The organism is uncultured Thiohalocapsa sp. (genome assembly GCF_913063425.1).
Taxonomy (GTDB): Bacteria; Pseudomonadota; Gammaproteobacteria; order Chromatiales; family Chromatiaceae; genus Thiohalocapsa.
This window is the reverse complement of record NZ_CAJXYK010000035.1, coordinates 1-54,994: the sequence shown is the minus strand read 5'-3', so window position 1 is coordinate 54,994 and position 54,994 is coordinate 1. Positions and strand designations below refer to the sequence as shown.

Sequence of the window (54,994 nt, the reverse complement as noted above, 5' to 3'; positions counted from 1 at the left end):
CGCGGGTCTCGGCGGCCAGCTCCTGCTCCCGGGCGGCGAGCTCGGCCTCCTGGCGGCGGCGCTCCAGGCGCAGGCGGGCGTCGATGTCGTCGCGGCGGCGCTCCAGCAGCTCGGCCTCGTAGCGGGTGTCCGCCACCAGGCGGCGGAGTCGCGATTCCGCGGCATGCACCGCCTGCCAGCGCGCCGCATAGCCCGCCGGGTCGCGCTCCCAGTGCTCCCAGAGACGCGCGAAGTCCACCGGCGACAGGCGCCGCACCGGGTCGGCGTGCTGGTCGAAGCCCGGGATGTGGTCGAGCCCGCCCTGGCGATACTTGCGGTAGTGCAGCTGTACGTTCTCGCTGAAGTAGGCGTGCACCGCGGACGGCTCGAACAGCTTCAGCGCCAGCAGGGCGAAGAACAGGATGCCGAGCGCCGCCTGTGCGAAGCCCTCCACGGTCTCGAAGTGGGGTACACCGGCCTCGGCAGGGTTGTTGCGCAGCGCCGCGAGCCCCTTGGAGCGGGCGGCGAAGGTGAGCTTCGGCGGCGCCGCCGGCGGCTGCTCCGCCTCCACCTCCGCGGTGACCGCCTCCAGCAGCGCGGCCTGCTCCCGGCGCACCTGCTGCAGCGCATCGGTGCGCTCGCCGATGCGCTGCTCCAGCGCGGCGATGTCCGCCTCGACGCCGCCGAGCCGCTCGTCGCGCTGCGCCTGCACTTGGGCCAGTTGCTCCTCCAGCAGGGTGGCGCGGGCGTCCCATTTGCGCGCCTCGGGGCCATAGCCCTCGGGGCGGCCGTCGCGGCCGAGCACCTCGTCGCCGACGCGCTGGCGGGCGGCGGCGAGGTCGCGGGTCAGCACTTCGATCTGTGGGGCGAATTCGGCCTCGATGCGCTCGCGGCGCTCGCGCTCGGCGGCGAGGGTTGACTCCAGCCGCGCGATGTCGCGCTCCAGCGCCTGCACCCGCCCGAGCAGACCCGCGTCGCGCTGCTCGGCGCGGGCGCGGATCTGCTCGCGCAGGGTGACGTCGCGCTGCTTGAAGTACTGCTCCACCTGGGCCTGGTGCCAGGCGGCGATGTCGTCGGCGCGGATCAGCTTCTCGATGAAGGGCGCCGTGACATACAGGGAGATGGCGACAATGGCGATGCGTACCAGGATGCCGACATACCAGCGGGCCACTGGCCCGAAGCGCCCGCCCGCCTCCATGGCATGCCGGCGCTGGCGTGCCAGGGACGGGCGCTCCGACATGATGAGCGAGGCGTCCACGATCCAGACCACGGCGAACAGCAGCAGGAACATGAACACCGCCACCGGCAGCCGCAGCCAGGGTGCGGCGGAGGGCACCAGGGAGGCGCCGACGGCACCCCAGACGAAGCCCTCGATGCCGGCCATGAGCACGATCACGATCCAGGCCGAGCCGAGCCAGACCCGGGCCGCCGGCGTCAGCATGCTGCGGCCGTAGGGCCGCAGCGTGAACATGTCCAGCAGCGACGCCCGCCGCGGGAAGCCGCCGTCGTCGGCGGGGTCGTCGGTGCCGGCGTCGACGCGACCCTGCCGCCGGCGCCGGGCCGGCAGGGTGTCCCGCAGTGCCCCCCGCAGCGTCTCGACCATCCGGCGTCCTCGGGCGGTCATGCCCATGCCTAGACCATCTTGCGCAGCTCGTACTCGAGGATGCCCTCGGCACCGGCGGCGCAGAGCCGCGGGATCAGCTCGCGCACGGCGGCGGCGTCGACGATGGTCTCCACCGCGAGCCAGTCCTTGTCGTACAGGTGGCTCACCGTGGGCGCGTGCAGGCTCGGCAGCAGCGCCACCACCGCGTCGAGCTTGCCCGCCGGCACATTGCACTTGAGCGCGACCTTGCGCCGCGCCGCGAGGGCGGACTGAAGCATGAGCGCGATCTGCTCGATGCGCGCGCGCCGCTCCGGGTCCGCCAGTGCCGCGTGGTTGGCGATGAGGCGGGTGTCGGTCACCAGTAGATCGGCGACGATGCGCAGCCCATGGGCGCGGATGGTGCTGCCGGTCTCGGTGATTTCGACGACGGCGTCCACCAGCCCCTCCACGGCCTTGGCTTCGGTGGCGCCCCAGGAGAACTCCACCTCCGCGTCGATGCCGCGCTCGGCGAGGAAGCGCCGCGTGAAGCCCACCAGCTCCGTGGCGATCTTGCAGCCGGCGAGGTCCTCGATGCGCTGGATGGGGGAGCGCTCGGGCACCACCAGCACCCAGCGGCTCGGTTGGTCGGAGGCCTTGGAATAGGTGAGGGTGCAGATCTCGGCCACGTCGGCCTGGGATTCCAGGATCCAGTCGAGCCCCGTCAGGCCCAAGTCCAGCGTGCCCCGTTCCACATAACGGGCCATCTCCTGGGCGCGTACCAGGGCGCAGCGGATGTGCGGATCATCGATGTCGGGATAGTAGTTGCGCGAATGCGGCGTGATGCGCCAGCCGGCCTGGGCGAAGAGCTGGATGCTGGCCTGTTCCAGGCTGCCCTTGGGGATGCCGAGCTTGAGTGGGGTCATGGGGAATCCGTGGACACCGGTTGATTCAGCGCATTATCGCCGATCCGACCCTGGCGAGTCGGCTGGAATGCCGACGGGCGTTGGTCTTGATGCAACAGGCGGTGCCGGCAGACTTGCTGAAATGCGACAACGGGACTACGCTCACGCTCCGTCGGGTTTTTGCGTCCCACAAACGCCGGACGCGCGCCAGCCGGCTGCCCTCCACCCGTCACCAAGACGAACGCCTGTCGCCTGACCATGCCCATCCCGACTGCCCGCCTGACCCTGGTACCCCTGCTGTCGGCGATCCTGCTGGGGCTGCCCGGTGCCGCCGCGGCTGCCGATGGCGGCAACGATGCAGCCCTGCGCGAGGCCGGCTGGCTGCAGAGCGTGCGCCTGGAGCCCTACCGCGTGCGGGTGACCGCCAAGCTCGACACCGGTGCCAAGTCCAGTGCCATTCATGCCACCGACATCGAGCGCTTCGAGCGCGGCGGGGTGGAGCGCGTGCGCTTCTCGTTGTTTACGGACCACACGGAGCAGGGCGGCGACAAGCTCACCTACGACCTGCCCATCCAGGGCAAGGTCCGCATTAAGCGCAGTCCGGGCAAGCCGCCGGAAGAGCGCATCACCGTGCGCTTGAGCTTCTGCATCGCGGGAGAGGTGATGGACGCCGAATTCAGCCTGGACAACCGCGCCAATCTGAACTATCCGGTGCTGCTCGGGCGCGAATTTCTGCGCGAGCATTTCATCGTCAATTCCGCCGAGACCTTCCTCCTGCCCTACAACTGCCCGTCCGGAAAAGGCAAGCGCAAGGACGACGAAGCCGATGGCGCCGGAGCCAGGGACGGCGACTGATGCCGCAGCCCTTCTTTGCGCGCTTGTCGCCGCTGGCGGCCATTGCGCTCCTGCTGGCTGCCGTCGGCATCGGCATGACGGTGCTGAAGGCGGTGCGCTACAACGTGCCGCTGCTGCCCGAGCTCACCACCTCGGTGTGGACGGTGGAGGCGCGCATCGGCTTCCGCGGTGACGGCGGCTCCTCGAAGGTGGCGTTTCTGCTGCCGCCGCGCGTCTCCATGGCGCGCGTCATCGACGAGAACTTCGTCTCCCGCGGCTACGGCCTCGCCATTCTGGAAGCCGACGGCCGCCCGCGCACGGCCACCTGGACACTGCGGCGCACCCCCACCAGCGAGCAGGCGCTGTACTACCAGGTCAAGGTGCAGGGCGGTCCCGTGGCGACGGATGCCTCGGTGCCGCCCTTTCCACCGGTGCCGGACTATCGCGAGCCGCTGGCCTCCGCCATCCAGGCGGTGCTGAGCCGGGCGCGCGAGCAGTCCGCGGATGTCTTCTCCTTCACGGAGCAGACGCTCCTGATCCTGGCCGACACGGATGACGAGAACGTCAAGGTCATCCGCAACGTGGACGACCGCCGCAGCTGGGAGCATCTGGTGGCGGAGATCCTGGCGGGCGCCCGGATTCCGACCCGCATCGCCTATGGTCTGCCGCTGGAGCGGCCCCTGGTGGAGGGGCAGCTGATCCCCTGGCTTGAGGTCCACAACGGCAGCGAGTGGCGCGGCTACGATGCCGCCACCGGCACGCCGGGCTATCCGCCCGGCTTCTTCATCTGGCGCTACGACGACGCCGATCTGCTGCGCACCCGCGATGTGCGCGACCTGCGCCTGAGCTTCTCCACCACCCAGACCCGGGTGCCGCAGATGGATGTCGCGGCGCTGACGGGCGCCGCCTTCGCGGTGCAGCCCTTCGGCATTGATCTGACGCGCCTGCCGGTGTCGGTGCAGAACCTCTACCACGTGGTGCTGATGCTGCCGCTGGGGGCGCTGGTGGTGGCCTTCATGCGCGTGGTGGTGGGTGTGCCGACCTTCGGGACCTTCATGCCCATCCTCATCGCCCTGGCCTTCCGGGAGACCCAGCTCGCCTGGGGGCTCACGCTGTTCCTGATGCTGGTGTTCGTGGGGTTGTCGCTGCGCCTGGCCTTGGCGCAGCTGCGGCTGCTCCTGGTGCCGCGGCTGGCGGCCATCCTGGTGGTGGTGGTCTGCCTGATGCTCGCCATCACGGTGCTGAGCTTCCGCCTCGGCGTGGAGCAGGGGCTCTCCATTGCGCTCTTTCCGATGGTGATCCTGGCCATGACCATCGAGCGCATGTCCATCGTCTGGGAGGAGCGCGGCTTCGGCGAGACCGCCAAGGAGACACTCGGCTCGCTGCTGGTGGCGGTATGCGGCTACTACGTCATGAAGGAGCCGCATCTGGAGCACCTGATGTTCTACTTCCCGGAACTGCTGCTGGTGGTGCTGGCCGTCACCCTCCTGCTCGGTGCCTACAGCGGCTACCGGCTGACGGAGCTGTTCCGCTTCGGTGCCCTGTCAGGGGCTCGCTGAGCCATGCCGGACCTGGACGAGCCCGGCATACGAGTCCGCCGCAGTGGCGGCTGGCTCGGGCGCTGGCAGGCGCTGCGCGGCAACGGTGTGCTCGGCATCAATGCCCGCAACCGCAGCTATGTCATGCGCTGGAATCCGCGCAGCAAATATCCCCTGGTGGACGACAAGCTCACCACCAAGCGCCTGGCCCTGGAGGCCGGGCTCGCGGTGCCCGAGCTCTACGGCGCCGTGCGCTACCAGGGGGAGCTTGCCCACCTGGACCGTCTGCTGGCGGGGCCGGACTCCTTTGTCATCAAGCCCGCCCACGGCAGCGGCGGCGATGGTGTGCTGGTGATCACCGACCGCCGCCGGGGGCTCTTCGTCAAGGGCGACGGCCGGGCGCTGACCCTGCGCGACATCGAGTACTTCGTCTCGAACATTCTGAGCGGCGTGCACTCCCTGGGCGGCATCCCGGACGCGGCCATGATCGAGTACCGGGTGCGCCCGAGCCGGCTGTTCGACGCCATCAGCTACCGCGGCGTGCCGGATATCCGGCTGCTGATCTTCCGCGGCATCCCCGTCATGGCCATGGTGCGCCTGCCCACGCGCGCCTCCGACGGCAAGGCCAATCTGCACCAGGGGGCGGTGGGCGTGGGCATCGACCTCGCCACCGGCATCACCGGCCATGGCGTGGTGCGCGATCACGTCATCGACGAGCACCCGGACTTCGGCACGCCGCTGGTGGGGCATGCGATTCCGGACTGGGAGGCGCTGCTCGCCACCGGCGCCCGCTGTGCGGACCTCACCGGGCTCGGCTACTGCGGCGTGGACCTGGTGCTGGACGAAGAGCGTGGGCCGATGATGCTGGAGGTGAACGCCCGCCCCGGTCTCGCCATCCAGATCGCGAACCAAAGCGGGCTGATGACGCGGCTGCGGCGCATCGAGGCCATGCGCGAAGTGCCGGCCGATATCGCCGAGCGCATTGCGCTGGCGCGGGGCTGAGGCGCTCAGAGGTTGTGAAAAATCTGCCGGCCGTCGCGAGGGCGTCTCCGGGCGTGCCCAGCAAGGCGCGCAGAGCCGAACAGCGGGGAGCTTAGTTGTTCTAAGTGACCCGCTGTTCGGCTCTGCGCAACGCCGCTGGGCGCGTCCGGAGGCGTCCGCAGTAGGTCGGTGGGTTTCTTCACAACCTCTCAGCCCTCACTCGCGCGCAGCTGCTCGGTGAGCTTCGAGAGTTCGCGCTGCATTTCCAGGTTCTGGAACGGGCGGAGCGCCGGCACCTGGCGGCGCAACAGGCCGTCCAGCAGCTGCCGGCTGGACTGCACCAGGTCCACCAGCTCGCCGGAGACACGCACGGTCTCGTAGGTGTTCCAGGCGGTGGCGATGTCCTCCTGCAGCGCGGCGCGGGCAGCGGCCACCTGCCGGCCCTGGTCCTTGAGGTAGCGCCGGTACACTTCCGCCGCGTCCACGGTGAGCTGCTGCGCCTCCAGGTTGGCGTCCAGGATGGCGGCCTTGTCGGGGTGCCTGCGCCTGAGCTCGCGGGTCTCCTGGGACAGCGCTGCGGCACGCTCGGCGATGGCGTTGATCTCCGGGACGTAACGCTGGTCGATGGCCTGCTCCACGTCCAGGTGCATCTGGTTCAGGGCCCGCAGCAGGACCAGGTACATGCCGTAGTAGCGCCGGGCGCTGGTGAGGTCCTCGCCGCTCTCGCGCATCAGCGCCTCCAGCTGTGCAGTGATGGCCTTGACGTTGTCGAAGACGATGCCGAGGTCGACGATGTTGTCGCCCACCACGGTGGAGAGCAGAAACTCCAGCTGCTCGTCCGACAGCTCCAAGCCCATGCCGCGCAGCTCTTCGGCGAACTGCTGTTTGATGCCGGCGAGCTCCTGCCGGGCGCGGGCGATGCGCTGCTCGCGCTCGCCGATGAGCCGGTCGTAGTCGCCGACGGTGCGCTCCACCAGCGACTTCTCCGGTGCCGCCACCCGCGCCTTGCGGAAGCCGTCGATGTCCGCCCGGGCGTCGGCGATGGTCTGCTCCAGGGCCTCGATGCGGGCGCGATACTGCTGCAGCGGCGACGTGGACAGGATGCCGACGGCGGCGTCGAGCAGGGCGTCGATTTCCGCCTGCACATCCGCCTGGTCGCGGCGGAACCAGGCCTTCTCCGGCAGGTCACGCTGTGCTTCCTGCAAGGCCACCGTCTCCTCCAGCTTGGGGACCACGCCGGTCCAGACCTCGCCGAAGGCGTCCTGCTCCTGCGGCGATACCGCATCCCGGGCGCTGTCCCAGGCCTCGCGGGAGCGCTGCCACCATTCGCCTGCGGTGTCGCGGGAGCGCTCCCAGAGGCTGCCCGCCTCTTCGGCGGAGCGCTGCCACAGCTCCAGCGCCTGATCGGCCAGCGCCTGATCGGCCAGCGACTTATCGGCCAGCGCCTCATCGGATACTTCGGGCGCCGCATCCGAGGCGGCGCGGTCGTCCGTCGCCTGGGCAAATGGGCCGGCCGACAACGGCAACAGGACCAGCAGCAGCAGCGGGGCTCGATACATGGGCCTCTCCTGAAGGGGTGTCTGTCGTTCCCCGAGTTGGACCGCGGATTCTACCGGATGACCCCGCTGTCGAAGCGCGGATGCTGTGCATGGCTTGTGAGCGCCGCGGCACTTTGCTACTGTGATGGATTGCGCGCGGCGCCTGTCGCGCGTCCGATCAATGGTGGGCGCCGCCGGTCCCCCCGCAACGCGAAGCCGTGAACCCGGTCAGGCCCGGAAGGGAGCAGCCGCAGCGGTGGCAGCGTGTGCCGGGGTGTGGCTGGCGGGGCTCGCCACCCAATTCCGTGACATGGCGCCCTTCCGCCGTCACACCGTGCCCATCGGCATGACGACCGCTGCGCCGGGCCGACCACCCCCCAGGTCCCACCCAGGCTGAGGGCGGCCGGACCCTGGGTTACACTGCCCGCATTCGGCACACAGGCCACGACTCCCGCCGCTCGTCCCGCGCCCCACCATGACCTACCAGGTGCTCGCCCGCAAATGGCGCCCACGCGCCTTCGCCGATCTGGTGGGACAGGGCCATGTGGTGCAGGCGCTCTCGAACGGTCTGGAGCGGGGGCAGCTGCACCATGCCTATCTCTTCACCGGCACCCGCGGCGTCGGCAAAACCACGCTTGCGCGCATCCTCGCCAAGACCCTCAACTGCGAGCAGGGCGTGGGGCCGACCCCCTGCGGCAGCTGTGCCGCCTGCACCGAGATCGACGGCGGCCGCTTCGTGGACCTCATCGAGGTGGATGCCGCCTCCCGCACCAAGGTGGAGCAGACCCGCGAGCTGCTGGACAACATCCCCTTTGCACCCGTGCGCGGGCGCTACAAGGTCTACCTCATCGACGAGGTGCACATGTTCTCCGCCAGCAGCTTCAATGCGCTGCTGAAGACGCTGGAGGAGCCGCCGGAGCACGTCAAGTTCGTGCTCGCCACCACGGACCCGCAGAAGCTGCCGCCGACGGTGCTCTCGCGCTGCCTTCAGTTCCACCTGAAGCGGCTGCTGCCGGAGCAGATCCAGGGTCGCTTCCGGCAGGTGCTGGCGGCGGAGGACATCGACTTCGACGAGCCGTCCCTGGCGCTGCTGGCCCGCGCCGCCGACGGCAGCATGCGCGACGGGCTGAGCCTGCTGGACCAGGCCATCGCCTTCGGCGGCGGCCGGCTCCAGGCCGACGACGTGCGCCGCATGCTGGGCACCCACACCGGGGACTTGGTGCCGGCGTTGGTCACTGCGCTCAACGCCGGCGACGGCGGCCGGCTGCTGGCGGAGGTGGACAGGCTCGCGGAGCTGACGCCGGACTTCGCCGCGGTGCTGACGGAGCTCATCGGCCTGCTGCATCGGGTGGCGCTGGCGCAGCAGGTGCCGGCGACGGTCACCGACGACGACCCGGAGGCCGAGGCGCTGCGCCGGCTCGCCGCCGACGTGCCGGTGGAGGACGTGCAGCTCTTCTACCAGGTGCTCCTCACGGGCCAGCGCGACCTGCCGCTGGCGCCGGACCCGCGCACCGGCTTCGAGATGGTGCTGCTGCGGGCGCTGGCGTTCCGGCCCGCGGCCGCCGGCGGTCCCACCGTCGGCAGTCCGGGCGGCGGCCCGGCGCAGACGGCGGGTGCCGCGGGCGGTGCCGTTGCCCAGACAGGCCAGGCTCAGCATGGCGCCGGCACCGGCCGCCAAGCCGCGGATGCCGCCGCCCCTGCCGCCGCCCCTGTCGCCGGCTCGCAGGAGCCGGCGCCAAGACCCGCGCCAGAGCCTGCGCCCGAGCCCGAACGAGCACCGTCGCCGGAGCCGGCCGCCAAGCCCGGGGCTGCGGCACCAGCGCCGGCTGCGCGCTTCAGCGGACCCCTGGCCGGTGCCGATGACTGGCAGCGGCTGGTGGAGGCGCTGGCGCTGGAGGGGCTCGCCCGGCAGCTCGCGACGCACTGTGCTTTGGAAGGCTGGGACGGCAAAACCTTGCGCCTGAGCCTGGCGCCGTCGCTGGCCAACCTGCGGGTGGCCGGGGCCGAGCAGCGTTTGGGAGCGGCGCTCGCAGCGACCCTGGGCTGCGAGGTGGCGCTGCGCATCGAGGTGACGCAGCCGGCGGCCGGTGCCGCCGATGCGCCGCGGGACAGCGGCGCAGGGCAGCTCGCCGAGACGCCCGCCGGCCGCGAGGCCCGCAACGCCGCCGCGCGCACCGCCGCCGCCGAGGCCGCCATGGACGCCGATACCGTCGCGGGGGAGCTGCGGCGCCGCTTCGATGCCGATTGGGTGCCGGGCAGCATCCGGCCCACCGACTGAGCGCGACGACGCCCCCAAGCAAACCGCCCGTGCGCGCGTGCCGAAGCAGGCGCGGATGGCGGCGCGGGCGGGTAAGATGCAGGCACAATCGGGCACCGGCGCGGCCGGCGCCCTCCACGACGAATGACCGAGAGGTGGTGCAATGAAAGGCGCATTGGGCGACATGCTGAAGCAGGCGCAGAAGATGCAGACGGAGCTCAAGGAGGCGCAGGAGCGCCTCGGCAAGGAGGAGGTCACCGGCGAGGCCGGCGGCGGCATGGTGCAGGTCACCATGACCTGCCGGCACGAAATCAAGCGCGTGCAGATCGACGACGGCCTGATGGGCGACGACAAGGAGATGCTGGAGGATCTCATCGCCGCCGCCGCCAACGACGCCGTGCGCCGTGTCGGCGAGCGCACCAAGGAGCAGATGGCCGACATCACCAGCGGTCTGCCGCTGCCGCCCGGCATGAAGCTGCCGTTCTGAGCCCGCGGCTCTGAGACACCACACGGCGGCGGCGCCCACAGCGCGCCGCACGCCCGTTGCAATCCGGCCCGCCGACCTGGCCGCCCGAGGGCGGCACACCGCAATGTCCGATTCGAGCCTGCTTGCGCAACTGGTGGAGGCGCTGCGCTGCCTGCCGGGCGTGGGCCCCAAGTCCGCCCAGCGCATGGTGTTTCATCTGCTGGAGCACGACCGCGAAGCCGGCCGTCACCTGGCGCTGGTGCTGGGCGAGGCCATGGCGCGCATCGGCCACTGCCGGGAGTGCCGCACCCTCACCGAGCGCGAGGTCTGCTCCCTGTGCGCGAGCCCCGCCCGGGACCCGGCCCTGCTCTGCATCGTCGAGCAGCCCTCTGACATCGCCGCCATCGAGCAGGCCACCGACTACCGCGGGCGCTACTTCGTGCTCGGTGGCCGGCTCTCGCCCCTGGACGGCATCGGCCCGGAGGACCTGGGCCTGGAGCGCCTCGGCGAGCGCCTGCACGGCGGTACGGTGCAGGAGGCCATCCTCGCCATCAGCCCCACCGTGGAGGGCAGCGCCACGGCGCACTACATCAACGACCTCGCCGACGGCAGCGGCGTGCGCATCACGCGCATCGCCCACGGTGTGCCACTGGGCGGCGAGCTCGAATTCGTCGACGGCGGCACGCTGGCGCACGCCTTCGCCGGGCGCACCGGCGTCTGAGCCGCGCGCACCGCCCACCGCGGCGGCCGGCAGCGGTGCGGCCGGCGTCGGTTGCACCGCAGGGTCGCTGCGGCCAAGATGCCACCACCCGATGCAGAGGCCCTGATCACCATGTCCAACGACACGATTTTCGGCAAGATCGCCCGCGGCGAGATCCCCGCGGACATCGTCTTCGAGGACGAGCACCTGGTCGCCTTCCGCGACCTGAACCCGCAGGCGCCCACCCATGTGCTGATCATCCCGCGCAAGCCCATCGCGTCGCTGAACGACGCCGGCAGCGAGGATGCAGAGCTCATCGGCCGGCTCTTCCTGGCCGCGGCCAAGGTGGCAGCGCAGGAGGGCTTCGCCGAGGACGGCTATCGCACCGTCATCAACTGCAACGCCGACGGCGGCCAGACGGTGTATCACCTGCATGTGCACCTGCTCGGCGGGCGGCCCTTGCAGTGGCCCCCTGGCTGAGAGGCAGATTTTGCACAACCCCTGAGGCTGCGCTTGCAGGCACGCCCCGGATGAGCCGCTGGGTACGCGTCGCCGTGGGCCAGGTGCGTCGGCGCAGCACCGACATCCCGCCGAGCGGTGGCTGATCCGCACCCACGGCGGCTTTCAGGTTTCTGCCTCAGCGGTTAGCATGCCGCGATCCGCAGCGGGGCCTGAGCCCCGTGCCCGACCTCAGGAGCCCCCAAGGAGCAGCTTCCCCCGCCGATGGCCGTGCCAACCTCTCCCGACACCACCGCCGCCCCGACCAGCGCCGCCGAGCCCGGCGTGGGCAGCGACCTGTCCCCCGCATTCGAGCTCAAGGCTTCCAGCTTCACGCTGCCGGTGATCCGGCTCCTGGCGCTCGACATGGACGCCGTGGAGGCGCAGCTGGCGCCCAAGGTGGAGCAGGCGCCCGGCTTCTTCCGCAACACGCCGGTGGTCATCGAGCTGAGCGCCCTGCCGCGGGAGGACGGCAGCGTCGCCTTTCCGCAGCTGGTGGGCATGCTGCGCGGGCTCGGCATGATTCCCGTGGGCGTGCGCGGCGGCACCGCGCGGCAGAACGAGGCCGCCCGCGCCATGGAGCTCGCCATCCTCGGCGACAGCACCCGCGTCGCCCGGCAGGCGCCGCCGGAGCCTGCGCCGGCGCGGCGGGATGCCGAGGCGAGCAGTGCCGCCGCCGAGACACACGCGCCCGCCGCGGGCGCGGGCAGCAGCGGCTCGCTGCTGGTGGACCGGCCGGTGCGCTCCGGGCAGCGCCTGTACGCAGCGGGCGGCGACCTGACGGTGGTGGGGCCGGTCAGCTCCGGGGCCGAGCTGATGGCGGACGGCAATATTCATGTGTACGGTCCGCTCCGTGGGCGGGTCATCGCCGGGCTTCAGGGGAATCTCGGCGCGCGCATCTTCTGCCGCGATCTGCAGGCGGAGCTGGTGTCGGTGGCCGGGCATTACCGGGTCAGCGAGAACATCCCGGCGGACCTGAAGGGGCGCAGCGTGCAGGTGTTCCTGGACCATCAGGTGCTGCGTATCGAGCCCATCGGCTGACCCGACACGGTGGACCAGCCCGCCGGGCGGCCGGCACGGCGGGCGCGGATGCCCTTACGAATCGATCTAGAGCTTGGGAGAGACGTCTTTGGCCAGAATCATCGTCATCACCTCCGGGAAGGGCGGCGTCGGCAAGACCACGACGGCCGCCGCCATGGCCATGGGCCTGGCACAGCGGGGACATCGCACCGTGGTCATCGACTTCGATGTCGGCCTGCGCAATCTGGACCTCATCATGGGCTGCGAGCGGCGGGTCGTGTACGATTTCGTCAACGTCATCAACGGCGAGGCAAATCTCAACCAGGCGCTGATCCGCGACAAGCGCTGCGACAGCCTGTACGTGCTGCCGGCGTCCCAGACCCGCGACAAGGAGGCCCTCACACAGGAGGGCGTGGGCAAGGTGCTGGAAGACCTGGGCAAGGGGTACGACTACATCGTCTGTGACTCGCCGGCGGGCATCGAGCACGGCGCCACCATGGCCATGTACTTCGCCGACGACGCCGTGGTGGTCACCAACCCGGAGGTCTCCTCGGTGCGGGACTCGGACCGCATGCTCGGCATCCTCGCCAGCAAGTCCCGCCGGGCCGAGCAGAATGATGAGCCCATCAAGGAGCATCTGCTGCTCACGCGCTACTCGCCGGAGCGGGTGGAACGCGGCGAGATGCTGAGTGTCAACGACGTGCAGGAGATCCTTTCTCTGAACCTGCTCGGCGTCATTCCGGAGTCGCAGGCGGTGCTGAACGCCTCCAACGCCGGTATCCCGGTGGTGCTGGACAACGAGTCCAACGCCGGCATGGCCTACAACGACATGGTGTCCCGCTACCTCGGCGAGGACCTGCCGATGCGGTTCCTCGATGCGGAGCGAAAGGGCATCTTCAGTCGAATCTTCGGGGGGTGAGCCGTGGGTCTACTCGACGTTTTCCGCTCCAACCGCAACAAGGGCTCGGCGTCCGTCGCCAAGGAGCGGCTGCAGATCCTGGTGGCGCACGACCGCGCCTTCCGCAACCGCCCGTCCTACCTGCCCAAGCTCCAGCAGGAGATCCTCGAGGTCATCCGCAAGTACGTCGAGGTGGACCTGGATGCCGTGTCCGTCAATTACGAGCAGGACGAGGACCAGGAATTCCTGGAGCTGAACATCGTCCTGCCCGACGCCGCCGGGCGCACCTGAGCCGCGCGGGCCGCCACCGCCGGCACCGCGTGCCGGTGCCCCGTTCCGCAGCGGTGGAGGACGCACCCCAGCACCGGGTGGGGGATTGCACCGGCTGGTGGGAGCCCTGCCCAGGGCGTGCGGCACCGTGCTGCCCGCCGCGGCCGGCCGCCGCCCAGTGGTCAGGGGCCGTCGCAGGCTCAACCAATACGGTTGCTTCCTGATGAGTTAAACCTTTTTGGTTTAATTTTCCCATTTTCAGCCGAATGGGCTCATGCCGGTGGCCCCATTGCCCTACCTGGTCGTCATCGCCGACGTCATCGCGTCCCGCGAGCTGCCGGATCGCGCCGCCGCGCAGCGCCGGCTGCGGGCGAGCCTCGACAGCCGCAATGCGGCCCGCGCGCCGGGGGAGCTGCTGTCGCCCTACACGCTGACCCTCGGCGACGAGTTCCAGGTGGTGCCCGCCCGCGCCGCCGGCCTCTTCGGCGATCTGCTCCAGGTGGCCGCCGACCTGGCGCCGGTGGCGCTGCGCTTCGCGCTGGCGCTCGGTGACATCGACACCGCCATTAACCCGCAGCAGGCCATCGGCATGGACGGCAGCGCCTTCCATCGTGCCCGGGACGGCATCACCCGGCTCAAGGATGCAGCAGCCCATTGCCGTGTGGAAGGGCTCAGCGGTGTGCACGCGGCGCTGGTGAACGAGGGTCTCGCACTCGCCTTCGGCCGCCTCGCGGGCGCCCGCGGCAGCCGCCTGCCGCTCACCGTCGGGCTGCTGGCGGACAGGCCCATCGCCGACATCGCAGCGCGCCTGGACCGCACCGAGCAGACCCTCTACAAGACCGCCCGCGCCGCGGACCTCTACGCCCTGGTGGGCTTCCTGCGGGCCGTGGAGGCCTTGCTGGATGAGCAGCTGGGGGCCGCATCCGCCGGCGGTGCGCCGGATTACGGCTGAGCAGTGGCCGTGTCCATGCTGCCCTTCCTGTGGTTCCTGCTGGTGCTGCTCGGGAGCCGGCTCCTGCTGATCCTGCGCGATGCGGCCCTTACCTGGGGGCAGGCGCTGGTGCTGGGGCTGGTGCAGGCCGCGGCACTGCTGGCGGCGGCGCCCAGCAACCGGTTGTGGCCGTTGCTGGCCCTGACCATCGCCGCCAATGCCGCCGGGGCCTGGCTGGAGCGCAGGCAGCCGCAGCAGGCGGGCGCGTATCGGCTGGGCGTGCTCGGGTTGATCGTGCTCGCCGCCGGACTGACCTTCGCACCAGCGCAGGGTATCGCGCCGAGCCCGGCCCTGGCGGCCGCCGGGGACTGGCTCGGCCGGCACGTCCTGTTCTTCGCGGCGGGCGGCTTCGGTGCGGGGGACGGCGTCCGGGCCATGCTGGTGCTCATCGGCGCCCTGCTGGTGATGCACGAGGCCAACCTGCTGATCCGCGGCATTCTGCAATTGATTCGCGTGGTGCCCCGGTCCCGGGCAGGCGCCGAGGCGGCGCCGGCGCCGGCCCAGCCCGAGCTCATCCTGCCGCCGCGGCGTCCCGGCGAGTTACCGCAGGCGCTGGATCAGCGCGAGTACAACGCCGGGCGCTTCATCGGGGTGCTGGAGCGCCTGTTGGCCTATGTCTTCGTGCTGCACGGGCAGTACACGGCCATTGGGCTCATCCTCGCCGCCAAGGGCTTCGCGCGCTTCCGGGAGATGGACGAGCGCGATTTCGCCGAGTACGTCCTCATCGGCACCCTGCTGTCCATGACCGCGGCGGTGCTGGTGGCGGAGGGCGTGAAGGCGGTGCTGTCCTGACGGCCGCCGCCCGGGCCCGGGCTGCGTCCGCGTCTGCGACCGGCGCTGTTGCAGGACCTGCGCCCCCGGGCGACGGCTCACCGCTGTGCCGGGCGGGCATCGGGAGCGGGCGCCTCTGCGATGCCGTCCCCGGGCACCGGCTGCTGACCGCCGCCCGCACACTCCGCCGGCGGCATCTCGCCCAGGGCGTCGAGCCAGGTGCACAGCAGCGCCACACCCAGGTCCCGGCCGCCGGCGGCGCTGGTGAGCACCACCAGACCGGACTGGTGCGCCGGCACTGCGGCGAATAGGCCATGCCAGTTGGGCGGGTTGTCGCCGGGGTGGTAGACCAGGGTGTTGCCGCTGTCCGGCAGTGTCTTGAGCGCCATGCCGAGGCCGTATTCGGAGCCCGCGAACAGCAGCGCGTTGTCGGTGTCCGGCTGCGCCGTGCGCGACTGCTCCACCCATTTGGGCTTCAGGACGCCGCGGCCCAGGGGCTCGCCGCAGGGGCCCGGCAGCAGTGCCGCGACGAACCGCGCATAGTCCGCCGCCGTGGTCTGAAGCCCCGCCGCGCCCAGCGCCGAGAAGCTCCGCGCCGGCGCCGGCTCGCCGGCGTCGTCGTAGGTCACGGCCAGCGGCGGGGCGGGGTCCGGGCGGTCCGGCAGGCTGGAGCGGAACATGTGGAGCCGCCGCAGGATGCGCCGCTCCGCCACGTTCGCAAACTGCTCGTTGGCCATCTGGCGGACCATGAGCTCCGCCAGTGCGTAGCCGCCGGCGGAGTAGGCGAAGCCGACGCCCGGCGGCGCCATGATGGCCACCGGCTGGTTGCCTGCGTCCAGCGCACCGCGCAGGGACTGGTTCAGTGTCTGGAGTGTCTGGTCAGGCCCGAAGCCGCCGTAGCGCGGGATGGAGAGCCCCGCCGTGTGACTCAGCACCCGCCGCGGTGTCACGGCCGCGACATCATAGGGCGACTCGGGCAGGTCGCGGCCCTTGAGGTAGGGCTCCACCGGGCTGTCGAGGTCGATGCGACCCTGGTCCACCAGGGTCAGCAGCGTCCAGGCCGTGATGGGCAGGGTCATGGAGCCCGCCTGGAACACCGTGTCCGGCGAGAAGGGGATGCGCTTGTCCGGCACCGCCCAGCCGTAGCCCGCGGTCCAGCGCAGATGCCCGTTGGCCACCAGCGCCACCGCCGCGCCGGGCACCTCGTGCTGGCGGATCAGCTCGGGCAGTGCCGCCTGCACCCGCGCTTCTGTGCGCTCGGCCATGGCCTGCTCGGCGGCGCCGAAGTCGCAGTCCCGCGCCGCCCGTGCCTGACCCGCGCCGATGACGACGGCAAGGCCCAGGCACAGCGCAGCGCTGCGCGCGAGGCGGGAGGGTGGCATCCGGGGGCGGGTCCTGGCTGGCACTGGCTGGTTCCGTTGGCGAGGAAGAACGACGGGCGACGGCCGCATTGCGGCACGCATGAACAGGGCCCGAACGCTGCGCACAAGCCGCGCAGTCTAACCCGAGGGACCTTGCGACAGCAGCACCCGGCGGCGGAAAAGCGGCTGTGGTGTCAGGCAGCGCCGTCGGTGGGCCCCTGCGGGCGCAGCCGGCGCACCACCGTGGCCGCCGCCAGCACGGCCGCCGGCAGCAGCAGCCAGGGCAGCCAGTGCGCCGTGCCTGGGTCGAAGGCGAGAATCAGCCCGACGATGGCGAAGACGATGGCGCGGTCGCCGGCATTCATGGGGCCGTCCTCGCGGCGCGCGCCGCCGCGGCCCAGCGGTGCCAGACCGGCGATCTCCACCAGCAGCCCCAGGGTCACCAGCACCACCACCGGGGCGGCGGGCACGTCCGGGTAGGCCGCGAGCGGCAGATAGAGCAGGGCGTCGGTGGCAGCCGTGCTCAGGTCCCGCAGGGCCGGGTCGCCCGGCGTGCCCTGCGGGTGCTGCGCCTGCCGGGCGTTCAGGTCGGCGGCGAGGGTGGTGGCGAGCGCCCGGGCCGCCAGCGCCGCCGGCAACAGCAGCAGCACCGCGTGCAGGTCCGGCAGCACCACCGGCAGCGCCAGCAGCAGCAGGGATACCACCGCCGCCGCGCCCAGCACCGCCAGATGGACTCGGTCCGCGCCGATGCCGGCCGCCGCCGCACGGGCGGCGAGGGGCGCCAGCGACTCACGGATGCGTTGGTGCAGCGTCTGCGGGAGATCCATGCGCCGGCTCCTCAGGTGGATTCCAACCGGAGCCGCAGCCGGCGGCGGGGCCGGCCGACGGTGGCATCCGGCGTGCTCGCCCGCATTGTCGCCGGCGGAGCCGCACACCGCCACCGCCAGCACCCGCCCGAGTCAGCCCGAGCCCGCCATGACCACTTCCAGCATCCCCGTCATTGAGCTGCCCGACCACCTGTCCGAGCGTCTGCGCCCGGTGTCCGGGGGGCCGCCGCGTGCGGACGGCGAGCTGGTGCTGTACTGGATGCACCATGCCGTACGCGGGCACGAGAACCCGGCGCTGGACACGGCGCGCCACGCGGCGGCGGCGCTGGGGCTGCCGCTCTTGGTCTACCAGGGGCTCGGCGGTCGCCACAGGTTCAATGCGGACCGCCACCACGCCTTCATCCTGGAAGGCGCCCGGGATGCCCATGCGGCGCTGGCGGAGCAGGGCATCCGCGCCGTCTTCCACCTGCCGCGGGACCCCGCCGTCGGGCCGTCGCCGTTGCGCGCCCTCGCGGCGCGCGCCGCGCTGGTGGTCACCGAGGACTTCCCGGCGCCGCCCTTCCCGGCCTGGACGGCGCGGCTCGCCGAGCGGATTGCCGCGCCGGTGTGGCAGGTGGACTGCGCCTGTGTGGTGCCCATGCGTCTGCAGCCGCGGCGCTTCAAGCGCGCCTTCGAGCTGCGCCGCGCCAACGAGCAGGCCTATGCCGAGCGCGTGCGCTGGAGATGGCCCGACTGCGAGGCCGTCGTGGAGCCCTACGCCGGCCCCTTGCCCTTCACGCCGGTGGACCTGGAAACGGCGGACATCGCGGCGCTTTGTGCCGACTGCGCCATCGACCACAGCCTGCCGCCGGTGGCGCACACGCCGGGGGGCTCCCGCGCCGGCTATGCCCGCTGGGCGCGCTTCCGGGATGCGGGCCTCGGCCGCTATCACCGCCGGCGCAACGACGCCGCCGCCGGCTGGTCCCTGGGCGTGAGCCGGCTCTCGCCCTATCTCCACCACGGCCATGTGTCCGTCTTCCGCATCGCCCGGGAGGCGGCGGCCGCGGGCGGGGAGGGTGCCGAGAAGTTCCTCGACGAGCTGCTGATCTGGCGCGAGCTGGCGCACAACTTCTGCTTCTTCGCCGCCGACCCGGAGGCCTGGGACACCCTGCCGGGCTGGGCGCGGGAGACGCTTGCGGATCATGCCGGCGACCGCCGCGAGCAGGTGCTGGACCACGAGCGCCTCGCCCGCGGCCTGAGCGGCGATCGGCTCTGGGACCTGGTGCAGCGCTCGCTGCTGGTGCACGGCGAGCTGCACAACAACCTGCGCATGACCTGGGCCAAGGCCATCCCGCACTGGACCGAGTCCCCCGGGCGGGCGCTGACCGAGCTCATCGACCTGAACCATCGCCACGCCCTGGACGGCTCGGACCCCAACTCCTATGGCGGCCTGCTGTGGACCCTCGGGCTCTTCGACCGGCCCTTCGCACCGGAGCGGCCCGTTGTGGGCAGCCTGCGCCCGCGCAGCACCCAGGACCATGCCCGGCGCCTGGATATGACCGCCTATGCACACGCAGTACAGGCGCCCGGCACCGGCAGACGGCTGCGCATCGCCGTCATCGGCGCCGGTGTGGCCGGGCTCGCGGCGGCCCGCACGCTGGCGGACCAGCAGCACCAGGTGGTGGTGTTCGAGAAGGCCCGCGGGCGCGGCGGGCGAGCCGCCACCCGCCGCATCCCGCAGGCCCCAGGCGGCGCGGTGGCCGCGGACCACGGCGCGCAGTACTTCACCGCCCGCGACCCGCGCTTCGCCCGCCGCGTCGAGAGCTGGGCCCGGCGCGGGGTCGTGGCGCCCTGGCGCGGCCGGCTCGGCGCCTGGTCCGACGGCGCAATCACGCCCGCCGGGGAGGGCGACACGCGCTGGGTCGGTGTGCCGGGCATGAGTGCCCTCGGGCGCATGCTGGCGGAGGGGCTGGAGCTGTGCCTGTCCACCCGCGTCGCGCCGCCGGTGCACGACGGCGCGGGCTGGGTGCTGTCCGCCGAGCCCGAGGACGAGACCCCGGGCGCCGCGCTCGGGCGCTTCGACCATGTGCTGGTGAGCGCCCCCGCCCCGCAGGCGGCGGCACTGCTGGGGTCTTCGCCTGTGCTCGCGGCACGTGCCGCTGAAGTCGCCATGGCGCCGTGCTGGACCGTTCTGCTTGGCTTGGCGGCACCCGTGGATCTGCCCTGGGACGCGCTCTTCGTCAACGGCGGTCCGCTCGGCTGGATCGCACGGGACGCCAGCAAGCCGGGCCGGGTCGGCGAGGTCTGGGTGCTGCATGCCGCGCCGGATTGGAGCCGCGAGCACCTGGAGGCAGACCCCGAGGCCGTCCCCGCCGCGCTGTGCGAGGCATTGGCACAGCTTACGGGCGCAGCGCTGCCGCCGGTGGTGTGGCAGCAGGCACACCGCTGGCGCTATGCCCGCGCCGAGCAGCCCCTGGGCGTCGGCTGCCTGTGGGACGGCACCCGCGGCATCGGCGCCTGCGGCGACTGGTGTGCGGACGGCCGTGTGGAGGGCGCCTGGCTCAGTGGCGAGGCGCTCGCCGGCCGCTTGCTCGGCGCTGCGGCCACTGCCGGCTGAGGCTCGCAGCCGAGCCCCTGCGCCGGCCCCGCCCATCCCTGCCCATGCCGACCATCCGCGACCTGCACCGCTGCGCTGCTGCCTGCGTTGGACCCCTTGACGCGCGCGGGAAATGATCCAAACTTGGAATTGGCACTCTCAAGGGGAGAGTGCTAAAGCTTTGTGACGGCGGCGGTGCTGCCGTCCTCGGGCACCCATGCCGGCGGCGCTCGCCGTCATGCTGGTGGCGGTGCCGAGGCACACACCCGGAGGTCCCATTCGGCGGTTCCCGTCGCCCCACATCGTGCAACCCAAGCTGCGCGTGTCAGGCGCAGAGGAGCGTAAGCGATGTTCGGTACCTTCACCGGCCTGCAAGGCAACCTCTTCGACCAACTGGACCGGCTCCAGCGCGAGCTCGACGACAGCTTCGGCCTCTGGCCGCAGGCGGCGGAGCTGCGCTCGCCCGCCGTGGGCAGCTGGCCGCCCATCAACATCGGCGCGACGCCCCAGCGGGTGGATGTCTACCTGTTCGCCCCGGGGCTCACCGCCGACGAGCTCGACATCTCCATCCAGCAGAATCTGCTCACCATTGGCGGCCAGCGCCGCATCGAGCGCGCGGAGGAGCAGCGCTGGTATCGCAGTGAGCGCCACAGCGGCGAGTTCCGCCGGGCGGTGACCCTGCCCGAGGACGTGGACCCGGAGCGCGTGGAAGCCACCTACCGCGACGGCGTGCTGCACGTGTCCGTCCAGCGGCGTGAGTCGGCGCAGCCGCGGCGCATCACCGTGAGCTGACCCGGTGCGGACCAGCGCCCCTAGGCACAGCCATTCACCCGATTGCGGAGGACATCCATGAACGCAAAGACCAGCACCAGCATGACCGACACCGCCGGCACCGCGGCACGCGCCGCCCAAGACGCCATGCGCCCGCCGGTGGACATCTTCGAGGACGCCGAGGGCATCACCCTCGAGGCCGACATGCCCGGCGTCTCCAAAGAGCGCCTGCACGTGCAGGTGGACGCCAACACGCTGCTGATCGAGGGTGAGGTCCAGATCGACCTGCCCGAGACGGCGGAGGCGGTGTACGCCGACGTGCGCAGCACCCGCTGGCGCCGCAGCTTCACGCTCAGCAACGAGCTGGAGGCGGACAAGATCGACGCCAGCCTGCGCGACGGCGTGCTGCGGCTGCGCATTCCGAAGCATCCGCAGCAGCGCCCGCGGCGGATCGAGGTCAGGACGACAGGATAGGGCTGAGGGCTGGCGGCTGAGGGCTGGGGGCCGAGGGCTGGGCCGGCCTTGGCCTTCGGCCGCTGCCGCCAGCCCACAGCCCCCCGAGCCGCAGCCATGGGCGGATGCGTAGACGGCACCCGCCTATGCGTTGTTCATGATCGAGAGGAGGTAACCACTATGACGGCAATGCAACAACTTCGCGAAGGCTTCAACCAGGCTTGGGGCCGTGTCGTGGAAGGCTGGGAGCAGCTCTCCCGGCAGGCCTCCGGCGCCATGACCAAATTCACCGGCGGACGTGAGAAGCGCGGGCGCGAGGCCCGGGAGCTCGCCGAGCGCAGCACCGGCTGGGGCCTGCTCGCCGCCGAGGTCTTCGACGACAACGACCGCGTCGTGGTGCGCGTGGAGGCACCGGGCATGAGCAAGGACGACATCCAGCTGGAGGTCCAGGACGACTTCCTCATCGTGAGTGGCGAGAAGCACGTCGCCCGCGAGCGCACCGAAGGCCGCTGGCACGTCAACGAATGCGCCTACGGCGCCTTCCAGCGCGTCGTCCCGCTGCCCGACACCGTCGACACCGGCAAGGCCGACGCCAGCTACAAGCATGGCGTGCTCCGCGTCGAGCTGCCCAAGGCCACCAACCGCCGCCGCCGCGTGCAGGTGACGGTGCACTGAGCCCCCGCGCCAGCACCGAGGGCGCCGACTCCCCTGGGGCCGCCGACTTCCAGTCGGCCCACCCGGCGCCGCCGCCACCCTGGGGGCGCCGACTTCCAGTCGGCACCGACTGCCAGTCGGCCCACCCGGGGCCACCGACTTCCAGTCGGCGCCTCACCCGAACAAGCTGCTCTGCACAAGCCGCCGCGGGGCCGCCCGGCAGCGAACCGGGTCGCTGGTTTTCTCGATCACGCCCTCATCGACCAGGTGCGACAGCCATTGCTTGGCCTGTGCCTTGGCAACTCGGCTCCGGCCGGCGCAGCGCCCCCCTCTGCTGCAAGGCTGCCAGCCCTTCGCTGGCGCAAGCAGGGCATAACAGAAGCGCCCACTGGTCAGGTGGCGCTGAAGGAGCCATGCCAGGCCCGGCGTATGCGCTTCGGGCTCGTTCAGTAAAAGAGCCTTAGTGTCAGATCTTGCCTTGTCCCCACTGCGAGATCGGCGTAAGGCATAGGCCAGCGTCTCAGTGTGTAGACGCGAATGGGTTGCATCGTGGGGCGAGCATGAAAGGCAAGACGCACGACTTGACCCCGAGGTTCCTCATTGACCCCATGTACCCCCTTCTGCTGTTACATGTGAGACCTAACCCTGTGGTACAGGTAGGTCGCCGGACTTGGAAGGGCTCGCCTGGACAGCCGCGCAAAGGTGACGACGGTGCCGGACAGGATGAGCTGCCGGTTTGCGGGTGGAAAGCGTGGTCGGAGAGTAAGCCGGGGCCTCGCCGCCGGTTAGGCAGAAGTTGGTGTTCTCTGTTTGCCGCCTGGTTTCCCGGCGGTCCCACAATATCTCTGCCATGCGACGGTTCGGCACCCGACTCGGAGCAGTAGGACTTGGAGTGTTACACCATCCGGCTCCCAGTCTGAGTCTTACACCAAGGGACGGGGTAGAGGTCGTGGACGATTTGCGCCGTCGGCAGCCACCGGCGAAGATAGGCGTCGAACTGTGCCCAGGTGAGCGAGCGCTTCTGGCTGCGTCGGTTCAGCCACTTGAAGAGCAGACCGGTTGCGACGTGGATGCAGCTCGCGACCCAGCGGCTGTTGCCGCTGACGCCGTAGTACTGCATGTGTCCGCGCAAGTGCCGAGCGAGAAACGCCACCATCGCGTTGCCGCCCTGCGTGCGTAGTGCCCGCAGGCGTGCATTGAGGGCCGTGAGCTTCTTACGAAGGCGCTGGCCGTGGTTCTTGCGACCGACGACGAAGCGCCCGCGCCGGCTGCGGCCCACGTAGTGGGTGAAGCCGAGGAAGCTGAAGGTCCGTGGTCCCTCGTACTCGACGCGCTTGCGTCCCAGCATAGTGCTGCCGAATGCCAGCAGCGCGGTCTTGCTCGGCTCAACGTCCAGGTCGAATTGCGCCAGCCGCTCGGTCATGGCCTCCAGGAACGCGCGCGCGTCGGCCTCGTGCTCGAAGCAGGCCACATAGTCGTCGGCGTAGCGAATCAGGTAGGCTTCGCCCGCACAGCGCCGTGCAAAATGCTCTTCGAACCAGAGGTCGAGGACGTAGTGCAGGTAGATGTTGCTGAGCACGGGCGAGACCAACCCGCCTTGCGGCGTCTCTTCCACGCCGGCCGTGAACACGCCGTCTTCCATGATGCCGGCCTTCAGGAACCGCTGGATGATCCGCAACAGGTTGGGATCGGCGATGCGGTGCTCCAGAAAGCGCAGCAGGTGGGCATGGGAGACATGCTCGAAGAAGCCCCTGATCTCAGACTGGGATGTCGGCTTCCACCACCCATTGCGTCCGTTCATTGGTGATGACTTCCGCGACGCGGCGCAGCGCGTCGTGCGCACTGCGGCCGGCGCGAAAGCCAAAGCAGCAGTTCCGGAACTCCGGCTCCCAGATGGCCTGCAGGATCAGGCTGAGCCGATCCTGCACCAGCCGGTCTTCGAACGCGGGCACACCCAGCGGCCGCATGCGGCCATCCCCTTTCGGAATGTAGGTGCGCCGCGCCGGCTGCGGCCGGTAGCCCAGTCGGCGTATCCGCGCCGACAAGTCTTCCAGGCGTGCCTGCACGCCCTCGGCATAGTCCGCTTTGGTTGCCCCGTCGACTCCGGGCGCCCTCAGTCACCACCAGGCTGACCCAGCAGCCCCTTCAGCCGGGCGAGCTCGGCTTCGGCCTCGGTGCGCGCCTGCGCTTCGGCCTCCGCGCGCTGTTCGGCTTCAGCCCTGGCCTCGGCCTCTGCCTCAGCACGGGCTGCCTCCGCCTCTGCACGTGCGGCCTGCGCCTCTGCACGTGCGGCCTCGGCTTTGGCCTGCTCCTCCGCCTCGCGCCAGGCGCGCAGGAGGTAGTCGCTGTAGACCGGGTCGTGGCGCAGCTCGGTGATGTCCCTGCCGGCCAGCATGTCCGCAATACGGAACTGGAAGCCGGGCAGCGCCGTGGAGCGGATCACGTCCTCATCCGGCTCGATGGGACGGTACAGACCGGTGTCCGGGTCAAGGCTGAAGAAGGCCAGGTGCTCGCGCTCCTGGTGCACGATGTAGTACTCGCGCACGCCGCCGGCGGCGTACTCAGCCTTCTTGGTCTCGGTGTCGCGCTCGATACCGGCTCGTGACAGGTCCGACAGCGCCTCGATACAGAGGTCGTAGATGCCGTGATAGGAGGCATCCAGCGGCAGCAGCGGCTGCGGATTGTCGCGGCGCACCAGCGCCAGGTCCGGCTTGCGGATCACCGTCTTGTCCGGCAGGGCCAGCCGAAAGCCCATGTCCTGCACCGACTCCTGCGCCACCGGCGTGCTGCGCAGAAACCAGCGCAACAGCTCCGCGAGCCAGGCGAAACAGAGCAGGGTGCCGTAGTTGGACACGGGCTTCTCCTCCAGGCGGCCATCGTTCCATTCGTACTTGATGTCCGACTGCGTGTACCAGCGGCACCAATACTCTTCCTCCGACACGAGGCGGCCGGCCTCGGACACGGGCTCCACGGCATGCTCCACCTGCGGAGTGCGCGGCTCGGCGAGTGCGGATCGGCTGCTCATCGATCCCTCCTCGGGTTGATTGGTCGGCTTCAACCTAGCACGGATTCCGCTGATGGTCTCGCTGTGCGGTGGTGCGTCGGCGCGGCTTGGGGACGGCGTCGGCTCGGTTGCTTGCCGCATGCCTGCCGCGGTAGGAGCCTTTTGGGTGGGGCTTGGCTTGGCGCTGAAGACGTCGCCGGCGCGGCGTCGAGCCGCGCGGGCGGTGGGCCGAGTGAAACTCGGCGCCCCCAGGGGCACCCCTGGGGGCAGGTGGGCGGCAGCTCGGGGTCAGCCGTGGCCGGTGTGAGCCAGCGGCGCGCCCAAGTCCTCGTTCACTTCGTCGATCTGCTCGTTGAGCGTCCAGTAGTCGTATAGGTAGCCGAGCAGGAAGAGGCCGCCGGTGAGGAGCCAGAGGAGCCCGGTCAGCCATTTGCCGAGGTAGAAGCGATGGATGCCGAGCACCCCAAGGAAGGTGAGCAATATCCAGCTGATGTTATAGCTCTTGGGGCCGCCGATGAAACGGTCGTCCGCCTGCCGATTCATGCCCGGGATGAGCAGCAGGTCGATGATCCAGCCGATGAAGAGCAGGCCGAGGGTGAAGAACCAGATGGTTCCGGTGATGGGCTTGCCGAAATAGAAGCGATGGGCGCCCATGAATCCGAAGATCCAGAGCAGGTAGCCCATGACCACGGAGTGGGTATCAGTGTGGCGAGTCATGCGGACTCCTGTGGCGTGTCAGAGAGGCATGCCGGCCCTACGGGTGCAGCAGCAGGACAGTGCCCTCGACCCGCGCCCGTCAAGCGTCGATGCGTTGTGGGGTGTGCCGGGCTTCCTGACCTCCGCCTTCAGCCGGTGCCGGGCTGGGGCCAGGCACCGGCTGGCGGGGCCGTTACCGGCCGGCGCTTCATTGCTGCTGGGACGTTTCGCCGTCGTCGTCCGGCATGTCGACGTCCACGTCCGGAACCGGGATGGTGACCGGCTCGGTGCCGACGTCCACGTCCGGGCCCTGGACGTCCACTTCCGGCAGCTTGCCCGGCTCGGCGTCCACGTCCATGCTCGGCAGCTGGCCTGCCTCGGTTTTCTCGACCTCGTACTCGGGCAGCTGGCCCGGATCGGCATCGACGTCCACCTGCGGCATTTCGCCTTTCTCTTCCACGTCCACGTCGCAGCCCGCCAGGAAAGGCAGTGTCGTGCAGGCGAGAACGAGCATCAGATATCGGAATCGCATGGGTCTGTCCTTCGGTTGCGTTGTTTCGGTACCCCAGTGCAATGCAATCACCCGGCCGATGAAGCCGTCCAGGCCGACCCGATAGCCGCCGGGAAGCTCGAAAGCGGAGTCGAGCACATGGGCGAGCTTGCCGAGGCGCCGGCGGGACTCGGCTTCGTCCGCAGTCCCATGGACAGGGCGCGCGGCGGTGTCGGCGGAGGCGTGCCGATGCTTCGGCTGGGTTGCGGCGACGTATTGCATTGGACGGAGCTCCTACTGTGTGCGGTGCGGCATCGGGCGGCTCGCCTCCGCCGGCATCCGCGTCTCGTTGCCTGCTGTGCGTTGCCTGCGCAGGACGCGTGCCAGTCGGCCTTGTCGGTCCCGTCCTGCATTGGCTCCAGCGGCGGCGATTGGCCTTCGCAGAGTCCAGCGCAGTGCTGCCGGTGCCCCGGGCGCCGGCCGCGCCCTGTCGGCCATTTGCGCCAATGACTGGTGCAAATGAGCCACCCGCGTCCTGCGGCCTGAGAGGCCGGTCTCGCCGGGAGCCGGACCTGCGTGCGTGCCGGCGCCGCTTCGGGTGCAGCCCCCTGGCACCCTCCGCAGTCGTCCGCTGCGGGCGGCCCGCCCTAAGGCTCAGCTCGATTCGAGGGGCCCATCCGAGGTGGGCAGAGGAAGCTGGCCCGATTTGTGTAGACGCCTTGGGTGCAGATGCCCTGCATGTGGGGCCGGGTCTGGGGGCGGTTTCCTCCTCCCGTGTCTCCGCGCCTCGAATGCTGGGTGGATCAACATCACCAACCGACTCGGAGGCTTCTCATGTTGCAATGGGCTGTGATCTTTCTCGTCGTCGCCATCATCGCTGGACTCTTCGGCCTATCCGGCATCGCTGGCGCCGCCACGAACATCGCCTGGATCCTGTTCCTGGTGGGGCTGGTGCTGGCGGCCATCTTCTTCGTCCGCGGTCGCGGCACCGCGCCCTGATTGGTCGTCTGGCGGCCCCTGCCGATGAAGGCCGTCATGAGGGGGCAGGGGCCGCCGTGGCTGTCACCACTTCCTGATCAATGCCGTCGCCAGGGACTCTTGAATGAGCGATGACGACGCGTTGACCCAAGGCGCTGCGGCGCCTTGGACCTTCCCCAGAATTATTGCACTCGCCGCCACCCTGGGTGCCATGGCGCTCGCGCTGTGGCTGGTGACTGCGCTGGCGGGGGTACTGCTGCTCTTCATGCTGGCGGTACTCTTCGCTGTCATGCTGGATGCCGGCGTGCGCGGACTGCGCTCGCTCACCTACATGCCGCGTGGGCTGGCACTGGCGCTGCTGTGGGCGGCGTTCACGGCCATCCTCGTGGCAGCCATTCTGTTGTTGGCGCCACGGGTCACTGCGGACATCCAAGCCCTGAGTGAGCGTTTGCCGCAGGCGCTCGCAGAAATCGACGCCGCCGTTGAAGGCACCAGTTGGGGGCGGCGCGCCGCGGACGAGCTGACGGCGCTGCGGGAATCGAGCACACTGCGCGAAACTGCGCAAAATTTCCTCGGATTCTTCTCGACCCTGCTGGGTACCGTCAGCGGGATCCTGGTGGTGTTGGTGCTCGGCGTCTTTCTCGCAAGCGAGCCCGACACCTATGTCAGTGGGGCGGTAGGGCTGCTGCCACCCGACGCCCGCCCAAGGGCCCGCCAAGTCGCTGCGCGTATGGGCCACGCCCTGCGCTGGTGGCTCCTCGCGCGCTTCGCCTCCATGGCCGTGGTCTTCGTCTTCACCTGGATTGGACTGGCGGCCTTGGGTGTACCGCTGGCCTTCATGCTGGCGTTGATCGCGGGTCTGTTCTCTTTCGTGCCGACCTTCGGCCCCGTGGCGTCCGCCGTGCCGGCCATCCTCGTGGGCCTCTCTTCCGGCCCGCAACAGGCGTTTTCCGTCGCATTGCTCTACCTCGGCATCCAGCTGGTGGAGAGCTACGGCATCACACCGTTCATGCAGCGCCGTGCCGTGCGCCTGCCGCCGGCCCTGCTGGTGGTGTTTCAGCTCATCATGGGCGTGCTGGCCGGCGTGCTCGGTGTGCTGCTCGCCACACCCATTCTGGTGGTGCTTATGGTCCTTGCGGGAATGCTCTATCTGGAGGATGGACTGGGCGAGGGCGCACCGCTGCCCTGACGTGCGCAAGCCGTTGTTGCGTCTGCTCGGCAAGCGGTGTACCGGCGCGACGCGCATGGCACGGCTTCTGCAGCTTGGTTTCGTGTCCGTCGCGCAGCAATGCCGGACATTTCCACCAATGAGCCATCACAGAGGAGGAGCTTTATGAAGCTTCCGATCATTGCCGTCAGTACCCTGGCCTTCACCCTTGCCTTCGGGACTGGCACAGCACTCGCCGAGGAGCAAGGAAAGGAGATGCAGCAGGCGCAAGGTGAAACCGGGCAACAGATGTCCGGAAAGCAGGGTGCAAGGAAGCGGATGCGCGCCGAAGAGATCGTCGGCATGGAGGTGGTGAACCGCAAAGGCATCCACCTCGGCGACGTCAATGGGGTCGTTCGACGCGCAAAGGATGAAACAGCCTATGCTGTCATCTCCATTGGCGGCTTTCTCGACATGGGCGACCAGGAGATTGCGGTGGCCATCGACCAACTGCGCCTGAAGGACGACGCGGTCGTGCTGCCCGATGACATCGACTCCAAGGTTATGATCAAAGGCCTGCCCGGTTGGGACGACGCTGACCTGGAGGAGCTCGGGGAGTCAGAGGAGGTCCAGATCGAGCGGGCTGACTTCGCGGCCTTCGAGTCTGACGATAAGACCAAGAAGGACCGTTGAGCCTGCTCAGCTGGCTGCACTGACTTACCGGCTGACACGCTTGGCGGCCGAGCGCGGCGCAGGGATGCGCCACTCACGCGCCGGCTCAAGGGGCGCCGTTGTTTTCAGATATTGAAAGCCACGAGCGCACCGATGAGCACCAGTAAAGCGATGCTGGCGGTGACTCGGTGGCGCTCCCACAGCCCGAGCGCTTGATCGCCAAATCGGTGAACCAGGTATGCGAGCCCGAAATAGCGAATACCCCGGGCGATGGTCGCGGCAAGAATGAACAACAGCAGCGGATAGGCCGCGACGCCGGCGACGAGCATAGCAATCTGAAAGGGTATGGGAGCGACGCCGATGGCGAGTATGGCCCAGAAGCCTTGGGCATTGAACCACTCCTGGAAGAAGGTATAGTCTTCCTGCCAGCCCATGAAATCGATCATGGCACGGCCCAGGCTGTCATAGAAGAAGTATCCCAGGCCATAGCCCAAGGTTGCCGCCAGCAGGCAGGCGAGGGTGGTGACTGCGGCGATGCGCCAGAGCAGGTCCCGCCGCGCCAGCATATATGGAATCATCACGACCTCGATGGGGATCGGGACGATGATGGTCTCAAGAAACGATGCGACGCCGATGAGCCAAAGACCGGCCCGGGAAGCGCCCAATTGGTCGGCCCAGCGGCGCGGGTGCCGCCAGGCATCGCGCAGGCGTAGCCGCTGCGTCTCTGTCGCAGTGACCGAATCCGGGGCTGCAGGGTGATGGGTGTTCGGCATGGTTGCTCACGCGGGACGTCGGCTGGAGATTGATGGCGGCTGGAGATTGATGGGGCACACCAGGCCATATTGGTGATCCTGCGATGAAAACGGCGGGCGAGGGATGATGCAACGTGCTCGCACGCGGGCATACGCAGCTCCGAGCCAGGCTGGAGGATACGAGGCCCGCGTTGGATATGGCTTGCAGAGCGCGGCGGCATCCCTGCCGTCGTCGCAGCCCGGCATTGCAGGCGGCCGAGCCCGTATCGGCGATGTTACTGGCCCATGGAGTCGCCCTGGCGTTTCCGGCCCGAGCGGCCCATGTCGCTGCTGTCCTCGTCGATCTCGAAGGCGGCGAATTCAGAGCGGGTGATGGCTTGGTTGCCGTAGGTGTCCACCTCGTCGAAGCGCTTGGAGAGCTGGGCATGTCCCTGGGCCTCCTGCCGGTCGATGACATCGTTGTCGTTCTGGTCCAGCTCCTCGAACATGGCGCCCTTGCGCTGGGAGAGATTCACGACGTCGCGGTTCGGCTCGTACTGATCGATGTCGTAGTCTGTCATGCCGCCCTGTTGGTCGGAGTCTGTCCCAGCCTGGCGCTGACCCTTCTGCTGGCCCTGCTGCTCCGCGGCCATGCGCTGCTTCTGGTCTTCCGGCAGCCAATAGGCGATGATCACGCTGCTCACGTCCTGTCGCCCCATGTTCGGCGTCGCGGAGGTGCGGCCGAATGCCGGTGCGTTCTGCACTTTGGCCGGCGTGGTGTCGAACACCAGGCTGTCTTTGCGGGCCAGCGGATAGACGAAATGCCCGACGGGCACCGTCACCATGTCGCCGCGCTTGCTGCCGGCGAGCAGGTCACTCTGCATAACGACGTAGCGCACCCGGCCCAGATCGTCCATCACCAGCTCCTTGACCGTGCCGAGCTTCTCACCCTGCCTGTTCTGCACCTCTTTACCCATCCAGGTGCTGAGCTTGTAGCGGTCCGGCAGTTGTTTGGCGATGGACTTGCCGCTGCCGCTCGCCTGGCCTTGCGCCGTGCCCATCCGCTGCTGCCCTTGCCCGGCCATGGACCCCTGCTGCGGCTGCGTCGGGGCACCCATGGCGCCCGACTGTTGCCGGCTCATGTCGCCGGCATCCGTCTCGGCCGCGACGGGGCCGGCGACCAGGCAGGTGCCGCCGAGGGCAAGGGTCATGGCGATGACGGACATGCGGGGTGTCAGCTGGCGGAATCGGTTCGGTTTGAACATGAGAGTCTCCTCAGGTTTGTGCTCGGGTACGGCCGCGGCGATGCGCGCGGCTCGCTGGGCAGGGTGCAATTGCGGGGCCAACGCGCGGCACGCGACTTTGGTGCTCAGGTGAGCGCTGGTGCGCTTGGCGCGGGGCCAAAAGGACCCGAGGAATAGGACCGTCAATCAGCTCAATGAGGCAGGAAACAAGAAATGTGCCGCTGATTCGGTCTGCGGCATGGCTGTCCGCGATCCCGTGCGGCGCGGTGAAGCATGGTCGGCTTAACCGGTTGAGAGGTCGGTGGAAATAGGCCGGTTGGCGGGCGCAATGCCCCAGTGGGAGGGATATGCACAGGGCGCCCCGGCAGCAGCCGCTTCGGCTTCGGCTGCGCCGGGCGCCGCGCGGCTCACCCGTCGGCGCGCGCCGCGCGCTTGGGCGTGTCCACCACCGCCGCGACGATGAGGTCCCCCCAGACGTTCACGGCGGTGATGGGATAGTCGAAGAAGCGGTCCACGACCAGGTACAACGCAAGGTAGGTCTGCGGCAGCCCGAGCAGGTCCAGCATGAAGGCCATCATGGCGATGCCGCCACCGGGGATGCCGGCGGTGCCGGCGCTGGAGGCCATGGTCAGCAGCACGATGAGCAGGGCCTGCGCGACGCTGACCTCGGCCCCGGCGAGCTGGGCGATGAAGATGAGCAGGATGGACTGATACAGCGCCGAGCCGTCCATGTTGAGCGTCGCCCCGAGGGGCAGGGTGAAGCTGGTGGTGTCGGCGCTCAGGCCGGCATGGTCCTCCAGCACGCGCTTGGAGACGGGGTAGGTGGCGGAGCTGGAGGCGGTGGCAAGCGCCGTGGCCGGTGCCGCCCGCACCTGGGCGAGAAACCTGAGCGGCGCGCGCCGGCTGCCGAGCCAGAGCAGTACCGGCAGAAACAGCCCGGCATGGACCGCCGCCGCCAGCGCGACGGCCCAAACAAAGGGGCGCAGCTGAAGCACCGCACCCCAATCCATGCCCGCGAGGCTTGCGTACACCAGCGCTGCGATGCCCACGGGCGCCGCCAGCAGCAGCAGGGAGAGCATCCGCATGAGCAGGGCGTTCACCGCCGCGGCGCCGTCCTGGAGCAGCCCGCGCTGCGCCGCGGGCAGCCCGCGGGCGGCGAGCGCCGCGAAGATGGCGATGACCACCACATGCAGGATGTTGCCCTCCGCGAGGGATGCGAACAGGTTCTGGGGCACGAAGTTGGCCACCAGCGCCGCCATGCTGAACGCGGCGCCCTCTGCACTCACCTGCGGCAGTGCCAGCAGGCCGGGCGCCACGTCGCGGGAGAAGAGCCAGCCGAGCAGCGTCCCGGTGGTGGCCGCTGCGGCGGAGGTGAGCAGATAGAAGCCGAGGGTGCGGCTGCCGAGGCGCTTCAGGTCTGCGCCCCCCGCCAGCGCCGTGTAGATGGAGAACAGGATCAGCGGCAGGATCAGTACCTTCAGCAGGGACAGAAAGATCTCCCCGAGCCAGGCGACATAGGGCGCGCCCGCCGGCAGCAGCAGTGCCGCGAGCACGCCGAGGACCAGCGCAGCTGGGGTCGAATAGAGGGTTTGGCCGATCATGGCGCGTCACCCGAGGAAGGGATTGCGCGCGTCGCGTGTGCGCAGCGCCCGGATGCCGAGCACCGCCATGAGCCGGTCCACCATCTCGATCTGTGTGGCGCGGGCGCCGTGCTCGGCCTCCAGGTTGTAGTACTCGCCAAGGCCGTGGCGTGCCACATAGTCCGACAGGGAGCAGTCGAAGCTCTGCGCCGTCACCTGCTTGTGGATCACGTTGAGCCCGGCGCCGTTCAGCGCCTCGATGCGCCGGCGCAGGGCCGGGTCGGCATAGGCGGCCCGGCGTCCGGCGACGAAGATCAGGTTGTCCTCGTCCGCCAGCGCCGGGCTGCCGCGGCCGGCGGCGCCGGGCCAGTGGCTCAGCAGCGGGCCGGTGCGGCGCATGGAGATGTTGCCGTAGCCGCCGTTGCCGGCGTGGCCGTTGCCGTTGTTGTGCAGCGCGAGGATGGGGCTGGGCCTGCCGCGGTAGTGATCCAGGATGGCCCGGGTATAGCGCGGCGCCGGCCGACGCTGTGCGATGCAGAGTCTGGACTCGCCGCGGCTCGACGAGAAATTGCGGTTCGGGTCCTGCCCGCGGTAGGTGCGCTGGCCCCCCGCGTCCACCGCCAGCAGGCCGCCGCCGTAGGTGAGCAGCGCATGCACGCCGGCGTCGAAGGCGGCGTTCTCGTTGTCGTGCGGCAGCACCCAGAAGGGGCCGTCCGGCGCGCGGGTGTGCTCCAGGATGTGGAAGGTCCAGTGGAAGTCGCCCTCGTACACCTCCTGGCGGCGATAGCATACGGGCGCCCCGCGCAGCGCCGTCAGGCTGCGGCGGATGTCCGCCGAGCGCGCCTGGGCCGGGTCCATGCAGGCGCTGATGCTGCTGCCCGTGACACGCCCGCCGCCGCCGCAGCCGGCGAGGGCGAGCAGGCAGGCCAGGAGGGCGAGGGTGCAGGCATGCTTCATGCGCCGTCCGGCCCGGTCAGTGGCCAGCCCAGGTGCGCGAAATTGCGGGCCACCTCGTCCTGGTCGCTGAAATAGGTCTTGGCGCCTTTGCGGTCGATATAGCGCTCGTGGCCCTTGCCGGCGATGAGGGCCACCTGGGGCTCGTCCGCTGGCGCCGTGGCCAGACGGTCGAAGAGGTGGCGGATGGCCGCCGCCCGGTCGACGATGGTCTCCGGTGCCGCGGCGCAGCCGGACATGCCGGCGAGCGTCGCGTCGATGATGGCCTGCGGGTCCTCGAAGCGCGGATTGTCAGACGTCACGATGGCGTGGTCCGAGTGCCGGCAGACGGCGGCGCCCATGAGCGGGCGCTTGCCGCGGTCGCGGTCGCCGCCGCAACCGAAGAGGGTCGTCACCCGGGCGTGCGGGAAGGCGGCGCGGATGGCCGTCAGTACGTTCTCCAGCGCATCCGGGGTGTGCGCGAAGTCCACCACCACCGTGCGGTTGCTGTGGACGAAGGTTTCGAAGCGGCCGTCCACCGCCGCGAGCGCGCGCCAGGGCGCAGGCGGCAGCCGCTTGGCACTGAGCGCCAGAATGCGCCCGGCCAGCGCCAGTGCCAGCGCGTAATTGGCCCGGTTGTAGCCGAGCGCGAGGAAGGGCCGGGTCCGGAGCATCACCGGCTCCGCCGCCGGCGGTGCGATGAGCTCCACCGGGGCGCCCGGGTGCTCGCGGCCCAGGCGCGCGGCCACGTCGGCACTGGTGGTGACCAGCGGCACCCCCGCGGGCAGGTGATCCAGGATGGCCGCCTTGGCGGCAAAGTAGGCGGCCTCGGTGCCGTGGTAGTCCAGGTGGTCCAGGCTGAAATTGGTCCAGCCGGCGGCGTCGAAGGCGAGGCCGCCGAGCCGCCCCTGATGCAGGGCATGGCTGGAGGCCTCGGTGACCAGCACATCGGCGCGGTCCTGGTAGTCCGCCAGCAGCCGGCGCAGCTCCACCAGCGGCGGCGACGTGAAGCCGGTGATGACCTGGTCCACGCCGTTCAGCGCGAGCCCGAGCGTGCCCACCGTCAGCACCCGCTCGCCGGCGGCCCGCAGCAGCGCCTCCAGGTACTTGACGGTGGTGGTCTTGCCGTTGGTGCCGGTGACGGCGGCGATGCGCCAGTGGCCCGCCGGCAGCGGATGGAAGGCGTCGCAGAGCCGGGCAACCGTATCCCCGTAAGCCTCTGGGCGTGCGACGCAGATGCCCTTGTGCCCCAGGGCGTCGAAGCAGTCCATGCGGCGGTTGGTCACCAGCAGGGCAAAGGGACTGTCCGCCAGATAGCGCCGATACAGCTCGGCATCGGACGGGCCGGCGTCATGGCACTGGAAGCACAGCACCGAGTTCGGCGTGCAGGCATCCGCCCGCCACTGGATATCCGTCAGTGCGCCCAGGTCCAGTCCCGCCGGCAGCCGCTGCCAGGCCCAGTCGATACCGCGCAGCGCCTCTGCGGGCGAGGGGCGCCTGGGGGGGCTGGGAGGTCTTGGGTGATCGGCGGACGGCGGCAAGCGAACGGCCTCGCGCTTGAAGAGGGGCTGGCGGCCTGCGCCGCGCCCGACGCCGGCATTCTATCCCGAGCGGCGTCTGCCGGCCCGCCGACAGGCCAACTCCCCCGCTGGCCGCCACGCTCCAGCGTGGCAGCAGGTCACGACACGCCCTCTCGCCTGCGCCGGTGGCCGCCCGCGGCATGTGGCCCCGCGCCGGGGTCTCGCTTTCCATCGCCCGGACTCGGCCATTGCCTTGGGCCATCGGGCGATGCACTGGAGCGCTTCACCGGGTCGCGGAAAGGGGGCACTGAAAACCGGGGGCATGAACTGGGGGGCACTGGACCCGGCGGGCACGGAGCCGGGGGCGCTAGCTGCCACCTGGCGCCTGGGCGGCCAGCAGCAGGAGCAGCAGCACCGCGCTGATGCCCACCCAGAGGGCGCCGGCCACCGGCCATTGCCGCAGCCCGCGCTCCACGTCACCGGCGGGGGTGCCGAAGACGCGCTCGAAGGCGGCGAAGGCGGCGCGCTCGACGCGGCTCCAGGCGCGGCCCAGGTCCTCCAGGAAGACCTCCCCCATCTCCTTCACCGCGCGCAGCAGCGGCGTGAGCAGGGCCAGCAGGTCGCCCGCCGGCACCAGGCCGATGAACGGCGCGAAGAGCCTGGGCTGGAGCGCGGCGATGAGCGCCACCGTGGCGGCGACGCCGGCGCCGATGCCCACCGGCAGGGCATTGCTGAGCCAGGCGGCGGGCTTGCCGAAGGCGAAGGGAAAGAGCGCCACCAGCGCCGCGAGCAGGCCCCAGGCCGCGAGCGGCCAGGCCCAGTGTGGCTCGGCGTGGCCCTTGATGCTCGCGGCGACCCAGACGAAGCGTGCCATGAGCAGGGCGGTGCCGACGGTGGTCACTGCCACCACGGCGCCGATCCAGGTCCACTGGGTGGCCTCCAGTACGGGCTTCAGGTCGTACTTGGCCACGGCGCCGCTGGTGAAGGGCGCCCCGGCCAGGGCCAGGGCCAGCAGCACCATCACGCCCAGGATCGCCGCCTGGGCTGTGGTGCCCGGCGCGCCGGCGTGCTTGCGCAGGCCCACGCCGAGGAAGAGTCCGCCCTTGGCGAGCCCGTGCTGGGCCGCGTAGAAGGCGATGCCGGCCACGCCCACCGGCGCCAGCGCCGGCTCCACCAGCACCAGCCCGAGGGCGGTCATCAGGAAGCCCATCTTGGCGATGCTGGAGTAGGCGAGGATGACCTTGGCGTCGCGCTGCACCAGCCCCACCGGCAGCGCCAGGGTCATGGTGGCGAGCCCCGCCAGCGCCAGCCAGTGCCCCCAGCCCGGCAGCGCCAGATCACCCACCGGCAGAAACCGGAACCAGCCGAGCAGCGCGACCTTGATCATGGTGCCGCTCAGCACCGCGCTCGCCGGCACCGGCGCCGCCGGATGCGCCAACGGCAGCCACAGGTGCAGCGGCACCAGGCCCGCCTTGACGCCGAGCCCGAGCAGCAGCAGCGCGATGGTGGCGTTGCCGAGGGCGCTCACGTCATCCAGCGCCGGCCGGGTGGTGCCGGTCTCGCTGGCCAGCATCACCAGGCCCGCGAACAAGGCCACCTCGCCCAGCAGCGCCATGACCAGGTAGACCTTGCCGGCCCAGAGCGCGGACGGGCTGCCGTCGTGCACGACGAGTCCGTAGGAGGCGATGCCCATCATCGCGAAGCCGACGTAGAAGCTGAACAGGTCCGCGCCGACGATGAGCCAGAAGTTGCCGGCCATGGCCAGCAGGAACAGCGCGTCGAAGCGCCCGCTGCGCGCAGCCGGCGCCTCCGGCGGCCCGCCGCGCTCACCCAGGGCGGCATAGACGCCCGCCGCGAGCCACACCAGTGCCGTGAAGCCCAGGTAGATCTGCCCCGTCGCGTCCAGCGCCAGGTGCGTGCCGAGAAAGAGCCAGGGCAGGGGCAGCTCGGTGCCGACGGGCACCAACAGGGCCGCCGCCAGCGCCGGAAGGGGTCCCAGTGCGACCCAAGGCACGGCTGAGCGCTGAGGACTGAGGGTTGAGGCGCCCCAGTCCTGCCGGAAGCGCACCCCGGACGCCGGCCACACCAGTAGCAGCGGCCACACCCAGGCAAGCAGCAAAAGCCAGGCACTCACGTTGTCACCCTCTCCTGTTGGCGGTGCATGCGGAGGATCGCTTGCTCAGCACGCGTCCCACCGGACGGCACAGGTCGCACGTCATGCATCATGCTTGTACCGTCCAAGGGCTGAGGGCTGAGGGCTGAGGGCTGAGGGCTGAGGGCTGAGGGCTGAGGGCTGATGCGCCCAAGTCCTTCCGGAACCGTACCCCGTACTCCGTGCTCCGTACTTCGCACTGGCGCCTCATAACCCATATTCCCGCTCCGCAATCAACCGCGCCCATTCCAGCGGGCTGAAGGGCGCCGCCGCGAGCAGCCCCGCGAGCAGGCAGAACACGGCCGTGATCACCGGCGGCCAGAGCAGCGCGTGCATGGTCTCGAAGCGCGTGCCGAAGTGGTGCTCGTTGGGCCACTCGGCCGGCAGCGGCCGGAACCAGGCGCGGTAGAGGATGGGCAGGAAATAGCCCGCGTTCAGCAGGGTGCTGCTGGCCAGGATCACCAGCACCCAGTGCTGGCCCGCCTCGACGCCGCCCAGGCCCAGATACCACTTGCTGACGAAGCCCGCGATGGGCGGGAGGCCGATCATGCCCAGCGCACCGACCGTGAAGGCCAGCGTCGTCAGCGGCATGCGCCGGCCGATGCCGTCCATCTGACTGACCTTGGCGACGCCCAGGGTCTCCGCATAGTTACCGGCACAGAAGAAGAGCGTGATCTTCATGATGCCCTGGTGCACCAGATGCACCAGCCCGCCGACGGTGGCCACGGGCCCGAGCAGCGAGGTGCCGAGCGCGATATAGGACACCTGGCTGACGGTGGAGTAGGCGAGCCGCTTCTTGAGCCCGTCCTGGGTCAGTGCCAGCACCGAGCCGTAGACGATGGTGAAGGACGCGAGGACCCCGAGCACCGTCAGCAGCCCGAGCTGCGAGGCGAGCGTCACACCGTAGACGTCGTAGACCACGCGTACGATGCCGAAGGCACCGGCCTTCACCACGGCGACGGCATGCAGCAGGGAGCTCACCGGCGCCGGCGCCACCATGGATTGCGGCAGCCAGCCGTGCAGGGGCACCAGCGCCGCCTTCACGCCGAGCCCCGCCAGCAGCAGCGCGAAGATGACCACCAGCTGCCCGTGGAGGTCTGGAGACAGATCGCCCAGCATGCCGCCCTCTACGAAATCCACGGGCCCCGTCAGCGTGCGCAGCCACACCGCCCCCACCAGCAGCAGCAGCCCGCCCGAGAGGGTGTAGGCCAGGTAGATCTTGGCGCCCCGGGTGGCCTCCGGTGTACCGCGGTGGGCTACGAGCGGATAGGTGGCCAGCGTCAGGACCTCGTAGAAGATGACGAAGGTCAGCAGGTTGCCGGACAGGGCGATGCCCACGGTGGCGGACACGCACAGGCTGAAGAAGCCGAAGAAGCGTGAGCGGTTGGTGGAGTGCTCCAGATAGCCGATGGCATACACCGTGGTGACGAGCCAGAGCACCGTGGACAGGGTCACGAAGAGCACCGACAGGGCATCGGCGTTCAGCACCAGTGTCAGCCCGGGTGCGATGGCGATGCGGGTCTCGAACACCTGGCCGAGCCAGACGCCGTAGATCAGGAGCCCCACCAGCACGAGCTTGGCGACGGCACCGAACAGGTTCAGCACCGTGCGCAGCACATGGCTTTCTTCGTCGAGCAGGAAGATGAACACACCGGGCAGCAGCGAGCTCACCACGATGGCGCCCGGCAGCAGGGCTGCGTAATCCCAGCTCATGCCCCAACTCCCGCGGCGCTCAAGCCCAGCAGTGTCCACACCGGACCGGAGGCGAGCCCCAGCACCGCCACCGACACCAGCGCCAGGGTCAGCGCCGGCACCTCGGCCCGGGCGTCGGTGATGAAGCGCATGGGCGTCGGCTCCAGGCCGAAGGCGCGGCTCAGCACCCGGAACACATAGGCGGACGCCAGCAGGCTGCCGGTGGTGACCACGATGACCCACCACCACTGACCGGTGGCGATGGCGCTCTGCATCAGGAGCCATTTGCCGATGAAGCTCCCACTCGGCGGCAGGCCGATGAGGGCGGAGCCGGACAGGGCGATGGCGAAGGTCGTCGCCGGCAGCCGCTGCGCGGTGCCGCCCAGGTCGTCGATGCGGTCGTGCCCGGCGTTGGTCTGCACCAGCCCGGCGGCCAGAAAGAACCCGGCCTTGGCGAAACCGTGGGTCACCGCCATCAGCAGCAGGGCTGCCAGCAGGTCGTCCCGCGCCGGGCCGGGCGGGGTTGCCGCCAGCAGCGGCAGGAACAGGAACAGGTAGCCGATCTGCGCCACGGTGGAGTAGGCCGCGAGCAGCTTGAGCCGCTCCGCCCGCAGCGCCCGCCAGGACCCCCAGACGATGGCCACGGCGCCGAGCAGGGCCGGCAGCATGGCCGCCGCCATGCCCGTGATGGGCCAGAACAGGTCCAGCCACAGCCGCAGGATGAGATAGAACACCGCCTTCACCACCAGCGCCGACAGCGCCGCACTTACCGGTGCGGGGGCATTGGCGTGCGCCGGCGGCAGCCAGAAATGCAGCGGGAAGAGCGCCGCCTTGAGCGCGAGCCCCGCCACCATCAGGGTCATGGCCGCGGCGTTGACGGCCAAGAGCTGCGGACTGTCCGCAATGCCCGCCGCCAGCAGCCCCAGATCCAGGGTGCCGTAGGCGGTGTAGAGCAGGGCCACGCCGAGCAGATAGCTGATGCTGCCGAGCAGCCCCACCAGCAGGTAGCGCAGGTTCGCGGCCACGGCGTCGCGGTTGCCGGTGAGGGCGCCGAGGGCCGCCGCGGCGATGCCGAGCAGCTCCAGCATCACGTACAGGTTGAACAGGTCCCCGGCGAGGAAGAGCCCGTTCAGCCCCGCCCACAGCAGCAGCCACAGCGGCCAGAAGGAGCGCACCCGCACCCGGTCGTGGAAGTAGCCGCTGGCATAGACGCTGATGCCGAGCGCCACCAGGTTGGCCATGAGCACCAGGGCGGTGGCGATGCCGTCCGCCCGCAGCGCAATGGCCAGCTGCCGGTCCCAGCCGCCCAGCATCAGGTGCAGGGTGCCCTGCTGCCAGACCGTCGCGGCCAGCGCCACCGCCGCGGCGGCCGTTGCCACCGCCGCCAGTATGCCGAGCCGCACGGACCAGCGCGGCAGCGCCGTCACCAGCATCGCGCCCAGCAGCGGCAGTGCGATGCAGAGCACCAGCGGATGCGTCAACGCGGCATCGCTCATGGGGTTTGGTCTTCCTCGTCCGCGTCCTGGAGGCGGGCGCCCAGCATCAGCGCGAGCGCGGTGGCGCTCACCGCGACGACGATGCCCGTCAGCACCAGCGCGTGGGGCACCGGGTCAGGTGGGGCGGCGTCACCGCGGTAGGCGATGGCGATGAGCACATGGAAGACGCCGGCGCCGGTGACATTGAGGGCGATGATCTTGCGCAGCAGCGGCTCGTGCACCAGGAAAGACCAAAGGCCCAGCGTGAAAAGCACGAGGCCGGCGCCGCCGTAAAGGAACTGTGCGATCAGCATGGAGCAAGCGGCTAGGGGCGTGGGTCGAGGGGCGGGGCCGGCGGATTCGCGGGCGTCTGCGCCGGAGTCAGCGCGTCTTCGTCTTCCGCCGTTGGTCGGGCATCCGGGCCTGGGGGGCGGCCGCCGACGTAGGCCGCTGCCAGCGCCGCGCCGATGGCGACGGTGGCCGCTGCCTCGATGAGCAGGATGAGCCACTTGGCGAGCGTCGGCGGATACGTGAGGAAGCCCGCGCCGAAGGCCATGAGCCCGAGCCCCACCAGCGTGAACACCAGCACGCCGGCCACCAGGAGCCAGCGCTGGGCGGCCTCGCCGGGCAGCCCGGCGCGAGGGTCGCCGGCCAGGCGCACGATGACGCCGGCGGCCCCGAGCAATGCGCCCGCCTGGAAAGCGCCACCCGGGGCGTAGCCGCCCACCCAGAGCATGTAGCCGCCGGTGACGATGAGCAGCGGCACCACCCAGGACACCATAGCCGCCAGCACGGCCCCGGAGCGCTGGAAGCCCGGCGGCGCCGGCCCGAGCGCCCAGATGCCGAGCAGTGCCGCCAGCAGCACGGCGAGCTCCATCAGGGTGTCGTAGGCGCGGTAGTTGAGCAGCACCGCCGTGACCGGGTTCTGCACGCCGGTGCTGGGCAGGCGCTCGTAGGCCAGGTCCGCAAGCCGGGGGGCGGCGCCGGCGTTGAGCGCAATCAGGTACACCAGTGTCAGGGCCACGCCGAGGAGCGTGAGCAGCACCGCCAGCAGCAGGCGCAGGTCGCGGCTGCGCTCAGTGGCGCGGTCCAGGCCGGCAGGCGCGCTCATGACGCGTCGTCCCCGCGACTTCGGCTCGCGGTGCGGGCCGCCCGGCGCGCCGCCGCCAGCATCAGCGCGCCGCCGAGGCCGGCGCCGATGGCGGCCTCCGCCAGGGCCACATCCGGGGCCTGCAGCCGTGCCCAGATCAGTGACAGCCACAGGCCGAAGGCGATGAAGAGCATCACCGCCCGCCGCGGCTCGGGGCTCAGCACGGCGGCGAAGGCCAGTACCAGCAGCGTCACCAGCAGCACCGCGTCGAAGACGATCAGCAGCGTCAGCTGGCTCATGGCGCGTCCTCGCCGTCGCCGCGCAGCGCACGCTTGGCGATGAGGTGAGCACCGGTGGCACCGGAGACCATCACCAGCACCCACAGGATCAGGAGCTTCACGGCGTAGAAGGGGTTGGGGTCGTATAGGATGAGGCCCAGCATGACCAGCCCGAGCCCCAGGTTGTCCGCCTTGGTCAGCGCATGCAGGCGGCTGAACAGGTCCGGCAGACGCAGCAGCCCGATGGTGCCGGCGAGGAAGAAGGTGGTGCCCAGGACGATGCAGACGGCGGCGAGGGCGTGCAGGATGGCTTCCGTGGACATGGCGGGCGTGGGTCGGCGACGGCGGCGGGCGTTTGGGCTGGTGCTTGGATGTACGGTGCCCGGATGCCGGGTCGGATACTGAGTCGGATGCCGGTTCGGGTGCTGGGTCGGATGCTGTGTCGGATGCTGTGTCGGATGCTGTGTCGGATGCTGGGGCGGTGCTGAAGGTGCTCAGGCCTGGTCCCGGCCCGCGCGGCGACGGGTGAAGGCGGCCACGGCAACGGCCGCGAGCAGGGCGAAGATCAGGGCCACGTCCAGCAGCGCCGGCACGTCCAGCGACAGCGCCAGCAGCAGCAGCACAGCGATGCCGGAGGTGCCGAGCAGCTGCGCCGCCATCATGCGGTCCGCAGGCGTGGGCCCGATCACCACCCGCGCCAGGCCGGCGGACATGGTGAGCAGCAGCACCAGCGCCATGGCGAGCAGGAAATCAGGCATCGCGGCTCTCCGCGGCCGGCTCGGCTGCGGGCGTCGGCGGGAGCGCCGCCTGCGCCTCGGCCCGCGCCAGTGCCAGGGCGTCTTCACGGGCGCAACTGGTGACGGTCACCATGGGTGCGCCTGTGAGTGTCTCGCCGAACAGGCGGGCCACGCGGTTCTCCAGGCGCTCCAGGCCCGCCAGCACCGATGGCTCCCCATCCAGCGCATGCACCTGCACCAGTCCGTTGCGGATGTCCGCCGACAGGGTACCCGGCAGCAGGCTGATGGTGTCCAGGAACACCACCTGGGCGGCAGGGTTTGTCAGGCGCGGGCGGTAGCTCACCAGCGCGGGGTCGATGCGCAGTCGGGGCGCCAGCACGCGCCGGGCGACGTCGAGGCCGCCGAGGATGGACTCCCACACGAAGAAGGGCACGAAGCCGATCAGCCGCAGGGGCTTCGGGTCTGCGCCCACCAGCGTGGACAGCCGCGCCGCGGCGAAGGCGGCGAGCAGCACCGTCGGCACACCGACGATCCACGACAGTGGGTCGGTGCCCACCAGCACCAGCCAGACGAGCGCGAAGAGCGCGAGACGTGCGGTCCAGCGCAGCAGGTTGGCAGGGGCAGGGGAGTGGGTTGCGTCGGCCACGGTCGGCGCCTGATGGATGTCTGTCGAGCGGGTCGGCGTTAACATGGACGGGGGATGCCCGATCTCCACGACCGCGGCACAATATTCGGATTCATCGAAGTGCGCAACGGGCGCAGGACGCCGCGACCATAGACGTTGTGCCCGCCACGGGCCGCGATGACCTGGGTCTGCGCAGGCGCTTGCAATCGCCGGGTTCGGGTGTAACGTGCGCGGAGACTCAAGCACAATCGGCATGCGGAAACCCGGATGGCGAGCAACAGCCTTCCGGCACGATGCGGCCCGCGCGTCCCCGGCCTGGACTGCGCCCGTCGCCTGTCAGGACGGTCAGGCGGCACCGGGCCACGCGCCGCGTGCCGACTGCCATGTGCGACAAGCCAAATTTCAAGAGGTATCAGACATGTCCAACGGCTCCCTGAGCGATGCCGATCGTATCCTGCGATCGGACGAGAGTGCTCCTCCTCCCCGCTCCGACACGAAGCAAAACGTCGAAGACACATCGGAAAAAGAAACGGATCGCCGCGGCGGCGGGCACGGCGGGGCGCTGCGCTGGGGCGCCGTTGCCATTGTGCTGATCGGCGTCGTCCTGTTTGGTCTCAGCCTCTGGTGGTCCCTGCAGCCGCCGAAATTCGACGTCACGGCGAATATGCAGACGCTCATCGGCGAGGACGCAGAGCACGTACCGGGCGCCGCCACGGTCTCCAGCGCCATCAAGGTGGCCGATACCCTGCTGCACAAGCCGGGCGGCTATCTGCGCAACGACCTCATGCCCCCGGCCATCTTCATGGACAACATGCCGTCCTGGGAATACGGCCTGCTGACGGAGCTGCGCGACTCGGTGCGCGCCCTGCGGAACGACTTCAGTCGCTCCCAGACCCAGTCCATCGAGAACGAAGACCTCAAGAACGCCGATTCCAAGTTCAACTTCGACGCGGAGTCCTGGATCCTGCCGTCCGCGGAAGAGGAGTACAAAGAGGGCCTTGCGGCGCTCGATCGCTACCTGCAGGAGCTGGTCTCGGGCAACCCGCGGGCGCGCTTCTACGCCCGCGCCGACAACCTCCGCGCCTATCTGATGGTGGTGGAGAAGCGCCTCGGCAGCTACGGTCAGCGGCTGTCCGCGAGCGTCGGCGACGACGAGCTGATCGCGGCGCTGGGCGCCGAAGTCGGCGAAGGCGCGCAGCCGCTGAACGCCGACGGATCACAGGGCGTGCGGCGCACCGATTGGACCCAGATCGACAACGTCTTCTTCGAGGCCCGCGGCTACTCCTGGGCCCTGCTGCATATGATGAAGGCGCTGGCCGTGGACTTCGCGCCGGTGCTGCGGCAGAAGAACGCCGAGGTGTCGATGCAGCAGATCATTCGCGATCTGGAATACGCCACCATGTTCAAGCGCTCGCCGGTGGTGCTGAACGGACACGGCTTCGGCATGCTGGCCAACCACTCGCTGGTGCTGGCGTCCTACATGTCGCGTGCCAACGCCGCGGTGCTCGATCTGCGCGTGCTGATGGAGCGTGGCTGAGGCCTTGCAGGCCGCGCCACGGCAGCCGGGCCGTGGGGACGGCAGCATCGCTGCCGCCCTCGCCGCGGCGCCGCTGCAGGACTACCTGGAGGAGCTGCACGCGGCGCTGGCGGGGCTTGCCGACGGCGCCCTGGCGGACTACATCCCCGAGCTGACCCGCGCCGATCCGGGCTGGTTCGGCATCGCGCTGGCTACCGTGGACGGCCATGTCTACCAGACCGGCGAGTCACGCCGGCCGTTCACCATTCAGTCCATTTCCAAGGCCATCGCCTATGGGCTGGCGCTGGAGGACCACGGCCTGGACGCGGTGCTGGCCAGGGTGGGCGTCGAGCCCTCCGGCGAGGCCTTCAACTCCATCAGTCTGGAGCCCGGCAGCGGCCGGCCGCTCAATCCCATGATCAACGCGGGCGCCATCGCCACCACGGCCCTGGTGCGCAACGACCAGGCGCCCGCGCTGGAGCGGCTGCTCGCCACCTTCGCGCGCTACACCGGCCGCGACATGGACATCGACACGGCGGTGTTCACCTCCGAGCGCGACACCGGCCACCGCAACCGGGCCATCGCGCATCTGCTGCGGGGTTACGGCATCCTTGAGCGCTCGCCGGAGGAGGCCACGGACCTCTACTTCCAGCAGTGCTCCATCCGCGTCACCGCCCGGGACCTGGCGCTCATGGGCGCCTGTCTCGCCAACGGCGGCGTCAACCCGGTCACCGGCGTGGTGGCGCTGAAGCGCCGCTACGTGGACAAGGTGCTGAGCGTCATGAGCACCTGCGGCATGTACGACTACTCCGGCGGCTGGGTCTTCAACGTCGGCATGCCGGCCAAGAGCGGTGTCGGCGGCGGCATCATGGCCGTGCTGCCGGGGCAGTTCGGGCTCGGCGTGTTCTCGCCGCCGCTGGACGCCAAGGGCAACAGCGTGCGCGGCATCGCCGCCTGCGAGCGGATTTCCCAGGACTTCGGCCTGCACATGTTCAACGTCGCCCGGGCGACCTCGGCCACCGTGCTGCGGCGCAGCTGGGATTGCCGGCAGCTGCGCTCCCGGCGCGAGCGCAGCCCCGCCGAGCAGGCCGTGCTCGCGGCGGAGGGCGGCCGGGTGCGGGTCTACGAGCTGCAGGGGGAGCTGGTGTTCGGCAGCGCCGAGTCGGTGGAGCTGGCGATGCTCGGCGATCTCGACACGGCGGAGTGCCTGGTGGTGGACTTCAAGCGCGTGGTGGGCGTGGGCGATGCAGCGGCGCGGCTGCTGCTGCGCCTCGCTGAGCGGGTCGGCGCCGCCGGCAAGCGCCTCTACTTCACCGAGACCATGCACCTGTACGGCTTCCGCCGGCTGCTGCAGAAGACCGACGCCGCCGGCAGCGCCGACTGGCTGCGCTTCGACGACACGGACCGGGCGGTGGAGACCTGCGAGCAGCGGCTGGTGGACGCCGCCGGCCTCGCCGCCGCCCAGGTGGACGGCGCCGACCTGCGCACCCACTACCTGGGCCGGGGGCTGACCGATGCACAGCTCGCGGCCGTGCGCGCCGCCGGCCGCGAGCTGCACTATCCTGCGGGGGCGGCGGTGGTGAGCATCGGCGACGCGGCGCAGAGCCTCTTCTTCGTCATCGCCGGCGAGGCCGAGGTCTGGGTGGGCACCGGCGGCGGGACCGGCGGCGGCATTGGCGGCCGGCGGGTGCGGCTCACCACCCTGGGCCCGGGTACCGTGTTCGGCGAGATCGGCATCCTGGACCGCGAGCGGCGCACCGCCAACGTCACCGCCAGCACCGACCTCACTTGCCTGGAGGTGCCCTTCGCGGCGCTGGACCCGGCCATCCGCGAGCACATGCTCGCCAACATGGCCCGCCACTTCGCCGGCATGCTGCGCGAGAACGCGGAGCTGGTGCGGCAGCTGGCTTAGTCAGGTCAGCAGGCGCCGCAGCATCTCGGCGTAGATGGCCGCGAGCTGGTCCAGCTCCTTGACGGCCACGCACTCGTTGACCTTGTGGATGGTGGCGTTCACCGGACCCACCTCCAGCACCTGCGCGCCGGTGGGGGCGATGAAGCGCCCATCGGAGGTGCCGCCGGTGGTGGTGGGCTCGGGGGTAATGCCGGTGACCGCTTCGATGGCGTCGCGGCCGGCGTCCAGCAGCTCGCCGGCTGGGGTCAGGAAGGGCAGACCGGAGACATGCCAGTCGAGCGTGCAGTTGTCCCCGATGCAGAGGCCGTGCTCCTCCAGGATGGCCGCCACGCGCGCCTGGATGCCCTCCGGCGTCTGCTCAGTCGAGAAGCGCAGGTTGAACACGGCCGCGAGCGCGTCGGGAATGACGTTGTCGGCGCCGGTGCCCGCGTTGACGTTGGAGAATTGCAGGCTCGTGGGCGGGAAGTGCGCGTTGCCTGCATCCCACTGCTCGGCCGCCAGCGCCGCCAGCGCCGGGGCGGCGCGGTGAATGGGGTTGTCGGCGAGCTGGGGGTAGGCCACGTGGCCCTGGCGGCCCTGCACGGTGAGCCGGCCCGTGAGGCTGCCGCGGCGGCCGTGCTTGACGATGTCGCCGAGGCGCTCGCGGCTGGATGGCTCGCCCACCAGGGCATAGTCGATCTGCTCGCCGCGGGCGGTGAGGGCCTCCATGACCTTGCGCGTGCCGTCGATGGACGGGCCTTCCTCGTCGCTGGTGATCAGAAAGGCGATGGAGCCCGCGTGCTCCGGGTGCACCGCGAGGAAGCCCTCGGTGGCCGTGATCATGGCCGCCAGCGCGCCCTTCATGTCGCAGGCGCCGCGCCCGTACAGGACGCCGTCACGGATGCTGGGCTCGAAGGGGTCCGTGTCCCAGCGCTCGAGCGGCCCCGGCGGCACCACGTCCGTGTGACCGGCAAAGCAGAACACGGGACCCTCGTCACCACGCCTCGCCCAGAAGTTGTCCACCTCGCCGAAGCGCATGGGCTCCACGCTGAAGCCGAGTCGCGCCAGGCGCTCCATCATCAACGGCTGGCAGCCGCCGTCCTCGGGGGTCACGGACGGGCGGCTGATGAGCTCGCAGGCGAGCTGGACGGTGGCGGAGGGCTGCTTGCTCATGGTGCGAAGATCCGCTCGTACTGGTCCTCGGTGAAGCCGATGTGGCGTGCGCTGCCGGTGTCCAGCACCGGGCGGCGGATGATGCCGGGCGTCTCCAGCATGACCCGGATGGCCGCGGCTTCGTCCAGGTTGTCGCGTACCTCAGGCTCCAGCTTGCGCCACATCTGACCGCGTTTGTTGATGAGCTGCTCCCAGCCCAGCTCCGCCACCCAGGCGCGCAGCATGGACGCCTCGATACCGGCCTTCTTGTAGTCGTGGAAGGCGTAGTCGATGCCGCGCTCGTCGAGCCAGGCCCGGGCCTTTTTGATGGTGCCGCAGTTGGGGATGCCGTAGAGGGTGGGCATGGGGGTTTCGGTGCTGGTCGTGAGGGATTGGGAACGGGCTGAGGGCCGAGGGCTTAGGGTCAGTGATTTGGCCGCGGATGACGCGTGCGCGCTCCTCAGCCCTCAGCGCTCAGCCCTTCTCCCTCAAATATCCCGCAACAGCTCGTTCAACCCCACCTTCCCCCGCGTCTTCTCATCCACCTGCTTGATGATGACGGCGCAGTAGAGGCTGTGGGTTCCGTCCTTCGACGGCAGGTTGCCGGGGACGACGACGGCGCCCGGGGGCACCTGGCCGTAGGTGACCTCGCCGGTCTCGCGGTGGTAGATCTTGGTGCTCTGGCCGATGTAGACGCCCATGGAGATGACGGCGCCCTGGCCCACGATGACGCCCTCGACGATCTCCGAGCGGGCGCCGATGAAGCAGTCGTCCTCGATGATGGTGGGCGCCGCCTGCACCGGCTCCAGCACGCCGCCGATGCCGACGCCACCGGAGAGGTGCACGTTCTTGCCGATCTGCGCGCAGGAGCCGACGGTGGCCCAGGTGTCCACCATGGTGCCGGAGTCCACATAGGCGCCGATGTTCACATAGCTCGGCATCAGCACGCAGCTGGGGGCGATGTAGGCGCCGCGGCGGGCCGTCGCCGGCGGCACCACACGCACGCCGCCGTCGCGGAATTCCCGGGAGTTGGCGTCCGCGTACTTGGATGGGACCTTATCGTAATAGTTGGTGAAGCCGCCCTTGATGAACTGGTTGTCCTCGATCCGGAAGGACAGCAGCACCGCCTTCTTGACCCAGTCGTTGACCACCCAGCTGCCGTCGGTCTTCTCGGCGACCCGCAGCTCGCCGCGGTCGAGCCGGTCGATGGTATCCAGCACGGCATCGCGCACCAGGGTCTCGACGTTGCGGGGGGTGATCTCGGCGCGGCGCTCAAAGGCCTTGTCGATGACGGCTTGGGTGTCGGACATGACGGGTTCCTCGGTGATGCGGTGTTTGGCTTGGGTGCTCGATGGATCAGCAGCCGGCGGGTGCGCGCCAGGTTGTCAGTGGGTGTCTCAGATGGTGTCAGAGGCCGCGGCAGAAGCGTGCCATGCGCCCGGCCGCCTCCACGCATTCGTTCAGTGGCGCCACCAGCGCCATGCGCACCCGCCCCGCGCCCGGGTCGCCGGCGGCCGTGGGCCGGGACAGGAAGCTCCCGGGCAGGACGGTCACGTGCTGCTCGGCGAACAGCCGGCGGGCGAAGTCGGTGTCGGGGATGGGTGTGCGCGGCCACAGATAGAAGCCGCCCGCCGGGCGCTCCACCTCCAGCACGCCGTCAAGGATCGCCAGCACGGCCTCGAACTTCTCGCGGTAGAGACGGCGATTGTCCACCACGTGCTGCTCATCGCGCCAGGCGGCGGCGCTCGCATGCTGCTGCGGCAGGGCCATGGCGCAGCCGTGGTAGGTGCGGTAGGCGAGGAAGCGGCGCAGCACCTCGGCATCGCCGGCGACGAAGCCCGAGCGCAGTCCCGGCGCGTTGGAGCGCTTGGACAGGCTGTGGAAGACGACGCAGCGGCGGAAGCCCGTGTTGCCCATGCCCGCCGCGGCCTGAAGCAGGCCGACCGGCGGGGCGGCCTCGTCGGCGTAGAGCTCGCTGTAGCACTCGTCGGCGGCGATGATGAAGTCATACCGCTCGGCGAGCTCGATGAGCCGCGCCAGCGTCGCCTGCCCCAGCACCGCACCGCTCGGGTTGCCGGGTGAGCAGACGAAGAGCAGCCTGCAGCGCTCCCAGGTGGCGGCGTCCACGGCCTCGAAGTCCGGCTGGTGGCCGGTTTCCGCCGTGCAGGGGAGGTACTCGGGCGTTGCGCCCGCCAGCAGTGCCGCGCCCTCGTAGATCTGGTAGAAGGGGTTCGGCAGCAGCACCAGCGCCTCCGGCGCTGGGTCCACCACGGCCTGGGCGAAGGCGAACAGCGCCTCGCGGGTGCCGTTCACCGGCAGCACATGCCGCTCCGGGTCGAGCGCATCCGCCGGCAGCCGGAAGCGGCCTGTGAGCCAGGCGGCAATGGCCTCGCGCAGCATGGGCGTGCCGCGGGTGGCTGGATAGTTGGCGAGCCCCTCCAGGTGGCCCGCCAGGGTCTGCGCGATGAATGCGGGCGTCGGATGCTTCGGCTCGCCGATGGAGAGGCGGATGGGTGCGAGCCCCGGTGGCGGGGCTGCGTCCGCCAGCAGCGCGCCGAGCCGCTCGAACGGGTAGGGTTGCAGGCGGTCGAGTCGCGGATTCATGCTGGCGGGCGAAGCTCGGCGTCTGGGGGCGGGGCGGGTCGTGCGGCTTGGGGCAGCGTGATGCGGCCACCGGATGGGCGGTGGCGACGGGCGGGCTTCAGGGCTTGAGTGCAAAAGCCGCGCTGACATGCTGCGGCCGGCAAGTCCGCCAGGCGCGCAAACGGTCAGTATAGGCGATGCGCCCATCGCCGCGAAACCAACGGAGATGACGCAGATGGCACTCGTATCCGGTATGCATCACGTGAGCCTGCTGGTGGCGGACACCGAGCGGGCACTCGGCTTCTATCGCGACCTGTTGGGCCTGCCGGTGTCACCGGAGCGCCCGGACATGGCCTTCGCCGGTGCCTGGCTGGACCTGGGGCCGCAGCAGATTCATCTGCTGGAGCTGCCGAGCCCGGACCCCGCCAGCGGGCGCCCCGCTCACGGCGGTCGCGACCGCCATGTGGCGCTGCGCATCACGGACATGGATGCCCTCGTGGCGCGCCTGGACGCCGCCGGCATCCCCTACACCCTGAGCCGCTCCGGGCGCCGCGCGCTCTTCTGCCGGGACCCGGACGCCAATGCCGTGGAGCTCATCGAAGAGCCCGCCTGGCCTTAAAGACAGCCGCCCCGGCACGGCCGCTCAGGCGCCATGCCCCGGCGGCAGCGCTGTGGGGTTGGACGAGCCGTGCAGGCGGGCGCGTGCCGTCGGCCCCAGCGACGGCCCCAGCGCCGGTCCGATGCCCGCGAAAAGCGGACGAACTGCCCGCACATCTTCAGCGTAAGCTCCTGTGAGACCGGGCCTTATGCTAAGCTTCCGCGTTTTTACGGGGCCGCCGCTGCGCCTTGGCCGCAGCACGTCGGGCGCCTGTCCAACCACGCCGGCCGGAGCATTCCGTGACATCCATCCGCATCCCCTTTCTGCTGCTCCTCGCTCTCACCGTCGTCGGCTGCGCGAGCGTCGGCGGCGGCTCCGTGCCCGGCGAAGCGAAGGTCAGCATCGGCAACATCTCCAACCTGCCGCAGGTGGCCCTGCCGGGCGCGTCCATGCAGGATGCGCGCTCGGTGGCCATGGCGGCGGCGCGCACCAGGGGCTGGGACATCGTCGCCGCGGATGCCAACCAGCTGCTGCTGGAGCGCCCACTGCCGCCTGAGCTGCCGCAGGCCCAGGCGCTGGGCAGCGCGCTGGCCCCGCCGCGCATGCAGGTGGAGACCAACATCGCCGAGCGGGGCGACGGCAGCATCGTTGCGCTGCGCGCCTTCGTCCTGACCAACCCGGGCACGCCGGAGGAGAAGCGGCTCGATTACACCTCGGAGTACGAGAATCAGCTGCTCATCTCCCTGAGCTCCCTGTCCTCGGCCTGGATCGCGGCGCGGGACAAGCTGCGCGCCGAGGTCCCGGTGCTGGCCGAGCGAGAGGGTGGGGGCGACACGGAGGCCGACACAGGCGCCGACCTGGGCGATGTCGCGCAGACCGTGAGCGCCGACGGGGCGGCAGCGGCCGACGCGTCGACCACCGCGCAAGAGGCCCCGGCAGCGACCCCCAGGGTGGCCGCTGCGCCGACCGCGACGCGCAGCGCGGCGCCGTCGTCCAGCGCCCCACCCCCCGCAATCCGCTCCACCACAACCCAGTCCGTGACCACCGGGCCCGTGACAACCCAGCCCCGAAGCGCCCAGCCCGCCACAAGCGCGGGAGCTGCGTCGGGCAGTGCGCTGGTGGCGCCCACCATCGAGGCCCCGCGCAGCCCCACCACGGCGGCGGAGGCCGCGGCACCCGCGCCCCGCACACCGGCCCCCGTTGCGCCGACGGTGGCCGCGGACAGCGGCGCCCCCAACGCGATGCTGGCGCTGAATCAGGGCTCGCGCAAAGGGCTCTGGGCCTACTACGCGGAGGACTTCGCGCGCCTGCGCGGCTGTGCCCTGGGCGATCGCGGCGCCATGCTGCTGCAGGAGACCAACGGCTTCGAGATCCACGAGGTGCAGTGCGTCGGCAGCAGCAACCTGCTGGTGAAGTGCCGCGGGGGCGTCTGCGAGCCCATGCGCTGAGCGCATGCGATGGGGCCTGGAAACGGGGCGCCGGCGCCGCACACGGGGTGTGTGGTCGCTACTGCGGTGGACGCGGTGTCCCTGGACCGAGGTGCTGCCTCGGCAACCGCTGCATCGGCGCCCGCAGAGCGCGTCAGCCCACTTCCCCGTTTCCCGCCCCTGTGTCCTCTTGCCGCTTGCCCTGGTGCTGCTGATGGTCGCGGTTGTGCATGCTGAGGTGCCGGACTCTCCGAGCGTCGTGCTCGCCGGCGCCAATGTGCCCCGAGCCAAGGCGCTGGCCCTGGATGCGGCGCTGATCAAGGGCTGGCGCGTCGCCGCCAGCGAGCGCGAGCACGTCGTCTTCGAGACCCTGCTGGATGCGCCCGCGAGCGACGGCCCGCCCGGTGTGGTCATGGGTACTGTGGCGCCGCCGGCGCAGACGCTGCTGCGTATCCGGGCGGATTTCACCCCCACCGACGCGGGTGTCATCATCGCCCTGCGGGCGGACGAGCGCTGGTACACCGGCACCCGCCAGGAGTGGGCCACGGATGTCACCCAAGCCTACCGGGCCAACCTGATGAACGCGCTGCGCTCCCTTCAGGAGCAGTGGGCCGCCATCGGTCCGCCGGGCAGCGCCCGCGCTGCGGGGGCGGAGCCCACACGCCGGGCCGCGCCGTCGCCGGGCGCTGACCAGTCCGTCCCGACCACGTCGGCTCCAGAGCTTCGGCAGCCCCGGAGCGGGACCAGCCGAGCCGCCGCCCAGCCGCCGGCGACAGCGGGCGCAGCCCAGCCCACGCAACGCACCGCGCCGCCCCCCGCGCCCGCGCTGCCGGCACCGCAAGACGATGCGCCCAAGGGCGTCTGGGCCTACCACGCCGAAGAGCGCGCCGCCGCCCGGGGCTGCGAGCTCGGCGAGCTCGGCGCCGTGCTGCTGCGCGAGGACGCCGGCACCGAGGTGCACCGCGTCCACTGCCGCAACGGCACCAGCATGTTGGTGCGCTGCGACCGCGAGCGCTGCGTCGAAGGCCGCTGAGGGCCCGGCTCGTCCGGCGACGTTGTCTCAAGGTCCCTGCCGCGTCACCGACAGGTAAGGCCCCACCACTTGCTGCATCTGATCCATTGCCAACGGCGGCCCGAAGCGGCAGTTGAAATAGGGCGCGATGCAGCGCAGATGGCGCACCACCGGGTTGGCGCCAGGCGCATCCGGCGCCAGTCGCCAGATGGATTCCTGGTAGATGCTGTCGCTGCAGTCGAGCCTGGGGTGCAGCAGCGGAATGCGGGTGATGGGGTCGCGCAGGATGCGGGTGCCGATGCGGGTGACCCGCCAGCGACCGGGCGCCAGGACCCGCTTCCGGGGCACCACGGTGTCCACCTCCAGTTGGCAGTAGGGCTCGAACAGGCTCGCCTGGCGCACGACGCGGCCGTGCTGGAAGGTGGCATGGGCGCTGCCGGCGGGAAAGGGCACCGCGCGCTCCGCGCTGACCCGCAGCCCCGTCGCCACGTCCGCGGTGGGCACGGCGCAGCCACCCAAGGCAGCACACAGCGCGAGCGACCCTGCCAGCGGCAGGGTTCGGGCCGCCGCGCATGGCATTACAGCCGCCGCGGCCTCAGTGATCATCCCGGTCCGGTTGGCGGGCGTCGGCGCTGCGGCTGGAGCGGCCCATCAGCAGGGCGCCGGCGATGCCGAGCGCGGCCAGCAGCAACAGGGAGATGGCGATCAGGCTTCCGACGAGGCTCATGGCTGGCTCCTGTGGCGAAGGTCCCGGGGCGAGGGCGAGCGGTGTTGTGTGGTGGACCGCGGCGGTCTTCGACGTGGTCCTTTCCAGTGTAGAATCCAGGGCACTGCGGCGCGCTGTGGCCGCAGCCCCCCGCCTCCGCTCCGCAGCTGTCACTCAACGCGAATGACCCAGGATCTCAAGGCCAGCGTCGCCCGTCAGCGCCTCGCCCTGTTCAACATGCTGCTGGAGCCCATGGCCTTCGTCGCCCGGCGTTGTGCCGCCGTCTGGGGTGACCGGGCCGCGCTGGACGCCGTGCTGCTGGATGCGCTGGGCACCGTACCGCACAGCCGCTACCTGTATGCGCTGGACACCCATGCGGTGCAGGTGAGTGCCAACGCCGCCGCCGACGGGCCCATCGAGGCGGACTTCGGCCGCGACCGCTCTGGGCGGCCCTACATGCAGGAGCCCATGCCGGCGCACGGCCTGCTGCTGTCGGAGGCCTACATCAGCCTGCGGGCGAAGCGGCCGTCGCTGACGGCGCTGCGGCGCATTGAGCGCGACGGCGAGCCGTTGGGACTCTTGGGTGCGGACTTCGACCTGCGCGACCTGCCGCTGACCCGCGAGGTCTACCGCGAGCCGAGCCGCTGGCAGCAGTTGAAGGGCGATCCGGCCATCCGCGGCTCGCTGTTCGAGCAGCGGCGCGTGGAAAGCCTCATGGACCGACACATCGACGCCGTGCTGCCGGTGCTGGAGGAGCTGGTCACCGAGAGCGGCGTCTTCCACTGCAAAATCCATTTCTCCAGCTCCCGTGCCACCATCTGGCTGGTGACCGACCCCTTCCGCTACCGGCTGCTGCACTTCGATGAGCTGGCGGACCCAGACGTGTGCCTGGCCTATCCACACTGCGCCTATCCGGAGCAGGCGGTCATCGCCGCCGACGAGGTGCGCGCCGTGCTGGAGGGCTTCCGCCGCCTGCGCTATGCGGACGACATCATCTACCTGCGCTCCGGCTCCCTCAACATCTTCAACGGCCTGGTGGCGCTCAACTTCTCCTGTGACGGCTCGCACTATGTGCCGCACACGGCGTTTCTGGACCCGGACTCCGCCTTCTGGCAGAACGCTGGCTGAGAGGTTGTGAAGAAACCCACCGACCTACTGCGGACGCCTCCGGACGCGCCCAGCGGCGTTGCGCAGAGCCG

At 70.4% G+C, this 54,994-nt stretch carries 55 protein-coding genes and 1 other RNA gene (1 of these 56 cut by a window edge); 26 read left to right on the top strand and 30 right to left on the bottom strand.

All coding sequences use genetic code 11. From position 1 onward, the window contains the following. Nucleotides 1-1,582: the 5' portion of a hypothetical protein gene (locus QZ607_RS17595; protein WP_295885330.1), read on the bottom strand. Its footprint begins 845 nt before the window's first position; only the first 1,582 of its 2,427 coding nucleotides appear in the window; its start codon is at nucleotides 1,580-1,582; the stop codon falls past the left edge of the window. Between the two features lie 29 nt (nucleotides 1,583-1,611). After that, nucleotides 1,612-2,484 (bottom strand): ATP phosphoribosyltransferase, encoded by an 873-nt coding sequence (hisG, locus tag QZ607_RS17590; protein WP_295885328.1) that lies wholly within the window; start codon nucleotides 2,482-2,484, stop codon nucleotides 1,612-1,614. A gap of 237 nt (nucleotides 2,485-2,721) precedes the next feature. On the opposite strand from hisG, the gene QZ607_RS17585 reads away from it, so the two are divergent. Genes QZ607_RS17585 through QZ607_RS17575 form a run of 3 tightly spaced genes read left to right on the top strand, consistent with a single transcriptional unit; the run spans nucleotide 2,722 to nucleotide 5,837 of the window. After that, nucleotides 2,722-3,318: a RimK/LysX family protein gene (locus QZ607_RS17585; RefSeq protein WP_295885326.1), complete on the top strand. Its 597-nt coding sequence runs from the start codon at nucleotides 2,722-2,724 to the stop codon at nucleotides 3,316-3,318. Continuing rightward, a complete protein-coding gene (locus QZ607_RS17580) occupies nucleotides 3,318-4,856 on the top strand; it encodes a UUP1 family membrane protein (RefSeq protein ID WP_295885324.1) in 1,539 nt (512 codons plus the stop codon). Before QZ607_RS17585 ends, QZ607_RS17580 begins: the two co-directional genes overlap by 1 nt. 3 nt (nucleotides 4,857-4,859) lie before the next feature. After that, complete coding sequence (locus QZ607_RS17575) at nucleotides 4,860-5,837, top strand: alpha-L-glutamate ligase-like protein (RefSeq protein WP_295885321.1); 978 nt, start codon at nucleotides 4,860-4,862, stop codon at nucleotides 5,835-5,837. 188 nt (nucleotides 5,838-6,025) lie between these two features. Here the strand turns inward: QZ607_RS17575 and QZ607_RS17570 are convergent, their stop codons facing one another. Then, nucleotides 6,026-7,375: a hypothetical protein gene (locus QZ607_RS17570; protein WP_295885320.1), complete on the bottom strand. Its 1,350-nt coding sequence runs from the start codon at nucleotides 7,373-7,375 to the stop codon at nucleotides 6,026-6,028. 171 nt (nucleotides 7,376-7,546) lie between these two features. Here QZ607_RS17570 and ffs point away from each other — a divergent pair. The 10 genes from ffs (at nucleotide 7,547) to QZ607_RS17520 (ending at nucleotide 15,246) form a co-directional block, all read left to right on the top strand. Next, nucleotides 7,547-7,637: signal recognition particle sRNA small type (gene ffs / locus QZ607_RS17565), an RNA gene on the top strand. 192 nt (nucleotides 7,638-7,829) lie between these two features. Next, nucleotides 7,830-9,632, top strand: a complete 1,803-nt coding sequence (gene dnaX / locus QZ607_RS17560) for a DNA polymerase III subunit gamma/tau (RefSeq protein ID WP_295885319.1) — start codon at nucleotides 7,830-7,832, stop codon at nucleotides 9,630-9,632. A 142-nt stretch (nucleotides 9,633-9,774) separates the two neighbouring features. Continuing rightward, nucleotides 9,775-10,098: a YbaB/EbfC family nucleoid-associated protein gene (locus QZ607_RS17555; protein ID WP_295885318.1), complete on the top strand. Its 324-nt coding sequence runs from the start codon at nucleotides 9,775-9,777 to the stop codon at nucleotides 10,096-10,098. 103 nt (nucleotides 10,099-10,201) lie between these two features. Then, nucleotides 10,202-10,798, top strand: a complete 597-nt coding sequence (recR, locus tag QZ607_RS17550; RefSeq protein ID WP_295885316.1) for a recombination mediator RecR — start codon at nucleotides 10,202-10,204, stop codon at nucleotides 10,796-10,798. 111 nt (nucleotides 10,799-10,909) lie between these two features. Further along, nucleotides 10,910-11,257: a histidine triad nucleotide-binding protein gene (locus QZ607_RS17545; RefSeq protein ID WP_295885314.1), complete on the top strand. Its 348-nt coding sequence runs from the start codon at nucleotides 10,910-10,912 to the stop codon at nucleotides 11,255-11,257. A gap of 249 nt (nucleotides 11,258-11,506) precedes the next feature. Then, on the top strand, nucleotides 11,507-12,316 hold the full coding sequence (gene minC, locus QZ607_RS17540) for a septum site-determining protein MinC (protein ID WP_295885310.1): 810 nt from the start codon (nucleotides 11,507-11,509) through the stop codon (nucleotides 12,314-12,316). 88 nt (nucleotides 12,317-12,404) lie between these two features. Then, on the top strand, nucleotides 12,405-13,214 hold the full coding sequence (minD, locus tag QZ607_RS17535) for a septum site-determining protein MinD (RefSeq protein ID WP_295885307.1): 810 nt from the start codon (nucleotides 12,405-12,407) through the stop codon (nucleotides 13,212-13,214). 3 nt (nucleotides 13,215-13,217) lie between these two features. Further along, on the top strand, nucleotides 13,218-13,484 hold the full coding sequence (gene minE, locus QZ607_RS17530) for a cell division topological specificity factor MinE (RefSeq protein WP_295885304.1): 267 nt from the start codon (nucleotides 13,218-13,220) through the stop codon (nucleotides 13,482-13,484). A 253-nt stretch (nucleotides 13,485-13,737) separates the two neighbouring features. Next, entirely contained in the window at nucleotides 13,738-14,415 is a 678-nt protein-coding gene (locus QZ607_RS17525) for a SatD family protein (protein WP_295885302.1), read from the top strand. 9 nt (nucleotides 14,416-14,424) lie between these two features. After that, nucleotides 14,425-15,246, top strand: a complete 822-nt coding sequence (locus tag QZ607_RS17520; protein ID WP_295885299.1) for a hypothetical protein — start codon at nucleotides 14,425-14,427, stop codon at nucleotides 15,244-15,246. Between the two features lie 77 nt (nucleotides 15,247-15,323). Here QZ607_RS17520 and QZ607_RS17515 read toward each other — a convergent pair whose 3' ends face one another. Beyond that, complete coding sequence (locus QZ607_RS17515; RefSeq protein WP_295885296.1) at nucleotides 15,324-16,607, bottom strand: serine hydrolase; 1,284 nt, start codon at nucleotides 16,605-16,607, stop codon at nucleotides 15,324-15,326. Between the two features lie 173 nt (nucleotides 16,608-16,780). Then, a complete protein-coding gene (locus QZ607_RS17510; RefSeq protein WP_295885292.1) occupies nucleotides 16,781-17,413 on the bottom strand; it encodes a hypothetical protein in 633 nt (210 codons plus the stop codon). 148 nt (nucleotides 17,414-17,561) lie between these two features. On the opposite strand from QZ607_RS17510, the gene QZ607_RS17505 reads away from it, so the two are divergent. From QZ607_RS17505 to QZ607_RS17490, 4 genes are all read left to right on the top strand, one after another. Then, nucleotides 17,562-20,009: an NAD(P)-binding protein gene (locus QZ607_RS17505; protein ID WP_295885287.1), complete on the top strand. Its 2,448-nt coding sequence runs from the start codon at nucleotides 17,562-17,564 to the stop codon at nucleotides 20,007-20,009. 327 nt (nucleotides 20,010-20,336) lie between these two features. Further along, nucleotides 20,337-20,780 (top strand): Hsp20/alpha crystallin family protein, encoded by a 444-nt coding sequence (locus tag QZ607_RS17500; RefSeq protein ID WP_295885284.1) that lies wholly within the window; start codon nucleotides 20,337-20,339, stop codon nucleotides 20,778-20,780. Nucleotides 20,781-20,837: 57 nt separating this feature from the next. Beyond that, nucleotides 20,838-21,233 carry an Hsp20/alpha crystallin family protein gene (locus QZ607_RS17495; RefSeq protein WP_295885281.1) on the top strand — a complete coding sequence of 132 codons (396 nt, stop codon included), beginning with the start codon at nucleotides 20,838-20,840 and terminating at the stop codon, nucleotides 21,231-21,233. 159 nt (nucleotides 21,234-21,392) lie between these two features. Continuing rightward, nucleotides 21,393-21,887: an Hsp20/alpha crystallin family protein gene (locus QZ607_RS17490; RefSeq protein WP_295885279.1), complete on the top strand. Its 495-nt coding sequence runs from the start codon at nucleotides 21,393-21,395 to the stop codon at nucleotides 21,885-21,887. Nucleotides 21,888-22,761: 874 nt separating this feature from the next. Here QZ607_RS17490 and QZ607_RS17485 read toward each other — a convergent pair. From QZ607_RS17485 to QZ607_RS17465, 5 genes are all read right to left on the bottom strand, one after another. Further along, complete coding sequence (locus QZ607_RS17485) at nucleotides 22,762-23,667, bottom strand: reverse transcriptase domain-containing protein (RefSeq protein ID WP_295885276.1); 906 nt, start codon at nucleotides 23,665-23,667, stop codon at nucleotides 22,762-22,764. Then, entirely contained in the window at nucleotides 23,624-23,932 is a 309-nt protein-coding gene (locus QZ607_RS17480) for a reverse transcriptase domain-containing protein (RefSeq protein ID WP_295885274.1), read from the bottom strand. Before QZ607_RS17480 ends, QZ607_RS17485 begins: the two co-directional genes overlap by 44 nt. 47 nt (nucleotides 23,933-23,979) lie before the next feature. Next, nucleotides 23,980-24,891, bottom strand: a complete 912-nt coding sequence (locus QZ607_RS17475; protein ID WP_295885270.1) for a Uma2 family endonuclease — start codon at nucleotides 24,889-24,891, stop codon at nucleotides 23,980-23,982. Nucleotides 24,892-25,158: 267 nt separating this feature from the next. Next, on the bottom strand, nucleotides 25,159-25,587 hold the full coding sequence (locus tag QZ607_RS17470; protein ID WP_295885268.1) for an NINE protein: 429 nt from the start codon (nucleotides 25,585-25,587) through the stop codon (nucleotides 25,159-25,161). Nucleotides 25,588-25,774: 187 nt separating this feature from the next. Next, the gene (locus QZ607_RS17465; RefSeq protein WP_295885265.1) at nucleotides 25,775-26,338 is read right to left on the bottom strand and encodes a hypothetical protein; all 564 of its coding nucleotides are present in this window, start codon (nucleotides 26,336-26,338) and stop codon (nucleotides 25,775-25,777) included. A gap of 552 nt (nucleotides 26,339-26,890) precedes the next feature. Here QZ607_RS17465 and QZ607_RS17460 point away from each other — a divergent pair. The 3 genes from QZ607_RS17460 to QZ607_RS17450 all read left to right on the top strand — a co-directional run bounded on the left by QZ607_RS17460 (nucleotide 26,891) and on the right by QZ607_RS17450 (nucleotide 28,874). Next, nucleotides 26,891-27,055 carry a DUF1328 domain-containing protein gene (locus QZ607_RS17460; RefSeq protein WP_295885264.1) on the top strand — a complete coding sequence of 55 codons (165 nt, stop codon included), beginning with the start codon at nucleotides 26,891-26,893 and terminating at the stop codon, nucleotides 27,053-27,055. Between the two features lie 103 nt (nucleotides 27,056-27,158). Further along, nucleotides 27,159-28,223 (top strand): AI-2E family transporter, encoded by a 1,065-nt coding sequence (locus QZ607_RS17455; protein WP_295885261.1) that lies wholly within the window; start codon nucleotides 27,159-27,161, stop codon nucleotides 28,221-28,223. A gap of 144 nt (nucleotides 28,224-28,367) precedes the next feature. Continuing rightward, nucleotides 28,368-28,874 (top strand): PRC-barrel domain-containing protein, encoded by a 507-nt coding sequence (locus QZ607_RS17450; RefSeq protein WP_295885257.1) that lies wholly within the window; start codon nucleotides 28,368-28,370, stop codon nucleotides 28,872-28,874. 104 nt (nucleotides 28,875-28,978) lie between these two features. Here QZ607_RS17450 and QZ607_RS17445 read toward each other — a convergent pair whose 3' ends face one another. The 14 genes from QZ607_RS17445 to QZ607_RS17380 form a co-directional block, all read right to left on the bottom strand. Continuing rightward, the gene (locus QZ607_RS17445) at nucleotides 28,979-29,626 is read right to left on the bottom strand and encodes a VTT domain-containing protein (protein ID WP_295885253.1); all 648 of its coding nucleotides are present in this window, start codon (nucleotides 29,624-29,626) and stop codon (nucleotides 28,979-28,981) included. 254 nt (nucleotides 29,627-29,880) lie between these two features. Then, nucleotides 29,881-30,849, bottom strand: a complete 969-nt coding sequence (locus QZ607_RS17440; RefSeq protein ID WP_295885251.1) for a PRC-barrel domain-containing protein — start codon at nucleotides 30,847-30,849, stop codon at nucleotides 29,881-29,883. A gap of 386 nt (nucleotides 30,850-31,235) precedes the next feature. Beyond that, entirely contained in the window at nucleotides 31,236-32,429 is a 1,194-nt protein-coding gene (locus QZ607_RS17435) for a dicarboxylate/amino acid:cation symporter (protein WP_295885249.1), read from the bottom strand. A gap of 6 nt (nucleotides 32,430-32,435) precedes the next feature. Then, nucleotides 32,436-33,365, bottom strand: a complete 930-nt coding sequence (locus QZ607_RS17430) for a hypothetical protein (protein WP_295885246.1) — start codon at nucleotides 33,363-33,365, stop codon at nucleotides 32,436-32,438. Then, nucleotides 33,362-34,882 (bottom strand): Mur ligase family protein, encoded by a 1,521-nt coding sequence (locus QZ607_RS17425; RefSeq protein ID WP_295885242.1) that lies wholly within the window; start codon nucleotides 34,880-34,882, stop codon nucleotides 33,362-33,364. Before QZ607_RS17425 ends, QZ607_RS17430 begins: the two co-directional genes overlap by 4 nt. Before the next feature lie 346 nt (nucleotides 34,883-35,228). After that, a complete protein-coding gene (locus QZ607_RS17420) occupies nucleotides 35,229-36,995 on the bottom strand; it encodes a complex I subunit 5 family protein (RefSeq protein WP_295885240.1) in 1,767 nt (588 codons plus the stop codon). Between the two features lie 225 nt (nucleotides 36,996-37,220). Then, the gene (locus tag QZ607_RS17415) at nucleotides 37,221-38,726 is read right to left on the bottom strand and encodes a proton-conducting transporter membrane subunit (protein WP_295885238.1); all 1,506 of its coding nucleotides are present in this window, start codon (nucleotides 38,724-38,726) and stop codon (nucleotides 37,221-37,223) included. Next, nucleotides 38,723-40,201, bottom strand: a complete 1,479-nt coding sequence (locus QZ607_RS17410) for a proton-conducting transporter membrane subunit (RefSeq protein WP_295885235.1) — start codon at nucleotides 40,199-40,201, stop codon at nucleotides 38,723-38,725. Before QZ607_RS17410 ends, QZ607_RS17415 begins: the two co-directional genes overlap by 4 nt. Next, the gene (locus QZ607_RS17405) at nucleotides 40,198-40,491 is read right to left on the bottom strand and encodes an NADH-quinone oxidoreductase subunit K (RefSeq protein ID WP_295885347.1); all 294 of its coding nucleotides are present in this window, start codon (nucleotides 40,489-40,491) and stop codon (nucleotides 40,198-40,200) included. The genes QZ607_RS17410 and QZ607_RS17405 overlap by 4 nt, the downstream gene beginning before the upstream one ends. A gap of 14 nt (nucleotides 40,492-40,505) precedes the next feature. Next, nucleotides 40,506-41,291, bottom strand: a complete 786-nt coding sequence (locus QZ607_RS17400; RefSeq protein WP_295885233.1) for an MnhB domain-containing protein — start codon at nucleotides 41,289-41,291, stop codon at nucleotides 40,506-40,508. Further along, a complete protein-coding gene (locus QZ607_RS17395; protein ID WP_295885231.1) occupies nucleotides 41,288-41,569 on the bottom strand; it encodes a DUF4040 domain-containing protein in 282 nt (93 codons plus the stop codon). Before QZ607_RS17395 ends, QZ607_RS17400 begins: the two co-directional genes overlap by 4 nt. Further along, the gene (gene mnhG, locus QZ607_RS17390) at nucleotides 41,566-41,871 is read right to left on the bottom strand and encodes a monovalent cation/H(+) antiporter subunit G (protein ID WP_295885229.1); all 306 of its coding nucleotides are present in this window, start codon (nucleotides 41,869-41,871) and stop codon (nucleotides 41,566-41,568) included. Before mnhG ends, QZ607_RS17395 begins: the two co-directional genes overlap by 4 nt. Nucleotides 41,872-42,042: 171 nt before the next feature. Next, nucleotides 42,043-42,306 (bottom strand): monovalent cation/H+ antiporter complex subunit F, encoded by a 264-nt coding sequence (locus QZ607_RS17385; protein WP_295885227.1) that lies wholly within the window; start codon nucleotides 42,304-42,306, stop codon nucleotides 42,043-42,045. Then, nucleotides 42,299-42,931: a Na+/H+ antiporter subunit E gene (locus tag QZ607_RS17380; protein ID WP_295885225.1), complete on the bottom strand. Its 633-nt coding sequence runs from the start codon at nucleotides 42,929-42,931 to the stop codon at nucleotides 42,299-42,301. The genes QZ607_RS17385 and QZ607_RS17380 overlap by 8 nt, the downstream gene beginning before the upstream one ends. 397 nt (nucleotides 42,932-43,328) lie before the next feature. Here QZ607_RS17380 and QZ607_RS17375 point away from each other — a divergent pair, with 397 nt between their 5' ends. Then, nucleotides 43,329-44,447, top strand: a complete 1,119-nt coding sequence (locus QZ607_RS17375; RefSeq protein ID WP_295885223.1) for a DUF2333 family protein — start codon at nucleotides 43,329-43,331, stop codon at nucleotides 44,445-44,447. Beyond that, on the top strand, nucleotides 44,440-46,338 hold the full coding sequence (gene glsA / locus QZ607_RS17370; protein WP_295885217.1) for a glutaminase A: 1,899 nt from the start codon (nucleotides 44,440-44,442) through the stop codon (nucleotides 46,336-46,338). The genes QZ607_RS17375 and glsA overlap by 8 nt, the downstream gene beginning before the upstream one ends. On the opposite strand, the gene dapE is transcribed toward glsA, so the two are convergent. The 4 genes from dapE to dapC all read right to left on the bottom strand — a co-directional run bounded on the left by dapE (nucleotide 46,339) and on the right by dapC (nucleotide 50,073). After that, nucleotides 46,339-47,490 carry a succinyl-diaminopimelate desuccinylase gene (dapE, locus tag QZ607_RS17365; protein WP_295885214.1) on the bottom strand — a complete coding sequence of 384 codons (1,152 nt, stop codon included), beginning with the start codon at nucleotides 47,488-47,490 and terminating at the stop codon, nucleotides 46,339-46,341. It lies immediately after the preceding gene. Continuing rightward, nucleotides 47,487-47,834, bottom strand: a complete 348-nt coding sequence (locus QZ607_RS17360; protein WP_295885212.1) for an ArsC family reductase — start codon at nucleotides 47,832-47,834, stop codon at nucleotides 47,487-47,489. Before QZ607_RS17360 ends, dapE begins: the two co-directional genes overlap by 4 nt. A 123-nt stretch (nucleotides 47,835-47,957) precedes the next feature. After that, nucleotides 47,958-48,779 (bottom strand): 2,3,4,5-tetrahydropyridine-2,6-dicarboxylate N-succinyltransferase, encoded by an 822-nt coding sequence (gene dapD, locus QZ607_RS17355; RefSeq protein WP_295885209.1) that lies wholly within the window; start codon nucleotides 48,777-48,779, stop codon nucleotides 47,958-47,960. A 97-nt stretch (nucleotides 48,780-48,876) separates the two neighbouring features. Further along, nucleotides 48,877-50,073, bottom strand: coding sequence for a succinyldiaminopimelate transaminase (gene dapC / locus QZ607_RS17350; RefSeq protein ID WP_295885207.1), 1,197 nt, complete (start codon nucleotides 50,071-50,073; stop codon nucleotides 48,877-48,879). A 214-nt stretch (nucleotides 50,074-50,287) separates the two neighbouring features. Between dapC and QZ607_RS17345 the strand changes: the two genes are divergently transcribed. The 3 genes from QZ607_RS17345 to QZ607_RS17335 all read left to right on the top strand — a co-directional run bounded on the left by QZ607_RS17345 (nucleotide 50,288) and on the right by QZ607_RS17335 (nucleotide 53,110). Continuing rightward, complete coding sequence (locus tag QZ607_RS17345) at nucleotides 50,288-50,671, top strand: VOC family protein (RefSeq protein ID WP_295885204.1); 384 nt, start codon at nucleotides 50,288-50,290, stop codon at nucleotides 50,669-50,671. Nucleotides 50,672-50,949: 278 nt separating this feature from the next. Next, nucleotides 50,950-52,098: a hypothetical protein gene (locus QZ607_RS17340; RefSeq protein ID WP_295885201.1), complete on the top strand. Its 1,149-nt coding sequence runs from the start codon at nucleotides 50,950-50,952 to the stop codon at nucleotides 52,096-52,098. 169 nt (nucleotides 52,099-52,267) lie between these two features. Continuing rightward, a complete protein-coding gene (locus tag QZ607_RS17335) occupies nucleotides 52,268-53,110 on the top strand; it encodes a hypothetical protein (RefSeq protein ID WP_295885199.1) in 843 nt (280 codons plus the stop codon). Between the two features lie 27 nt (nucleotides 53,111-53,137). Here the strand turns inward: QZ607_RS17335 and QZ607_RS17330 are convergent, their stop codons facing one another. Together QZ607_RS17330 and QZ607_RS17325 are read right to left on the bottom strand one after the other, a co-directional pair. After that, entirely contained in the window at nucleotides 53,138-53,593 is a 456-nt protein-coding gene (locus QZ607_RS17330; RefSeq protein ID WP_295885197.1) for a hypothetical protein, read from the bottom strand. Nucleotides 53,594-53,684: 91 nt separating this feature from the next. Next, nucleotides 53,685-53,816, bottom strand: a complete 132-nt coding sequence (locus tag QZ607_RS17325) for a hypothetical protein (protein WP_295885194.1) — start codon at nucleotides 53,814-53,816, stop codon at nucleotides 53,685-53,687. Between the two features lie 162 nt (nucleotides 53,817-53,978). Between QZ607_RS17325 and QZ607_RS17320 the strand changes: the two genes are divergently transcribed. Next, a complete protein-coding gene (locus tag QZ607_RS17320) occupies nucleotides 53,979-54,923 on the top strand; it encodes a PDC sensor domain-containing protein (RefSeq protein WP_295885193.1) in 945 nt (314 codons plus the stop codon). Nucleotides 54,924-54,994 lie beyond the last annotated feature (71 nt).

Bases quoted from the DNA above. Each gene is read 5' to 3' on its own strand.
- QZ607_RS17320 (WP_295885193.1), top strand. From the start codon at position 53,979: ATGACCCAGGATCTCAAGGCCAGCGTCGCCCGTCAGCGCCTCGCCCTG.
- QZ607_RS17490 (WP_295885279.1), top strand. From the start codon at position 21,393: ATGACGGCAATGCAACAACTTCGCGAAGGCTTCAACCAGGCTTGGGGC.
- QZ607_RS17460 (WP_295885264.1), top strand. From the start codon at position 26,891: ATGTTGCAATGGGCTGTGATCTTTCTCGTCGTCGCCATCATCGCTGGA.
- QZ607_RS17445 (WP_295885253.1), bottom strand. From the start codon at position 29,626: ATGCCGAACACCCATCACCCTGCAGCCCCGGATTCGGTCACTGCGACA.
- QZ607_RS17585 (WP_295885326.1), top strand. From the start codon at position 2,722: ATGCCCATCCCGACTGCCCGCCTGACCCTGGTACCCCTGCTGTCGGCG.
- QZ607_RS17505 (WP_295885287.1), top strand. From the start codon at position 17,562: ATGACCACTTCCAGCATCCCCGTCATTGAGCTGCCCGACCACCTGTCC.
- QZ607_RS17575 (WP_295885321.1), top strand. From the start codon at position 4,860: ATGCCGGACCTGGACGAGCCCGGCATACGAGTCCGCCGCAGTGGCGGC.
- QZ607_RS17400 (WP_295885233.1), bottom strand. From the start codon at position 41,291: ATGAGCGCGCCTGCCGGCCTGGACCGCGCCACTGAGCGCAGCCGCGAC.
- QZ607_RS17485 (WP_295885276.1), bottom strand. From the start codon at position 23,667: ATGAACGGACGCAATGGGTGGTGGAAGCCGACATCCCAGTCTGAGATC.
- QZ607_RS17410 (WP_295885235.1), bottom strand. From the start codon at position 40,201: ATGAGCGATGCCGCGTTGACGCATCCGCTGGTGCTCTGCATCGCACTG.
- QZ607_RS17555 (WP_295885318.1), top strand. From the start codon at position 9,775: ATGAAAGGCGCATTGGGCGACATGCTGAAGCAGGCGCAGAAGATGCAG.
- QZ607_RS17395 (WP_295885231.1), bottom strand. From the start codon at position 41,569: ATGAGCCAGCTGACGCTGCTGATCGTCTTCGACGCGGTGCTGCTGGTG.
- QZ607_RS17440 (WP_295885251.1), bottom strand. From the start codon at position 30,849: ATGTTCAAACCGAACCGATTCCGCCAGCTGACACCCCGCATGTCCGTC.
- QZ607_RS17510 (WP_295885292.1), bottom strand. From the start codon at position 17,413: ATGGATCTCCCGCAGACGCTGCACCAACGCATCCGTGAGTCGCTGGCG.
- QZ607_RS17465 (WP_295885265.1), bottom strand. From the start codon at position 26,338: ATGCAATACGTCGCCGCAACCCAGCCGAAGCATCGGCACGCCTCCGCC.
- dapE (WP_295885214.1), bottom strand. From the start codon at position 47,490: ATGAGCAAGCAGCCCTCCGCCACCGTCCAGCTCGCCTGCGAGCTCATC.
- QZ607_RS17360 (WP_295885212.1), bottom strand. From the start codon at position 47,834: ATGCCCACCCTCTACGGCATCCCCAACTGCGGCACCATCAAAAAGGCC.
- dapC (WP_295885207.1), bottom strand. From the start codon at position 50,073: ATGAATCCGCGACTCGACCGCCTGCAACCCTACCCGTTCGAGCGGCTC.
- QZ607_RS17500 (WP_295885284.1), top strand. From the start codon at position 20,337: ATGTTCGGTACCTTCACCGGCCTGCAAGGCAACCTCTTCGACCAACTG.
- QZ607_RS17435 (WP_295885249.1), bottom strand. From the start codon at position 32,429: ATGATCGGCCAAACCCTCTATTCGACCCCAGCTGCGCTGGTCCTCGGC.
- QZ607_RS17470 (WP_295885268.1), bottom strand. From the start codon at position 25,587: ATGACTCGCCACACTGATACCCACTCCGTGGTCATGGGCTACCTGCTC.
- QZ607_RS17545 (WP_295885314.1), top strand. From the start codon at position 10,910: ATGTCCAACGACACGATTTTCGGCAAGATCGCCCGCGGCGAGATCCCC.
- dnaX (WP_295885319.1), top strand. From the start codon at position 7,830: ATGACCTACCAGGTGCTCGCCCGCAAATGGCGCCCACGCGCCTTCGCC.
- QZ607_RS17495 (WP_295885281.1), top strand. From the start codon at position 20,838: ATGAACGCAAAGACCAGCACCAGCATGACCGACACCGCCGGCACCGCG.
- QZ607_RS17450 (WP_295885257.1), top strand. From the start codon at position 28,368: ATGAAGCTTCCGATCATTGCCGTCAGTACCCTGGCCTTCACCCTTGCC.
- mnhG (WP_295885229.1), bottom strand. From the start codon at position 41,871: ATGTCCACGGAAGCCATCCTGCACGCCCTCGCCGCCGTCTGCATCGTC.
- QZ607_RS17430 (WP_295885246.1), bottom strand. From the start codon at position 33,365: ATGAAGCATGCCTGCACCCTCGCCCTCCTGGCCTGCCTGCTCGCCCTC.
- QZ607_RS17475 (WP_295885270.1), bottom strand. From the start codon at position 24,891: ATGAGCAGCCGATCCGCACTCGCCGAGCCGCGCACTCCGCAGGTGGAG.
- QZ607_RS17345 (WP_295885204.1), top strand. From the start codon at position 50,288: ATGGCACTCGTATCCGGTATGCATCACGTGAGCCTGCTGGTGGCGGAC.
- recR (WP_295885316.1), top strand. From the start codon at position 10,202: ATGTCCGATTCGAGCCTGCTTGCGCAACTGGTGGAGGCGCTGCGCTGC.
- QZ607_RS17325 (WP_295885194.1), bottom strand. From the start codon at position 53,816: ATGAGCCTCGTCGGAAGCCTGATCGCCATCTCCCTGTTGCTGCTGGCC.
- QZ607_RS17525 (WP_295885302.1), top strand. From the start codon at position 13,738: ATGCCGGTGGCCCCATTGCCCTACCTGGTCGTCATCGCCGACGTCATC.
- QZ607_RS17385 (WP_295885227.1), bottom strand. From the start codon at position 42,306: ATGCCTGATTTCCTGCTCGCCATGGCGCTGGTGCTGCTGCTCACCATG.
- hisG (WP_295885328.1), bottom strand. From the start codon at position 2,484: ATGACCCCACTCAAGCTCGGCATCCCCAAGGGCAGCCTGGAACAGGCC.
- dapD (WP_295885209.1), bottom strand. From the start codon at position 48,779: ATGTCCGACACCCAAGCCGTCATCGACAAGGCCTTTGAGCGCCGCGCC.
- QZ607_RS17455 (WP_295885261.1), top strand. From the start codon at position 27,159: ATGAGCGATGACGACGCGTTGACCCAAGGCGCTGCGGCGCCTTGGACC.
- QZ607_RS17570 (WP_295885320.1), bottom strand. From the start codon at position 7,375: ATGTATCGAGCCCCGCTGCTGCTGCTGGTCCTGTTGCCGTTGTCGGCC.
- QZ607_RS17375 (WP_295885223.1), top strand. From the start codon at position 43,329: ATGTCCAACGGCTCCCTGAGCGATGCCGATCGTATCCTGCGATCGGAC.
- QZ607_RS17415 (WP_295885238.1), bottom strand. From the start codon at position 38,726: ATGAGCTGGGATTACGCAGCCCTGCTGCCGGGCGCCATCGTGGTGAGC.
- QZ607_RS17515 (WP_295885296.1), bottom strand. From the start codon at position 16,607: ATGCCACCCTCCCGCCTCGCGCGCAGCGCTGCGCTGTGCCTGGGCCTT.
- QZ607_RS17580 (WP_295885324.1), top strand. From the start codon at position 3,318: ATGCCGCAGCCCTTCTTTGCGCGCTTGTCGCCGCTGGCGGCCATTGCG.